Genomic DNA, 41,158 nt, shown 5'->3' with positions numbered 1-41,158 from the left:
TACCGCAACGGTAACCCTGACCAGCACGAAGGCCGGGGTCAGCACGGTGACAGCGCAGGTGGGTAGCACGGCGGCGGTGACGAAGGATGTCAATTTTACCGCACCACACCATTATGTCTTATCACTTGAAGTGCTTAGTGATAATGGTCAGGTCAGTGAGGACGGCTCTGACAGTACGAACGCTGGCCATCATAATACTGTGCGTGCCCACTTAACAGATAATGGGGCTAACGTTCAGGGGGAGAAAATTACGGTATCCGCCAGCCCTGATAAAGTGCATTACTTTGGCAACACAAACCCGATGAAAACGCGGGGAGATGGAACTGCTGCTATAGATTTCTGGTCTGATACTGCAGGTACCTATACCATTGCGGTTGATTGGAACGGATATCATGCATCGAAGCAGGTGACATTTAAACCAGCGCCACCGCCAAGGGGAACAGTTATCACCACGACTGTCAGCCCATCTACAGTGGATGTAGCTGACGGGGGCGGAAACATTACTGCTGAAGCGACAATTTTATTTGAAGGGACCAATGAAGTTGATAAAAGCATCAGACCCGATGAACTGGAACTGGTTAAAGTTAACCGCGACGGGGACTGTGATTCATTAGGCATTGGTGTGAACATTAATCCAGGGGAAATAGAACTCACCGAAAAAGGAGCTAAAGTTTCTGCACACATATCGACAACCCATATGGATTTAGGGGCGTCGTGTAATGTTTGGGCGAAAATGCGCTTCCAGGGTGCAGGACCAATCGAATATGAAAGTGAGTTTACTGTTCACTGGCACTAATTAGCATATGCGATATTTTAACTGGGGTGTAGCAGCCCCGGTTCTTTGCTTTGAACCATGAGTACTGATGTTATTTTTATATCGAGAGTGATTACAGATGAATGGCTTATATATTACGTCGGGGGAAGATGCAGCGGGGTTACTTTATCTTCACGACTTACAACTGGATAAATCTAACGAAGTAATGGCTGTCCTGGATGATTTTAGCTTTGGTCCGCTTAGCGATGCGGAGAGAGCGGGAGCTTTACGATGCAGATTGTGGAAAAGCATCTGGAGAACACAGTGGTGGATAACACCCGATATCGAATTTAAACTCTCCAGTGAATTCTGTGAATACAAAAATAAGCTACGGCAGTTAGCTGAAGAAAATCGTCCCGTTGTCGTCTGGCTCGGTGATAATCCCCATGATCGTCTGATGCTGGCGATGATTTGTGCCTGTCTTCCTGATAAAACCCCTTTATCTGTGGCCAATGTCGTGACATCCCCGTATCTGGCAGGAAATAAATACTCGACAGTGGCCATGTGTTCCGTTGCTTTGCTGCAAACCGTAATGCCGGTAAAATTGTCTGTCCGTAAACGTAATTTTTTAAAAAATCAGTGGCTGGACTGGAAATCAATGGGGCAAGGCTGGAGAGATATCGACAGATACGGGGCCCTGGCAGAATACCCGATACATTATCTTGATAGTGCGCTGTTGAATGAACTGTCGACGGTTCATTACAAAAGTGCAAAGGAGGTGATGCAATGCATTATGAGTCGATATTTTGTTTCTGAGACCTTTCTTTATTGGCGGTTAAGCTTTTTACTGCATAATGGATCTGTCTTTTTTCATCAGATAAGGAAAGCCGTGCCAATGCTCATTAAGATTAGCCGATGATATTATATCGCGCTGTTGTGTGTAGTCAGATGGAAGATCTTTTTGTTGCAGAACCTCAACGAAACAATGGGATCAACAAAGCGCTGCCTGAAATTATCAGGCTGGATGGGAAAGGAGTGGGCTGGTCGAAGGTTCTGGCTGAACCGGGCGGCCAGCACTGCACGCCACCTCTACACTCATGTTGGTCGGTTTACGATGGATTTGTAGGTTTTTCCTGTCCTTCAGAAGAAAGGGGAAACAGATGCAGAAATTAAAAAGACTACGCTTAATCAGAAGTGCATTAAGACTGGGCATTTTTATGCTGAGCCTGTTTATTCTCTGGATTATGTTTGTTTCTTCCGATATCAGTCGCTGGACTACACTTCACCCACAGGCAAGCATGTTTATCATGCTCTTTACCGTCGCGGTCTATTGTGCCACCATGGTTTGTGCAACCGCCATTAATGAAAGCATTAACATCTGGAGTAGTATATCCGATCGGTTAAAGAATTTATTACTGTGCGTTGAAAAGGACGTTCTCGCTTATCCCGACAGAGCAGAGGATTGCAGGTTAATGGTAAGTTGCCTGAAATCCCGAAAATTTTTTTTGCTGAATATATGGCTTTGCTCATCCTGTCCCGACAAAGAAATATAGCCAGCGGTATACCCCCTCACCTTGAAACCTGTATCCAGAGAATCGAGGAGATGCATCAGCATCATACCCGCTGTCAGGATGCTATCTGTGAATTTAAAAAGAGTATTGCAAACGGGGATTATACGGTGGCCGAGAGCCAGGCTGTTCAGCTGTTGTCATCACAGCATTAAACTGTCAAAAAAATCCCGCCCAGAAGAGAGCGGGGAGGTCGGTCAATAACACACTCCAGGTATGCTTCAGCATTACGATAAAGGCAAATAAGACAGGATTGCCTGGGAAACAGTATAGGGCGGCGTGAGAATTTAATACAACCCCTTCGGCAGACTAAAACTGATATTCAGACAAGTCATCAGACGATTCTTTAAAATGACGATTGTGTGCCTCAATGTATCACCGCTTCAGTGGACCATTATGTGAACGTCTTCAGGTTGGGGCAATTTGCCATGCCGCAAAGAAAAATCTTAAAGCTGATTGTTGTTATCTTTAATATGTTGTATCGGTAAGGTGTAAAGGGTATTTATAACTCTCTGCGAGAGAATTCCCCTCTCAAAGCCAGACCTTACTATATGCAATTTCAGACATTTTTCGGACATTGGTGTTGGAACGGTAGTATATATTGGCAGTGCTTTACAGCCTGTGGTTCTGATGGAACGCACTGTTTTTTTCGGCCTGATATCAATGATAAGGTATGTCTGATAGTACAGGTGCAATCGCACTATTTATTTCTGAGCCTGAGCACATTGAACATCTTTTTTGAGGGCAGAAGTCATGCCGTGGCAGACTGAAAACCGACTGAACCGGGGCAACATCTGTGTCCGGACATCTTCATGGTGTTTTGAGCAAGGCGCCACAGAGCTGGCCCGGCAGTATTTTATTGCCGCAGATAAAACGCTATGTATCGTTGATGCCGATGCGTTTGGCTCTGAAGTGCATCTGCTGAGGTATCTGGCGTTCATCAGAGACTTTAAACCGGATTTGCTGGTCATGATTGCAGGAGCCATTGCGCTGCATTTCCCCGACGCAAACAATAATGGCTGCAGTGTAACCGCTGACGCCCCGATAACGTGCTGGCGGGAAACCCTTGATGCACTTAATTTTATGGGGCCAAACATCGACAATATTATTGCATTCTTAACAAATCGACGTTTTTGCCGGTGATCCATAAGTTCCATATCATGTGTTTTGGCAATTCAGCCAGCGATTGTTCCGACGAGTCCGGGACCGGGATACGGGCTTTGTTGAATAAATCGAATTTTTGGCCGTAGCCAGGATCAGATCACCACAATCCTGATCCTGTAGCGGTATCACGTGGCAAAACAAACGTTCAAAATCACCAACTGGGCTGACTACAACAAGGCGCTCGTCAACCGGGGTTCACTGACATTCTGGCTTGATGTGTCGGCCGTCCAGGCCTGGTATGACGAGCCCAACGCGTCTTCACGTGGTCGTCCTCAACGTTATTCTGAGCTCGCTATTTCTACCGTACTGATGCTCAAACGCGTTTTTCGCCTCACGCTGCGCTCCGCGCAGGGGTTCATTGAATCTATTTTTTTACCCTGATGAAGCTCCCGCTCCGTTGCCCGGATTACTCCTGCGCCAGCAGGCGGGCTAAGTCCGTCAGTATCCCGTTCAAGACCCCCACGCGCGGCGAAATAGCCCATCTGGTTATCGACTCCACCGGATTAAAAGTCTTCGGTGAGAGTGAGTGGAAGGTGAAAAAACACGGCCAGGAAAAACGCCGCGTCTGGCGTAATCTGCACCTGGCGGTAGACGCCGGTACGCATGAGGTTATCTGCGCTGACCTTTCCCTGAACAATGTGACGGATGCAGAGGCATTCCCGGGCCTGATCCGTCAGACGCACAGGAAAATTAGGGTCGCCTGCGCCGACGGGGCTTATGACACAAAACGGTGCCACGACGAGCTGAGGCGCAAGAAAATTAAGGCATTAATTCCGCCGCGAACGCGTGCCGGTTACTGGCCGGCGGAGTATGCCGACAGAAATCAGGCGGTGGCGAGGCAGCGTCTGACGGGGAGTAATGCGTACTGGAAATGGCACACGGCTTACAACCGGCGTTCTGTGGCAGAAACGGCGATGTACCGTGTTAAACAACTGTTCGGTGGGTATCTTACGCTGCGGGATTATGATGCGCAGGTTGGAGAAGCTATGTCCATGATCCGTGCCTTGAACAAAATGACGCGCGCAGGGATGCCAGAAAGTGTGCGGATTGTCTGATGAAGTCAGCGACGGGAGGCGCTTTTATCTAAATCCGAATTATTCAACAAAGCCCTGTAGAACATGAATTTGATAACAATAACAACGTCAGAATGAATGATGCCTACAACTTCAATAACGATTTTTCCGGCACAACCGGGCGGTATGGTCTGGGCGTCACGTCGCAGCTCACCCGTAACGCTTCAGTCTACCTTGAAGCGAACTATCGCAAAGGCGAGCATGTGGAGTCGCCTGTGATGGGGAACGCTGGTTTCCGGGTCAGCTTCTGATAAAGGAAGGAAAGAAGGGGAACCTCCTTTCCTTATGGCCTGATGAAATTGCCCTGCGTATCACCAGGAGAATGTATACCTAAACAGAGCGGCTACGCCATGTGTTGGCTAGAAGGGTCAGAAATGACATTTCCACTCCTGAAGACGTCAGATAGAGGATTGAGCAGACAGACATTGAACGGGTGGCTATCATTGCTTGCGTACGGACATACAGCACGGCAATCGCAGGGCTGCATTCAATCGGTACGCTGTACGAAAAAATCTATGCTTTTACGACCGGTTTTCTGCGACCAGGGTCTGAAGTCAGCAAATATGACGCCGTTCTTTATTACTTCACAGAGCACTCAGTCAGGATGAATGATGCAAAATTTTTATCAGGGGATCGAGAACGCCGTTTACGATCCTGTGGCCGGCATTCGAATTGCCCGTCTGCAGAATGGCAGTGAGATGAATGCTTTTGGCACGCGAATGGACAAAGGGGCGAAAGTCAGCAGCCACGTGCATACTCAGGGCGATGAGTGGTATTCGATTCTGGATGGGGAGGGCGTTATTTATCTTGCGGATTGGGTGGGGGAGGTCGTGCAGAACAGACGCCATTTTCCGGTCAGAAAGGGGGATGTATTTTGTCTCCAGGCAAACACCGCCCATCAGATTTATGCGCATACGCAGCTGGATCTGATTTTTTATTGTCCGGATACGCATCTGGGTACTGACCGCACAGTGCTGGATGATCTCCTCGTCCAGCCCTGAGGGATAATATATGGGCAATCCACCGTATGTTGATTGCCCATTAAAACACCAAAACACGGGATGTGCTTCTTCAACTGCCAACCGCATTTAAGTCTGGGTTGCCGACAGGCTAAGGGTGGACCTGTTTTTGCGGCAGGATCTTATCGGAGATGCAAGATTTGATTTTGATAACATCCGACTGCATCTTCATGGTTTCCCCCGACGCGAAGGTGACTGCAAGCCGGGAATCACCCTCGAAGAGCATGACTGTTCTGTCGGTATTGACGGTCTGTTTTTCACCGGAAACATCTATTTTAACGTTCGCCGGGACTTCAATCTGAGCCAGTGTTTTTCCTTGGCTGATCGCAGAGATAATTTTAGGGCAGGTTTCTGCGGATGCGGCTGCGCTTAAAACAAGAAAACTCAAAACTAATGATCTAGAAAAATTAATCATCGCGACCTTCCTTCTTTGGCTGAAGCCGGTGGCATTGTGTCCGCGGCAACGGCGTATATTAAGTTCACGCTTCGGTTGCGGTGAACAGCAACCGAGCAACGATTTATGAATAACGCCATCCTCTTACCATGCCAGGCCGCGAGGTTAATATATTTACAGCGTTAACGGCTGTATTTTTGAGAGCATTCTTTTTCTGCTCACGTCATGCAGCCCTGGCAGGCAAATATCTCCGGCTTACGAGCGTCCTTCCTTTTTTACGATAACGACCCGGGAGGGTTTTCACGTGTTTCGTTTCAGGTGAATGGCTTGACAGCCTGCTGTTTTGATTTGAAAATGAGCAGGCTTATCCGTTGTCTCACGACAACCAGCCAATGCTTCCGTAGCCTGAGAGAAGCGCCTTCGGGTGGTTACCAGCCAATGTTTCGTTGATCTGAGAGAAACGCCTTCGGGTGATCAAAATGCCTCGTAGCCTGAAAGAGGCAGCCAGCTTCTGGCGGTACATCCGTTTACCCTTTGAGAACGGATATCACCCCACCCGGTGATGAAGGTTTCATTTCACACTCTGACGTCTGTCAGCCACTGTCCTGCGGGGAAATCGCTTCCCGCCCGGGCAGGCATTTCTCCCTTTTTTTTGCGGAGAAACGCGATGTCTTCACTGCGTGCTTTTTTTGATGAACTGGCGCTGCCGGCAAGCCTGGTGCGTTCTGTTGCTGCCCGCGTGGCCGCGGAATGTCCCCGGCTGAAGGCCCGGTTCAGAAAATCACCCTGGTTAACATCCCTTTCCGGCCTGCAGGAGTACCGGGCGAAAGCCGGGTACGATGGCAATGGTTTTCATGCTTACGTGATTACCCGGCGATGTTCGCCAGACCATGATGCACCTGTCGCCCGTTGCTGTGACTGCGGGACATTTGCCACCCGGGCTGAGGCCATGCGCACAGCACATCGACAGGCGGCTCGCCTTGCGACGCTGAAAACGCTGTGGCCCGGCGACCATTAATTTACCGACTTTTCTCTTATTCACCTTCCGGCGGGGAGCCCTTACCCGCCGGGGAGTGGTGTCCCCGCTGACGATTTACGTTCAACCGGAGACACCATGCATACACTGACTCTACACCTTCAGGCCCTGGCCGCTGATACCCTGACCACGGCAAAGCACGGGTTCAGGTTATGGCGGGCGGATATCCGCGAGCTGTGGATTATTCACCGTGACCTGCGCCGGGCTTCGATGCTTATGACTACCCGCCCTTCACGCGCGAGCTCTGAGCACGGCGAGGCGATGTTCCTGCTGAGTGAGACGGCTTTCCTGATGACACACGGTCGTCGGGAGGGGCGTTGGTGGCCGGGGCATTGCCGCCTGCTGTTCGCGGTGCTGTGCCGGCGGGGGTTTATGCTGTCCCCCGTAGTATGGGCCATCGCCTGGGAGGCAGGCCTGCAGGCCGAATGGCCGGGCGACGGGCCAGAGGACGACATGCTGTGCGACTGAGCCGGTTTCCCGGCAGTTGCATGGCTGAACGCTGAGCCGCGGTTGAGGTTCAGTTCACCCTGACGGGAATACCGCTTCCCGTCACCGGGCAGGGTATTCCCATTTATCTGAGGAGATACCCTGTGCAGATAGTAACCTTTCGACCGGGCCTGACTGGCCACCGACTTTACCTGGTTATAACCAGGGCGTATTCCCGGCTCTCTGACCGGCTTCTGCCCCTGCGACATGCCCCGGCCGAAGGCCCCTGGATACGCAACCGTTCGGGACACCAGGCCTTCCGGGCCCGGGCGTTTCGCGCGAAGGATGGCACCTGGCGGGGCCAGGTGACCTTCCGTACCGGCTGGCATGCCGCGGAGTATCGCTACGGCACGCTGAATACGGCTGCCGGGCACTACCGCCGTCGCCGGGACGCGTTCCGCGCGGCCAGCCTGCTGGCCGGGCAGATGGCAACCCTGCGCTGCCGCTTTAACTGACTAATCTGACCATCCCGTGAGGGCACCTTTCCTCGCGGGACGGTGCCCTCTTTTTTTTAGCTCAATCTGAAAGAAGAGGTATTCACTATGTCTGAATGGTGCACAAATCGCCTGGAGTTCAGCGGAAAATCCGTCTGTATCGACATCCTGCTGGAGTGGGTGACCGGCGCGGAAGTACCGCGCTACCGTCACGCGGTCCAGCAGAGTATCCGGCTGTTCCTGGCCGGCTGCGCGGGGATACTGAAACCCACCAGTACGACGGAGTATCGCCCGTATCCGCCGCTGATACCCCTGGGAACCGGCCCCGCCAGTTCACCCAACCAGGCGTTCGAGCAGTGGCTGGGCCTGCTTCGCCGGGATGTCCCTCTCAACGGGGAGACAATCCGCGAGACGGAGCGGCTCTACCACCAGACGGGGCTGGGGGCGCTCCGGTGGGACAACCTTCCCGCCGCCGCGCAGCAGGTGATGCGCCCGATACTGCGGCGTCAGTATGCCGACTGGTTCGGGGTTGTCGGCCTGTCTGACAACATCGATGCCGGCGAGTGCTGGGAGCGGCTGGCCGTTCTGCCTGAATACGCGCCCCCCTGCGACATGCTGCTGGTGATTCCGACGCGGCTTGCCGCCGAGATTAACGGCAACGGCAGTCTGCTGAGCGGGATGTCCACCCAGGCGAGCCTGTACGAACGTCTGTACGGCATGGTCTGGCCGTCGGGTCACAACGTACGCCACGCGCGCAGCGAGGGCGGAGCCCTGACGGTATGGCTGGACTCGCCCTGGTATCCGCCTTCAGGCGAACTTATCGGGGAGTTATCCGCCGTGTTTGACTGCCAGGTCCGGCACAGCTACTGCGAACCGGTGAACGGCGTGCAGGGTTACGACTGCTATGACCAGGGCGAACACGTGGACGGCCATCAGGGCCTGCCCGTGGACGTGTGGTCAGACGACCCGATGTTGATGCCGGAGGGCGATATGCCGCTTCTGCTGAACGCGGAGGCCGCCAGCTACGGCGGCGTTCGCGGTTAAACCACAGGGCTGGATGCTCAGCCGGACAGCAACCTGAGAGGGTTGCTGCCGCTTGACATACCCCCGGGGGAACACGTTCCCCCTGACCGGGTGGCGTGTACCCTTTTTTTATGGAGAACACGCATGACCGGACTCATCGACCATGAGAAAGCCTTTATCTCACTCTTTAACCAGACGGCCTGCTACCACCACCGGCACCGGGTGTTTGAGGACTTCATCAGCTGCAGCGTCATCGCCCTGGAGAATAGCCTCTGCTTCAGCGACGTGCGGGAGAGCAAGTACATGCGCATCATCAGCGGCTATCAGAAGCCGGACGTGATGCGTATGGCGCAATTGCTGGCCCACGTCGTCAACGGCCTGGAGGCGGGGTTCTGTGATTTTCTGGGTAAGGTATTTATGCAGCTCGACCTGGGCGACAAATACCGCGCCCAGTTCTTCACCCCGTGGGATGTGGCCAGAATGATGGCGCAGCTGCAACTGGGGGATGTGGAGGCAATGTTTGATGAAAAGCCTTTTATCACTCTCAGCGAACCCGCCTGCGGTGCTGGCTGTATGGTGCTGGCTTTCGCCGATGCTCTTAATCAGGCAGGCTACGCGTCGCACCGCTATCTGTGGGTTTCCGCAACGGATATCGATCCGCTGGCAGCGGGGATGGCCTATATCCAGCTGTCGCTCTGCGGCGTGGCCGGTGAGGTCGTCATTGGCAACGCATTGTGTGACGAACGGCGTCGCGTATTGCTGACGCCAGGTCATTATCTTGGTAACTGGTCGACTCGTCTGCATTCACTGTGAAATAAGGTCGCATAATTACACCACAGCGCTCCCGCCCGGGAGCGCTTTTTATATCCGGTATCATCATAGCGTTGACAATATGCCTCAGTCTGTATAGTTATAAATTCAGGTGAGAAAAAACGGTAATTTTCGGCTGAAGGACTTAGCATATGGAAAGAGTGGCAATAAAAAAAGTTAACAGGACAGAACGCTTGTCCATATTGACTCTTCCTTCTGATACCAACTGGCTTGTGTGGTGGTACGGGTCGTTGAAAAAAAGTCAAAGAAGTGGCGAACAGCCTAAAGTGGTAGTGATTTTTCGGGAAATACGAGTCGATGGAACACTTTCTTATAAGTATTGTGAGCAGGAATGCTCATTGACCGATTTGGCTTTTTTAAGGATCGGTAGTGTCTGGCAGCACGGTCTTTGTATAGCTGAAAGCATAATGGAAGAAAAAATATTTGACGTGGATTTTTCTTATGCAAATAAGGGATGGCGAATTAATTCATTTTACAAGGCCAGCAAAGAAGGTATTCCTTTGCCTTATGATTTTCCCTGTTATCCATTAAACAGAACTGATGATAAAAGCTGCCTTCTCGAATTCTCAGGTAATAATTCGGGCAAGATCATTATCCCTGCACTTGAGTTTTTTTATCGCTGCTATGGAAACTCCGATGAACTGAAGAGAACTATTCTAACCTACTCAAAAAATGAAATATGTAACAGGCTTTTTTCAGAAGCAAACATTGAAGGTGAGAAAGTATTTTATGTTAAGTTGAGAAAAAGAATGAATAATAAAGATGCTCCCTTTATTTCTTTTTTTGCTCTTGATGCATTTACTCAGAAAGCTGTGGATAGAATACAGCGTCAGTTAGACGGCAGTGAAGGTTGCGAAACCTATCTTAAAGTGGCCCCCTGGTTTAAGGGAAAAGCACGAATAAAAGTCAAAGGACTCTGGCTGAGTGATAATAAGTCCTTTTTAGGCCTTTCGGTTACAGGAGTATCTTTACCTGAAGGATATACAGTTAACTTCGACAGAGATAACAGTAATCTGGTTGACGAAAAGGCAGATGATGGGAGTAAAAAAGCCTGGGACAATGTATCTGCCAGAAAGATAAAAACCCCCGACGAAATATTCAGCGTCGATAATGCATTTAATCCTGACTCAGGCGCATCAAGCCTGGAGGTTGAAATGTCTGTTTTTGAGATCCTTGGTGACAGTTGCGTAGTGGTTCCATTAAGGAAGGAAAAAGCAAGATATGTCACAGGTTCAAAAAATGAAAATAAAACACATTCTTCATACACTGTCAATGAATCTTTCGGAGAAAGCAATGATATCGGGTATATGTCATCAGTAAACGAGTATGAAGCAAAAACGTTATATATGGAGTCGAAAGGAATTGTTCGTGATATGTGGAATGCTATGATTTACCTGAAGGAAAACAGTTCACAGAGAATGACGTCACTGGAGTGGTACACGCCAGAAAATTTATTATCAAACTCACGAGAGCCTGAGCTGGTTGCAATTCCTGAGTTTGCCCAGAATGAAACTGAAATGGACAATGATAAAATTTCCAGGACAGTACTGAACTGGCCCTATCTCGATGTAATAAACAAGAAAGATGTAAGGGGCTTTTTGATATCAAGAATGGTGATCGATAATAATACAATTTATTTTATGGAGATACAGAGAAGGATACATAATGAAGAAGGAATGGAGTCAGTTTCGGAGGCTGAGAAATTTAAAGGGCTGGTGTTTACCCTTAATGATGAAGCCGATATTTATAAATGGGTTTCATTATTGGCTCATGAAGTAAGATTTGTGAAAGGTATAGTGCAAAAAATAGTGGGCAAATGCCCGGGTACGGCGATGGTCTACAAACACTCCCCAGCTCAAAATGAACCTGTTGCCTGCTACAGTGCGTTGCTTAACGCTTTATCTAAAGTGGGTATTACTTTCTGATGACTTTATTTATTGTTATTAATTCACCCAGTATTTCAACATCATCTGGCCGACAGATATACCATTTATTGCAGTTTGCAATGATTTCTCTGTCCCAGCGTTTTATTCTTTCACCATTTTCTTCAATGCATATCATATAGTTTAAGGTCGTCATTAATTCTTCGACCTCTAAATGACAGCGTTCTAATGATGACATTTCAAGAGTTATATCCTCACCAGTATTTTTACGATAAAAAATACGCCATTGGTTATTTTCTTCATTAATTATCATTCATGCCTCCTTATTTGGCGATGTTTGCCGGAAGATCTGAGCATCCCACCTGTTTGCATAAGTGAACAATAAAAAACTCATTGAGGACTTCGAAAAATTTATTGGCGCAGGACATCCAAGGGATGTGATGTCAACTTCATGAAAATAAAGATTAAAAATCTCTTCAGCTAGCTGGATTTCGATGCAAAGGGCGATTCCATCAGGTCCTGATACTCTTTTTTGGGCGCAGGGTGAGAGCACTTATGCTTATTTTTCAAGCAGGCGCTAAAACCGGTGACCAGGATCTGTCCCAGGTGAGCAATATCATACTCGCAATTTTACGTTTCCTGCGGATACTGGCTTTTTTCGTTTTTCGGCGCGCAGCATATTCAGCACAATGTGGCGGATGGAGGACAATATTTCCGCTGCTTCTCCACGGCAGATAATGCAGGCAACTTCGTTCATCAGCGGCTATCAGAAGCCGGATGTGATGCGTATGGGACAACTGCTGGTCCACGTGGTCAACGGCCTGGAGGCGGGGTTCTGTGATTTTCTGGGTAAAATATTTATGCAGCTCGAACTGGGCGATAAATACCGCGCCCAGTTCTTCACCCCGCGGGACCTGGCCAGAATGATGGCCATGCTCCTGTTGGGTGATATGGACAGGCTGTTTCAGGCCAGACCCTTCATTACATTATCCGAGTCGGCCTGCGGCGCAGGTTGTATGGTTCTCGCCGTCGCCGACGTGCTGAACCAGGCGGGGTATGTGTCACACCGCCAACTCTTGGTATCGGTTACTGACGTTGGCCCACTGGCGGCAGGGATAGCGTATATCCAGCTGTCGCTCTGCGGCGTGGCAGGTGAAGTGGTGATTGGCAACTCGCTTCACAATGAGCGGCGCAGGGTGCTGTATACCCCGGGCCATTACCTCGGGAACTGGCCTTTTCGACTGAAGCATGCACTGGTTCATGAGTGACCGGCATTACACCTCGTTATTTTACTGTTCAGCACCCTCTGGCAGGGCGCTGTTTCAGTCAGGCCCGGTAATGGCATTATCCTGTGATACCCCATCAAATTACAGAAGAAGGATAATAACGGTATTTATTTTATGATAATTACGCGAATGCTCCGAAGAAAGTTCCTGGTTTAACGTTGGGCGTTTGACTGAGATTGCGCGTCGGGTAATCTAAGGAAGATTGATAAATCTCTTTGATGGTACGTATCTTTCATGCAATTGAACAATTGCTAAGGCTGACATAATTAAACACCATATTCTTGTTACCGGCCACGCCAGTGGTATCGGTCGCCATGCTGCCACGCAGCTTCATCAGCGTGGGTTTCGTGTTACTGGGATTGATAATGTTATTTCCTGTGATCTTGATGAGTCGATAACGCAAATAAGATGCGATCTTTCAAACTGGAAAGAAGCAAAAAATGCATTTTCCCAAATAGACTCTCTTAACTATGCAGTCAACTGCGCGGGAGTCTCCGGGGTAAGGAAAACTATCCCTGACATCACTTCTGAAGAACTTATCAATTCTTATCACCAGATTTTCCTGCCCACTTTTCACGCCTGCAAACTGGAGGCTGAAAGTATGTTGAGCACTGGCTCTGTTGCAAAGATAATTAATATCGCCAGCTCAACGGTCTCTGTGGGGGGCCGGGGGATGGTGGCCTACAGCAGCGCCAAGGCAGCGGTAGTGAATCTGACAAAAGTTTGTGCTGTCGAGTTTGCTCCAAAGATTCTGGTTAACTCCATTTCTCCCGCAACGATTGATACGCCAATGATCCGCAAAAAGTATGCAGGCCAGCTACCGGACTACAGCCAGGCCTATCTGACGGGACATTGTGGAACGGTAGAAGATGTCTGGTCGGCAATACACTTTTTACTCCAGAATGACTTTATGACAGGGAGCGATATCGTTATGGACGGGGGGTATTCCGCATTGTTTTCGCCTCGGATAAAATAAGTTATTTTATGATTACAGGGGAGATAATACCTGTCACTATCCGTGCAATATACCATATTTCAATTTGAACTTACTGAGCAATTAAGTGTTGAGGATCTTGAGAAAAGACTGAAAACTCATCAACTGTTCTTTACTTTTTGAATAGGGCTTTATTACCTTCAGTCTTCATTTTCATGCTCCAGTCAGAGACAAACGTATATGAACAGTTATGCAGACAGTCCTCTTCAATCACTCATTAGATTTTGGGAGATAAGCAACGAACCATGGGGTGCAAAAGACAGACGTTCAAGATTTATTTATGCCAACAGAAAGTATCACAAATTGCTTTCACTCCCGCAGGGATATCAGGTTGAAGGCAGATATGATGGCGAACTCCCCGCCTCAACGGCAATTTTTCAGAATGAGTTTCAGGCTCATGATCGAAAAGTTGAAAAATTAATGGATAGGGTTACTTCAATTGAAATCCATCCTTTTGAAAATAGTCCCTACCTCCAGCCATGGTATTTTGATAAATATCCATTGATTAATAATTCAGGTGTATGTATTGGAACGATTTTTCATGGGAGACCCGTAGGTATTATTACTCTTTCGAAACTTGATAAAATAAAAGTACCCTCATCGCTGGTATTTACTCCTCCATCTGAGTTTTTTCTTAAGCGGGAATGGGAAATTGTGTTTTATCTTCTTCAGGGTTTTACTGCAAAAGACATATCGAAACACCTTGCAATTTCACCACGTACAGTCACTAATCATATCAGTAACATATATCATAAAGCAGGTGTTAGTTCGAGGCGGGCTCTGATGGAATTCTGCCATGAAAACAACATTTCAAATTATATCCCTGAAAGTTTTTTTAAACAGGCAGAATCCCTCTCATTTCAATAGGAACTGATTAACAAAGATCGCTAAAAACGGTTCGATCCTGCTCCAGATGTGTAGGGGGGCACAGGAAAATGAGTTTGACCTGTTTATCAGCGCGGAGTTGATGTGCTGTTCCGGCGGAGATACGGAAAACACTCCCACTGCTGAAGGGGGTTTCGGTTACCTCTTTGAGCGCTCCGTTTTCCACGTCTGAGGTAAAAACCGTACCTTCGCCGGCGAGTATAATATACCATTCCTCACCTTCATGGTGACTGTGGCAACCAACTTTGTTGCCTTCTTCAATTACAGTTGCATAAGCATTAATGCTATTCCCCTGAATCAAATCCCCGATTGATATACCTACGGCATCATCCTTCACAGCATCTGCAATACAAAAATCAGAAAAGTTAATCATGAAAATTCCTTATTTAAAATGAGTAAAAACTACTCTGTGGATTTGTGCGGGAAGTTGTAACCTCAAGATTGATGATAGCTGAGAGATGAGTGATTAAATAGAGCGATGCATAGAAAGAATCCTCTCATTTGTGCATGGTACTTTAAGCCATTTAGTTAGTTTGTAAGCATGAGATCGGATCTTCGACTGTTACAGCCCTCAACTCTCAATAAGAAGAGGTCAATGATATTGCGTGTAAAGCACAGATGTTTATCAGAGCTGCAAAAGAAAATTCTTATTTTTATGCTTTCAGCTGAACACCTTTTTTCAGGGCTTTTACCTGCACGATATATTCTTAAGTCACTCAGGAGTAACTGCGTTTATTCCGCCTGTAATTCGCTGGCGGCAACCGGACTGGTTTATCTGCAGCGAAAACCCAATCGCCGGGTCTTTATCGGGCTGACCGATGCCGGGCGTGCGATGGCACTTTCGCTGATGCCTGTGGGATACCGTCAGCTGCAGGAGGTCGGGAACCGGATATTGGCCTCCCGCCCCGGGAGAAGCCGGATGCGGGACATTGAACTCGACATCAGAGGACGACCTTACACCGTCAGCCGGGCGGCATTTGTTATCCGTTCCGATGGCACGACAAGCCTTGCATTATGGAGTGAAAACAGCGGGCAGGCCTGGCTGAGCGGTAATGCCCGCCAGGCCAGTGAGTGGTACCAGGCCTGCTATGACGCCGGGTTGCCCGTGAATGTACAGGTGGAAGATGACCGGTGGATGGCCTGGCTGGGCGACAGATTACCAGGCCGGTGATGAGAGGAGGCCGTCGTTATTTTTCCCTCACCATGCTGAGTTAAGCGTGGCGGGGCAGACAGACCGGAAACAGAATGCCGTTTTATCTCTGCATTTGAGGATATCCGATGTCTTACACTGATACGCCTGAACAGGCGGCCATTATTGACTGGAAAGGGGTGCGCCTGGTGGTGAAGGCGTTTGCCGGCACCGGGAAAACGCACACCCTGGTACGCTATGCGCGGGCTAACCCTGCCAGCCGGATGCTGTACCTGGCCTATAACCGCGCCGTCAGAGATGAGGCTGAACAAAAATTTCCGTTCAGCGTGGAATGCAAAACCTCCCATCAGCTGGCGTGGCCCGGGTTCGGGCGTCCCCTGGCATCCCGCCTGACCAGTAATCTGCGTATCACCGACGTGGCGCGGCTGCTCAACACGCGCCACTGGCCGCTGGCACGTACCGCCCTGGAGACGCTCAACCATTTTCTCTGCAGCGCCGACCCGGAGCCGGGTCTGATGCACCTCCCGGCTGAGAAGGACCGCTGCGGCGTGGCTCTCCCTGATATCATTGGTGCGGCGCAGGTGCTCTGGCAGGCGATGCGCAGCCCACAATCTGATTTCCCTGTCACCCACGATACCTATCTGAAGCTCTACCAGCTCTCGAACCCCGACCTGTCGCGCCGGTGGGGCACCATTCTGTTTGATGAAGCCCAGGATGCCAACCCGGTCACCCGCGCGCTGGTTCTGGGCCAGAAGTGCAATGTGGTGCTGGTCGGTGACCGGCATCAGCAGATATACCGCTTCCGGGGCGCAGATAATGCCCTGGACGCGCCTGTATTGCAGGATGCAGACCAGCTCTGGCTGACGCAGAGCTTCCGCTTCGGGCCGGAGGTGGCCCGGGTGGCCAACGTGCTGCTTGAACGCCAGGGTGAAACGCAGACGGTGAAAGGGAGTGGGAGTGCTGACCGGGTGGTGGAGACGCTGCCGGGAGACACGCCACACTATACCGTGCTGAGCCGCACCGTGGCCGGTGTCATTGGTGCCGCCCTGAGCGCCAGTCTGAACGGGAAATGCGTGTACTGGGTCGGGGGAATTGAAGGGTATAAAGCCGAAGAGCTGGAGGACCTCTACTGGTTCTCCGTGGAGATGCCGGAGCGGATGCGCAGCCCGCAGCTGACGAAGGATTACCGGGATTTTGCGGAATACGAAAGTATCGCGAAGGCCACCGGAGATATCGGTATGAACCAGGGCATCCGGCTGCTGGAAACGTACTTCCCTCTGCCGCAGAAGCTGAAGGTGCTGAGGGCGCAGGCGGTGAAGAGTGAGAGCGAGGCGGATGTGACGGTGTCCACGGCCCACCGCAGTAAGGGGCTGGAGTGGGACACGGTGATGCTCGATGAAGACTTCGCCGATATCACCGACCCGCAGATGCCAGAGGTCGAACGTACCGACGAAACGAATCTGCTGTATGTCTCCGTGACGCGGGCGCGCAGGACGCTGGTGATGAACGGTCTGATACACGCCCTGCTGAATGCCCCTGATAAAGAAGACGACAAGGATAAAAAGGGGGACGGCAAAAAGGATGAATCCGTGGGGCAGGGGCGTTATGCTTAGCTGGCTGAAATCCCTTCCGGGTCGGGCGGGCCTCACGGAAAAGGCCGCCAGCGCTGTCCTCTCCCCCACACATCAGGACATTCCCGGCTACCATCTCCCGCAGACACAGGATGCCCTGACTACCGCTCCGGCACGCCAGATTTATTTGCAGCAGCTGTGGGATAACTGTGCCCTGCCTGCAGAACAGTACCAGACCCTGTATTTTACCCCTCTGGCACAACTCCTTGCCCGGGTGCAGAACGTGCCGGCAACTTCTTCAGGCCCCTGGTCGGGGAGTGGTGGCTACGGCGATATGGTGGTGAGGTATGTCACCTGTGCGGTACGTCTGGCCAAAGCCCATCTGCTTCCTCCGGGAGCCGCGCCGGAAGAGCAGGCGGCGCAGGGTGTGCTGTGGAACGCCGTGGTGTACTGGTCGGCCCTGTTTTACCACCTGCCCCTGTTAAGCCAACTGACCGGTGAGCTCAGAAGCGGAGAGCCCTGGCTCCCGGGAACGAGTGTTCCCCTGGAGCCGTACCGGTTCCGGTTTAACCCGACACCGCCCCGGGCAAACGTGGTACAGAGTGCGGCCACCCTGATGGCCTGTCAGCTCCTGCCCCGGCGGGCCACGGGCTGGCTTTCCACCGTTCCGGCGACCCTGGACTGTCTGGCGCAGCACCTCTGCGGTCTTCCCTCCCCGCTGCCGGTGATTGATGAACTTCTGGCGACAGCCGCAGAGAAAAGTGGGGCGGTGATTCTGCCTGTGACACCGCAGTCGCTCGTTTCCTCCCCGGAGGCCACCGCGTTAATGCCTTTCATCGGGACTGAACCGGCAATCAGTGCCGGTAGAGATACAATCGCTCCAGCAGACCCTCTGCCCGGGGCAATGGCGCTTCATTCTGCCCTGGCTGCAGATGAAATCCTTCCTTCAGCAGACGAGGTGATTAGCCATGATGGGACAGGCGGCATTATCTCTGAGGTGACGCCGGCCCCTGACGATGATATGCAGGCACTCCTGGCATTGTTGGGGAACGATGCAGATGCTGCTGAGCCTGATGAACCCACAGCTGAGGTCATTCCTCCTTGCGGGGCTGATGAACCGGTACCCGGGCCCGCTCACCAGCCTGCCCCCTGTGCCAGCGTATCCCTGGTGGCGAGCGAACATGACAACTCGCAGGCCAGCGTCGTTACAGTTCAGAAAGGAGAGCCCTTTGTCGCCGGATACAGCAACGACCTGGTCCAGGAGGGCGAGGTTTTCTGGAAATGGCTTCGCAATGGTGTCCGCAACGGAAGTCTGCCGGTGAACGGGCCGGATGATGCCCTGCAGGTGGTAGCGGGCTTCGTTCTGCTGCCCGTCCCGGGGCTGTTTTATCGATACCTGAAGGAGGCCGGGCATGACAGCGAAAAAAGGGAGAGTGTGCAGCAGGCGTTTGAGCGACTGAATTTCCACCGGCGGCAGGATAACCGGCGTTACTTTTTCGCCAGGATTTATGCCACTGAAGATCAGCAGGGTTCTTTCAGACAAGTGAAGGGGTATCTGGTTAAAGCCAGTCAGTTGTTTAACCCGGTCCCCCAGGACAGTTGTTATCTGATGATTTCATAACGAAGTACAGAGGTTCAACGTGATGAAAAATGAGAAAAGTGAGGCAGCCTGGGCCGGGCTGATGGAGGAGTATTTTTTTAAAACGCCGCTGCGTAAAGCCTCAGAGTGGAGTTACGCTAAGGTCCTGAAAGGCTTCCGGCAGTTTGTGGGGGAAGACGTTATGCCGGAGAGCATTACCCAGCGGGATGTTCTGCGCTGGCGGAGGTATGTTTTGCAGGAAAAAAACCTGTCCTCACATACCTGGAATAATAAGGTCACGCACATGCGCGCGTTGTTCAATTTTGCCCTGAAGACGGAATACATTGCCGCAGGGGACAATCCTTTTAACGGCGTGTCGATTAAGAAGGCCGAGAAGCGCAAAAAAATATTGTCTAAAAGTCAGTTGATCCAGCTCTACCTGAAGATGGAGCAGTTTGAAGAGCAGTTGCAAACGGCGAGGGGCCGGAACAGTAAATGCGCCCTCTCTCCTGTCTGGTTCTGGCGTATCGTGCTGGATACGCTGCGCTACACCGGGATGCGTCAGAACCAGCTGCTTCATATCAGAGTGAAGGATGTCAGCCTAAGGGATAACTGCATCACCCTGCGGCAGGAGGGGAGTAAAACGCATCTTGAATGGGCTGTGCCCATCGTATACCAGCTACGACCGGGGCTTGAACTTCTGCTGAAAAGGATACAGGAGTGTGGTGCCGGCCCGTCCGATCACCTTTTTCATTATGAGCGACTGACCTGTCTGGATCGTGAGCGTGAACATTTACCTGCTGACCCTTCCATCCAGCCGCTAAGGTCTTTTTTCCGGCGATTGTCGGATGAGTGTGGATTTGCTATTTCGGCACACCGGTTCCGGCATACGCTGGCGACACAACTGATGGAAGCGCCGGATCGCAATCTTCATCTGGTGAAAGGGTTGCTGGGTCATCGCAGTATTACCACCACGATGGAATACATCGATATCAATATGGAGGTCGTGGGAAAAACACTGGAGCGGGAACTGGCGTTATATATCGATAAATAATTAAAGAATGCGGTGCAACTGTATAGTCGGAAAAGGAAACGCTCGGGAGTGTAGACAAAAATCTTACACTTATTGACATTGTGGTTACTGGCTGTAATCATGATCGGTGATCGAGAAAAGGGAACTGCGTCAACAGTTCCCTTTCTTGGGAAAGCTACATAAACCACGATGTGATTCAGGATCAGACATCACAAGAGTTCAGATAACTTTCTCTTAACCGTCCGTCAGGCTTCTCATTTCTGACCAACGTGCTTTGATGTAAGTGGTGCCCGGACTCGGAATCGAACCAAGGACACGGGGATTTTCAATCCCCTGCTCTACCGACTGAGCTATCCGGGCAACGGGCCGCATTAAACCGTAAAGGCCGCCAGGCGTCAACGGATTTGTCATAAAAAATCCCTAAAACTATGCTGATTGCCTGCTTTTCAGTCAAAGGCAGTAAAAAGACGTGCTTCAGGTTAATGCCCCGCCGGTGCGGCACAGCGCAAAACGCAGAATATCTTCCGCAAGGGTTCTGGCAGTGTCGATATCGGCCTGGCTGCGCTTCACCAATAGCCTGCTCAGGCAGCCTTCCAGCACCAACTCCATTTGGTGGGCAACCATGGTTGGGTCGTCCACTTCCATCTGCGTCAGCAGCTCGTGAGTGTACTCCCAGGCCGCTTTTTTCTGCTGGTCAGCTAGCTGATGAATCGGGTGCGCGGCATCGGGATAAAAGGTGCAGGCGGCAATAAACAGGCAGCCGGGGTAGCGCTGGTTGCTCACGCATTCGGTCAGGGCGTGGTAGCGCTTAAGCAGCTTTTGCTCCGGCGTCATCTCTTCATCCAGCATCAGCTGGCGCCGCCAGACGTCCACCTGCGAGCTTAAGTAGCGCAGGGCGTCGTACAGCAGGGCTTCGCTGTCGGGCCAGAACTGACGAACCTCAGCGAGCGGGTAATCGGCTTCTTTCGCCACCATCTCCAGCGTCGTGCTGGCAATGCCTTCACGTTCAAGGACATGCAGGGCGTGCTCTAAAACTTCTTCGCGTTGCACGGTTTTCTCCTTACGTTTCCCAACGGATTAAGTGTTGTTTACTGGCTGCGATTGCGCAAATGCTCGCTAAACGCTTTGGCATCCATAAAGCCCGTTACGCGGGCTGCAGGCTGCTCGAGGCCGTGAGTATCAAAGAATAAAATGGTCGGCAGGCCGAGCACCTGCAGATGCTTGAGCAAAGCCTTGTCATCGGCGTTATTTGCCGTGACGTCGGCCTGGAGTAAAACGGTACCAGATAGCGCTTTTTGCACCTGCGGATCGCTAAAGGTGTATTTCTCAAACTCTTTACACGCCACGCACCAGTCGGCGTACAAATCGAACATCACAGGTTTGCCTTTCGCGTTGGCCAGCGCGGCGTCGAGCTGCTCAACGTTCGCTATTTTGCTGAAACTTAGGTGAGGCACGGCCTGAGTGGATACCGGAGAGCCAAAAGCCCAGTCCTGTAGCGGACGGGCGGCGACCAACGCGGCCCCCAGCAGGATGATTTGCAGCACACGCAGCCAGGATTTCTTCGCCGCGAGACTGGTGATAAACGCCCAGCCGAAGAAGGCTACGCCCAGCAGGCTCCACAGCCTTAGCCCCCAGGTGTCGCCGAGTACGCGTTCCAGCAGGAATACCGGCAGCGCCAGAATTACAAAGCCAAAGGCGGTTTTGACGCTTTCCATCCATGGCCCACTTTTCGGCAGCAGGCGGTTGCCGAAGACGGTGATCAGGATCAGCGGCAGGCCCATTCCCAGCGCGTAAAGGTAAAGCGTGCCGCCGCCAAGCCACATATTTCCGCTTTGCGCGATGTACAGCAGGATAGCGCTCAGCGGCGCGGTGGTGCACGGCGAGCAGATAAGCCCGGCCAGCGCGCCCATAGCAAAGACGCCGCCCGCCGAGCCACCTTGCTGACGGTTGCTCATCAGCGTCAGGCGCGTTTGCAGCGACGACGGCAGCTGCAGCGTGAACAGGCCGAACATGGAGGCGGCGAGCAGGATAAAGAGCACCGACAGGCCAATCAGCACGTACGGGTGCTGTAGCGCGGCCTGGAACTGGAGCCCGGCAGCCGCAACCACCAGACCGAGAGCGGTGTAGGTCAGCGCCATGCCCTGGACGTAAACAAAGGCCAGCAGCAGCGCTCTGGCGGTGGACAGACGTTGTTTACCACCCAGCACGATGCCGGAGATCAGTGGGTACATTGGCAGCACGCAGGGCGTGAAGGCGATGCCGATGCCTATCAGGAAGGCCCACAGCGCGGAGAAGGGGAGTGATGCGGGGGCGGAGTCGTTTGTCCCCCTCATCCCGGCCCTCTCCCCTTCAGGGGAGAGAGGGGAAGAAATATTGGCATTATTAGCAGACGGAGCAATAGCGCTCAGCGGCACTACGCGTGTTTCCGGTGGGTAGCAGAACCCGGCTTCGGCGCAGCCCTGGTAGGTGACGCTGACGGACGAACCTTTATCGGCGGCGTTAACCGTAATCGGCAGGTTCAACTGCTGGGTGAAGATCTCGGTTTTGCCGTAGAACTCATCCTCGTGCCAGGTGCCTTTGGGAATAGCCAGGGGCGCAATGTCCGCGCTGGTGGGCACCACTTTTATCTGCTGGCGATATAGGTAATAGCCGGGTTTTATCTGCCAGTTGAGGGTTAACTGGCGATCGGACTGCTGAAAGTCGAAGGCGAAGGCCTGGTCGACCGGGACAAATTGGGTTTTATTCTGGGCGTCAAACAGCCCGGCGAAGGCCTGCGAACTGCAAAGCAGCAGGACTAGCGTAATGATGCGTAAAGCCATGAGAGATATTCACTGTTTCCGTGTGCAACTGGCAGAACCAGTAGCTCTGGCGTTTGGTAAGGGTGATGGGTTTTCAGGCAGGCAAGCAGCGCCTCCTGGTGCTCCACGTCGCTCTTGAGCAGCATTTGTACTTCGTACTCCTGCTCCAGCTTTCCTTCCCAGTAATAGAGTGAAGTTGCGCCCGGCAGCAGCGTCACGCAGGCGGCAAGTTTTTCCGCCAGCACTTTCGCGGCCAGATCCTGAGCGGTGGCTTCATCCGGGGCGGTACAGAGTACAACGACAGCCTGGGTCATCGACATCGCAAACCTCATTATGGGAGGAAACGGCATCGACTATAGCATGAGGAGGAGGAGACGGGCCGAATAACAGCCCGCCTTTGAAGAGATTTACAGCATTATGCTGCCGAACACGAAGCCGAAGCAGACCGCCAGCACTACGCCCATTGTGCCGGGAATAAAGAACGGATGGTTGAAGACAAATTTGCCGATGCGCGTTGTGCCGGTATCGTCCATCTGCACCGCGGCGACCAGAGTTGGGTAGGTTGGCAGAATAAACAGACCAGAGACGGCGGCGAAAGAAGCGACGGCGGTTAACGGTGAGACGCTGAGCGCCAGCGCCATCGGCATCAGCGCTTTGGCCGTTGCGGCCTGGGAGTAAAGCAGCGCCGAGGCAAAGAAGAAAATCACCGCCAACAGCCAGGGGTGGCCCTGAATCACGCTGCCTGCGGTTTCTTTGATCCAGTCAATATTGGCGGAAACGAAGGTATCGCCCAGCCATGCTACGCCGAGAATACAAATACAGGCGCTCATCCCGGCCTTGAAGGTGCTGGAGCTGAGAATGCTTTCTGTTTCTACGCCGCAGATAACGGTGGTCAGGGTGGCGACCGATAGCATAATAATCAGGATCGCATTGGTGGTATTCATCAGCGGCGTAGCGACGAGGCCGAGGCTTGGGCTGTTGACGATGGCATAGATAACCACGCCAACCACGCCGAGCAGGAAGAGGAAGACGGAGGTTTTGGCGCGAGGCTTAAGCTCGATTTGCTTGTCGCCGCGCAGCTCAATCAGGCCTTCTTCCAGGCGTTTGAGGTAAACCGGGTCATTGGACAGCTTTGAGTCGAACAGAATAGAGACCAGGAACGACATCACCAGCACGGCCAGCAGCGTTGAGGGGATAACCACCGACAGTAACTGAATGTAACTGACGCCGTGGCCTTCCATCACCGAGGACATGTAAACCACTGCGGCGGAAATTGGTGAAGCGGTAATGGCTATCTGAGCTGAAACGACCGCCGTCGAGAGTGGACGACAGGGTTTGATGCCCTGTTCCTTGGCGACTTCGGCAATCACCGGCAGCGTGGCCAGTGAGATGTTGCCGGTACCTGCGAAAATGGTCAGAAACCAGGTCACAATGGGCGCAAGAATAGTGATGTATTTAGGATTCTTGCGTAGCAATTTCTCGGTTTGGTGAACGAGATAATCCAGACCTCCGGCGATCTGCATCGCCGAGATAGCTGCAATGACCGCCATAATGATGGAAATAACGTCGAAGGGGATGCTGCCGGGTTTTACGCCCATCGCCGCGAGAATCAAAACCCCCAATCCGCCGGCGTAACCAATGCCTATCCCGCCAAGCCTTGCCCCCAGAAAAATCGCTGCTAACACGATGATGAGCTCGATGACTATCATGGTCGCTTCCTTGATGTTTTAATGAGATGAAAATGAAATGTTGTGTTTTCGTATACCGTTAAAATGAAAAAGGCACGTCCTACTGGACGTGCCTTTTGGCGTTTATGCGGATGAGTTATTGTTCGCTTTCATCGGTATAGCGCTTAGCTTTGTAGACCGGGTGCATCAGGTTGTGGACGGAGAAGATATCGTCCAGCTCGGCTTCGGTCAGCAGGCCGCGCTCCAGCACGACCTCGCGCACGCTCTTGCCGGTTTCCGCACAGATCTTGCCGACGATATCGCCGTTGTGGTGACCAATGAACGGGTTCAGGTAGGTCACGATACCGATGGAGTTGTACACGTAGCTCTCACACACTTCTTTATTTGCGGTGATGCCGTTAATGCATTTTTCCAGCAGGTTGTAGCAGGCGTTGGTCAGAATGTGGATGGACTCGAACATTGCCTGGCCAATCACCGGCTCCATCACGTTCAGCTGCAGCTGACCCGCTTCGGAAGCCATGGTCACCGTGGTGTCGTTGCCGATAACTTTGAAGCAGACCTGGTTCACCACTTCCGGTACAACCGGGTTCACTTTGGCCGGCATGATAGAAGAACCCGCCTGCAGCTCTGGCAGGTTGATTTCGTTCAGGCCAGCACGCGGGCCGGAAGAGAGCAGGCGCAGGTCGTTACAAATCTTGGACATTTTCACGGCCAGGCGCTTCAGGGAGCTGTGCACCATGACGTATGCGCCGCAGTCTGAGGTGGCTTCAATCAGGTCTTCTGCCGGCACACAGGCCAGGCCGCTGACTTCCGCCAGTTTCTGTACGGCCAGCTGCTGGTAACCATCTGGCGTGTTGAGTCGGGTACCGATGGCGGTTGCGCCAAGGTTCACTTCCAGCAGCAGTTCAGCGGTGCGCAGCAGGTTTTTGGTTTCTTCAGTGAGCAACACGTTGAATGCGTGGAATTCCTTGCCGAGGGTCATTGGGACCGCATCCTGAAGCTGGGTACGGCCCATTTTCAGGATCTCGGAAAACTCTACCGCTTTACGCTGGAAGCCTTCGCCCAGTTGGTTGATGGCGTCGATCAGTTTCACGATGGAGGCGTAAACCGCGATGCGGAAGCCGGTTGGGTACGCATCGTTGGTGGACTGGCATTTGTTGACGTGGTCGTTCGGGTTCAGGAACTGGTATTCACCTTTCTGGTGGCCCATCAGTTCCAGACCGATGTTGGCGAGGACTTCGTTGGTGTTCATGTTAACAGAAGTACCCGCGCCGCCCTGGTAGACGTCTACCGGGAACTGATCCATGCATTTGCCGTTGTTCAGGACTTCATCACAGGCCTGAATGATGGTGTTCGCGATGCTCTTAGGAATGGTTTGCAGTTCCTTGTTCGCCATTGCCGCCGCTTTTTTTACCATCACCATACCGCGTACAAATTCCGGTATGTCGCTGATTTTACTGTTGCTAATGTAGAAGTTTTCAATCGCTCTCAGAGTATGAACGCCGTAGTAGGCATCCGCTGGCACTTCCCTGGTACCCAACAAATCTTCTTCGATACGAATGTTATTTAACATGTGAACCTTCTTAGTAAAGCTGCAGATAAATGCACTGTTTTATTCACGCACACGAAATGTGGTTGTGAGCTTAATAGGCCGACGATTATGTCCATATTCGACCGCGTTATCGTGATGATATGCTGATGATAGCGAAAAGCAGTAACCTGGATCACTTATTAAAAGGCACCACGCATAACAATTATTAATATGTGATATAGGTCAATAGTTGAAAATTTCCAGAAAAAATTCACGCAATAAACATTGATCTTTGTCTATAGCGTCGCCATCTCACCCCTACGCGTAATTGCTAATCTATTTTTCGCGAGACCATTAACGGGCTCGCCCGATGACAGGAGCGTATAGTGCGCTGGATCCCGCTTATTGCCGTTTTCCTCTATGTTTACATCGAAATTTCGCTGTTCATACAGGTGGCACACGTTCTGGGGGTCTTTATGACCCTGATTCTGGTCATTTTCACTTCGGTGATTGGCCTTTCTTTGGTACGTAACCAGGGCTTTAAAAACTTGATGCTGATGCAGCAGAAGATGGCGGCGGGCGAAAGCCCTGCAGCGGAGATGATTAAAAGCGTCTCGCTGATCATGGCCGGTATCCTGCTGATGCTGCCGGGCTTCTTTACCGACTTCCTCGGCCTGCTGCTGCTTCTGCCGCCGGTGCAAAAGCACCTGACGCTGAAGCTGATGCCGCATTTGCGCTTCTCCCGTATGCCGGGCGGTGGTTTTAGCGCCGGCAGCGAAGGGGGCAATACCTTCGACGGCGAGTTTCAGCGCAAAGACGACGGGCCAAAGCGCCTCGACGACCAGCACCGGGACGATCGTTAAATTTTAGTTTTTTTTGTTTTCCCCCCTTGAAGGGGGGAAGGCGCATCCCCATTAATCAGGTCACCAGCCGATAACCCATATGGGACGGCGTTACCTAACTATCTGATACTGACTTTCTCAAAGGAGAGCTATCAATGAGCATTCGTCCATTACATGATCGTGTCATCGTCAAGCGTAAAGAAGTTGAGTCCAAATCTGCGGGCGGCATCGTTCTGACTGGCTCCGCAGCGGGCAAATCAACTCGTGGCGAGATCATCGCTGTCGGTAAAGGCCGCATCTTGGAAAACGGTAGCGTGCAGCCGCTGGACGTGAAAGTGGGTGACATCGTTATCTTCAACGATGGCTACGGCGTGAAGTCCGAGAAAATCGACAACGAAGAAGTGCTGATCATGTCCGAAAGCGACATCCTGGCAATTGTTGAAGCGTAATTTGACGCACGAACCTGAACGAATTTGAGGAATAGAAGAAATGGCAGCTAAAGACGTAAAATTCGGTAACGACGCTCGTGTAAAAATGCTGCGCGGCGTTAACGTACTGGCAGATGCAGTGAAAGTTACCCTCGGTCCTAAAGGCCGTAACGTGGTTCTGGATAAATCTTTCGGTGCACCGACCATCACCAAAGATGGCGTTTCCGTAGCGCGTGAAATCGAGCTGGAAGACAAGTTCGAAAACATGGGCGCACAGATGGTGAAAGAAGTTGCCTCTAAAGCGAACGACGCTGCAGGCGACGGTACCACCACCGCAACCGTACTGGCTCAGGCTATCATCACCGAAGGCCTGAAAGCCGTTGCTGCGGGCATGAACCCAATGGACCTGAAACGCGGTATCGATAAAGCCGTTGTTGCCGCTGTTGAAGAGCTGAAAGCGCTGTCCGTGCCGTGCTCTGACTCTAAAGCGATTGCTCAGGTAGGTACTATCTCCGCTAACTCCGACGAAACCGTAGGTAAACTGATCGCTGAAGCGATGGATAAAGTCGGTAAAGAAGGCGTGATCACCGTTGAAGACGGTACCGGTCTGGAAGACGAACTGGACGTGGTTGAAGGTATGCAGTTCGACCGTGGCTACCTGTCCCCATACTTCATCAATAAGCCAGAAACTGGCGCTGTTGAGCTGGAAAGCCCGTTCATCCTGCTGGCTGACAAAAAAATCTCCAACATTCGCGAAATGCTGCCAGTGCTGGAAGCCGTTGCGAAAGCAGGTAAACCGCTGGTTATCATCGCTGAAGACGTTGAAGGCGAAGCGCTGGCTACCCTGGTGGTTAACACCATGCGTGGCATCGTGAAAGTGGCTGCGGTTAAAGCACCAGGCTTCGGCGATCGCCGTAAAGCTATGCTGCAGGACATCGCAACCCTGACTGGCGGTACCGTTATCTCTGAAGAGATCGGTATGGAGCTGGAAAAAGCGACCCTGGAAGACCTCGGCCAGGCTAAACGCGTTGTGATCAACAAAGACACCACCACCATCATCGATGGCGTGGGTGAAGAAGCCGCTATTCAGGGCCGCGTTGGTCAGATCCGTAAGCAGATTGAAGAAGCAACTTCTGACTACGACCGTGAAAAACTGCAGGAGCGCGTAGCGAAACTGGCAGGCGGCGTAGCGGTAATCAAAGTCGGTGCTGCTACCGAAGTTGAAATGAAAGAGAAAAAAGCTCGCGTCGACGATGCCCTGCACGCTACCCGTGCTGCGGTTGAAGAAGGCGTGGTTGCCGGTGGTGGCGTAGCGCTGGTTCGCGTTGCTGCGAAACTGGCTAACCTGACCGCTCAGAACGAAGACCAGAACGTGGGTATTAAAGTTGCGCTGCGCGCAATGGAAGCGCCTCTGCGTCAGATCGTTTCTAACGCCGGCGAAGAGCCATCCGTTGTCACCAACGCGGTGAAAGCGGGCGAAGGTAACTACGGTTACAACGCGGCGACTGAAGAATACGGCAACATGATCGATTTCGGTATCCTGGACCCAACCAAAGTAACCCGTTCTGCTCTGCAGTACGCGGCTTCCGTTGCGGGCCTGATGATCACTACCGAGTGCATGGTAACCGACCTGCCTAAAGGCGATGCTCCTGACTTAGGCGCTGCTGGTGGTATGGGCGGCATGGGTGGCATGGGCGGCATGATGTAATTCGCCTTAGCACCTTGTGTTAAAGAAACCCTCAGTCAGAAATGTCTGGGGGTTTTTTCTTTTGTTCACACTCTGGTATAAGTGCTTACCGGGCGATAACGGCTCAATACCTTGATTACGGGGAATAACATGCGCATGAAAGTCTCATCAGGAGTGGTTGTGGCAGCGCTGCTGCTGGCAGGATGTAGCACGGGCAATCCGCTTAGCTCTGGTGGCCAGAGCGTTCGTTTTGTTGAAGACAAACCGGGGAGTGAATGCCGTCTATTAGGCACCGCGACCGGTGAACAGAGCAACTGGCTGTCTGGCCAGCACGGTGATGAGGGCGGTTCTATGCGCGGCGCGGCAAATGCATTGCGTAACAATGCGGCCGAGATGGGCGGTAACGTGCTGTACGGCGTGAGCAGCCCTACCCAGACCCTGCTGTCGAGCTTTGCGCCAACGGCCAGCAAAATGACCGGCCAGGTTTATAAGTGCCCGAACTGATTCGGTAAGTATTACCCTCACCCAGCAGAAGACGGCAATACTGAGCGGCTTCTTCTGTTGGGAGAAAAGGTCAGGGTGAGAGCGCTATGCTCTCACTTCTGTCGCAGCTGTAAATCCAGCGGCGTCTTGCTTGGCTCACCGCCTATCTCTCTTGCCAGCTTTGGCACCATATAGCCAGACACCAGCGTCAGCAGCTCCCGCATAATGGCCCGGGCTTCTTCGTCTTCCACCATAAAGTGCGCCGCGCCTTGCACTCTGTCGAGTACATGCAGGTAATACGGCATCACGCCCGCATCAAATAATGCATTGCTTAGATCGGCCAGGGTCTGCGCGTTGTCGTTCACATCGCGTAGCAACACGCTTTGGTTGAGCAGCGTGACGCCTGCCTGGCGTAGCTTTGCCATCGCCGAACGGAAATCGTCGCCAATTTCCTGGGCGTGGTTGATGTGATTAACCAGCAGCACCTGAAGCGTCGAGCGGGCGATTCTTGCCGCCAGCGCATCGGTAACACGCGCCGGGATGACTATCGGCAAACGGCTGTGAATACGCAGACGTTTGATATGAGGAATCGCTTCCAGCTGGCTTATCAGCCAGTCCAGCTCGTGATCTTTTGCCATCAGCGGATCGCCGCCGGAGAAGATAATTTCGTCCAGCTCAGGATGTTCGCTGATATACGCCAGCGCCGTTTGCCAGTTGCGTTTGTTGCCCTGGTTGTCGGCATAGGGGAAGTGGCGACGGAAACAATAGCGGCAGTTGACGGCACAGCCGCCTTTCACCAGCAGCAGGGCGCGGTTGCGATACTTATGTAGCAGCCCAGGGACTACGCTGTGCTGTTCCTCCAGCGGGTCCGTTGTGAAACCTGGGGCGGCAACGAATTCCTGTTTTGCCGTTAGCACCTGGAGAAGCAGTGGGTCGTTAGGGTTGCCCTTTTCCATGCGCGCGACGAAAGCGCGAGGGACGCGAAGGGCAAAAAGACGCCTTGCTTCACGCCCGGCGAGCAGTTCTTCATCATCGGCTACATTTAAAATGTGCAGCAGTTCATCAGGATCGGTTATAACATCGGCAAGTTGCGCTAACCAATCTTCTCTGTGAGGGGGATTTAGGGTTACAATGTGTGCCATTTTTTTGGCTAAGCTACCAGTTAACAAATTCAGAGGGCCTTATGGCGACTTATTCTAGCAACGATTTCCGTGCCGGTCTTAAAATCATGATGGATGGCGAACCGTACGCGGTTGAAGCCAGCGAATTCGTAAAACCGGGCAAAGGCCAGGCATTCGCGCGCGTTAAGCTGCGTCGTCTGCTGACCGGTACCCGCGTTGAGAAAACCTTCAAGTCTACCGACTCTGCAGAAGGCGCTGACGTTGTCGATATGAACCTGACTTACCTGTACAACGACGGTGAGTTCTACCACTTCATGAACAACCAAACCTTCGAGCAGCTGGCTGCGGACGAAAAAGCCGTTGGCGACAACGCTAAATGGCTGCTGGACCAGGCTGAGTGCATCGTTACCCTGTGGAACGGTCAGCCAATCTCCGTGACCCCACCAAACTTCGTTGAGCTGGAAATCGTTGAAACCGATCCAGGTCTGAAAGGCGACACCGCAGGGACCGGCGGCAAGCCAGCGACCCTGAGCACCGGCGCTGTGGTTAAAGTTCCGTTGTTCGTACAGATTGGCGAAGTCATCAAAGTTGACACCCGTTCTGGTGAATACGTTTCTCGCGTGAAGTAATTCTCGTGAAGGTTCGCGGCGCGGTGCTTCAGGCTCGCGCCGCCGCTTTATCAGGGCAGGGAAGATGAACCGTTTGCTGAAACAGATTCTTTTTATCTCGCTGCTGGCCGCTGCGCTATCGGGGTGTAATACCACGCGTGGGTTTGGCGGAGACTTGCAACATCTCGGCGGTGCCATCGAGCGCGCGGCCAACAAATAACTTCATGTAGTCCTAAATCGCTTCGCTTTTCCTTCGTTGTGCCATTTTTTGTCTATGCTTAACGAGCTATACACAAACAACATAGGTAAAAGGAAAAGCTCATGATTAAGAAAACCCTTGCTGCGTTTTTTTCTCTCGTCGTTCTTTCATCCTTGTTGACCGCCTGCAACACCACGCGCGGTGTAGGTGAGGATATCCAGAGCGGCGGCCATGCTATTTCTGGTGCGGCAACAAAAGCTCAGCAATAACGATTTGCGGTACGGTAATATAACCGTGCCGCTATTCTAAAACCGTCTCAGGAATATTCAGGAATAGCGATAATCTATTATCTGCACCCAGCTTTAAACGAATATTTCGCTTGTACGTATAAACCGTTTTTACGCTTATATCCATTACCCGTGCGATATATTCATTATTCGCTTCTTCCTTCCAGAGTTTTAATATCCTCTCTTCGCGTAAGGTCAGCAGCGGAGTAATATGGCGTTTTACTTCGCGGAACGGCGGGCGAGTCGCAATAGTCTGCTGAATAAGCGACGTTAACGCAGGTAATGATAGTGACTTATCCCAAATATCAGTGCTGCCTTGCGTGGCACAGTATTCGGCAATGGTGGCGTGCTGCCCGCTTTGCAGCAGCAGTAAACGCGTGGTATCACCACAGGCGGAATAAATAGTCGAAAGTTGTTGGATATTATGCAATGCGGTTGAGAAGCTGTTGAAATCGGCTATCACCATATTTGGTTGCCATTTAATAATTTTTTCCCGGGCGAGAAGCAAACTGTCAGTCTCTGAAATACTCACTGCCGTAGCCAGATTATTTTTCTGATTGAGCAAGTGCGTCAGTCCCTGACGGCTGAAGTAACACCTATCAACCAATAATATTTTATACATTTTTACGCTTCACGTTAATCATTACTGCGGCGTTTGCAGGCTGGCAAACCACGTTTTATCATATGAATAATTTTGGCAAAATGAATCACGGAAATGCGCTCGAATTCGCTGTCAATTCCAGGCTTAGTAAGGCCTGACTGGTGAAACGATTATTTCATTGAGTGGCGTTTGGATACGGATTTTCAGGCAGCCGTTTGGGTGCTAAAATCATCTTCTCACCTAAGCCTTACGGGACGACCCGCAAGCGCATCTCACCACGGGGACGGCCCCATTTTTTACTGGAGCTGTTATGGCCTGGATCGTTCTGTTTATCGCTGGATTACTGGAAGTCGTTTGGGCAGTAGGACTTAAATACACCCACGGCTTTAGTCGCCTGTGGCCTAGCGTTATCACCATTATTGCGATGGTTGTCAGTATGGCTTTGCTCGCCTGGGCGATGAAAACGCTACCTACCGGAACGGCCTACGCCGTGTGGACAGGAATTGGCGCCGTTGGCGCGGCCATCACCGGGATTTTACTGCTGGGAGAGTCGGCTAACCCGATGCGTCTGGCTAGCCTGGCTCTGATTGTGGTCGGGATCATTGGCCTGAAACTTTCCACGCATTAACTGCCCGGTTGTTTCACCCAAATCAGTTTATCCACCGCAAAGCCCTGACGCGCGGCGATAGCCAGGAGCTGTTGTTTGATGTCGCTGCTGATGGTTGGCGTGCGGGAGAGGATCCACAGATAGCTGAGATCCGGCCCGCACACCAGCGCGTGGCGATACTCTTTATCCAGCGCAATGACGTTGTAGCCGCCGTAGAACGGGCCAAAGAAGGAGACTTTTAGCGCGGCAACGCTCGGGTCTCCGGTGAAATAAGCTTTCCCTTCGGCCTGCTGCCACATCTGCCTGTCCGGGTTAAACCCGCGGTTTATCACGCGCAGGCCACCGTCATCCATAAAACTGTAGGTAGCCGTGACCTGATTCAGGCCGCTTTCAAAACTGTGGTCTAAGCGGGCGATTTCATACCAGGTACCGATAAAGCGTTTAGCGTCGAAGTTTTGGACCACCGTGACGCTGGGTGGGGGCGTTGGGGCGCTACAGGAGACAACGAATAATGCGACCGCGAGCGCGGTGACAGCGGGCCAAATGCGCATAGCAGATTCCTTCCAGGGTTTTTAGCTAAGTGTAGATGGCGGCAGGAAATAAAGTGTGAGCGAAGCCGGAAATAAAAAGGCCCGCGTTAGCAGGCCGTTGTCACGTTTATTGCAGTGCTTCGAGAATAGCGTAAGCGGCTTTAACCCGCTCCGTATTCGGGTAGCTTTTGTTGGCCAGCATCACGATGCCCAGCTGTTTCTCAGGGATGAAGGCCACGTAGCTACCAAAGCCGCCCGTCGAACCGGTTTTGTGTACCCATGAGGCTTTTACGGCGGTAACAGGTGGATCGATGAGCGTCGCCGGGTGCGGCGCAAGAGCGACCTTATTATCACTGCCGTCAATAATAGTTTTCCCTTTCACCGGCCAGTTCAGCATCTCCCAGCCCAGCCCCTGATACATGCTGCCAACGCGCCAGTAGCGCGACTGTGCGAGCTGAATACCCTGAGCTAACGTTTTGTCTTCCACGCGATGGGGAGCCATGTTGGCCTGCACCCAGTGCGCCATATCTTCGATGCTGGACTTCACTCCGTAGGCTTCCGCATCCAGCATACCCGGCGAGACTCGCACGGCCTTGCCGTCGCGGTAGCCCCAGGCGTAGTGGCTTTCTTCCGTGGCAGGTACCTTAATCCAGGTGTGCGTAAGGTTCAGCGGCTCAAAGACGCGTTTTGACATCGCCTGCTCAAAGCTCATCCCCGAGGGTTTTACCATCAAGGCACCAAACAGCCCGATGCTCGCGTTGGCGTAGAGGCGCTGGGTCCCGGGCGCCCATTGCGGCTGCCAGTCCTGATAGAACTTAAGCAGCTCATCGCTATTGGTCACTTCGTCCGGCACCTGCAGCGGCAGGCCACCGGTGGTATAGGTTGCCAGCTGAAGCAGGGTGATCCCTTTCCACTGATTGCCGTTCAGCTCAGGCCAGTATTTTTGTGCCGGGTCGCTAAGGCTGACTTCGCCACGAGCTAAAGCATCGCCGCCCAGCACGCCGGTAAAGGTTTTACTGACCGAGCCCAGCTCAAACAAAGTTTGCTGCGTTACCGGCACGTTGCGCTGTACATCGGCCTTCCCCAGGGTGAAATACAGCGGGTAGCCTTTATAGATAACCGCCACCGCCATACCGGGGATAGCCTGCTCTTTCATCAGGGGAGCAACGGTACGGTTCACGACCTTTTCTATTTGCTGTGCGGTCAGTTCTTTTTGTGCGGCTAAGCTTGAGCATGAGGCGGCGAGGAGCAGCGTCAGGCAGAGGGATTTTTTCATATTGGATAACCTTCCTTAGAGAGATGATAGCAGTCCGGGCCCGTCAGACGAGGCAAGTTTGTTGGATTTGACTCCCGGTGACAAACGATTAAATTTGGCATTAGGCTTAAGATTTTCTAACAGGTGATGCCATGACCCGCAGCTATATCCCCCTCAACTCCCTGCGAGCTTTTGAAGCCGCTGCCCGGCACCTAAGCTTCACGCATGCCGCTATTGAGCTGAATGTTACGCACTCCGCCATCAGCCAGCAGGTAAAGACGCTGGAAGAACATCTGCATTGTCAGCTGTTTGTTCGCGTGTCTCGTGGTCTGATGCTGACCACGGAAGGCGAAAACCTGTTACCTGTGCTAAACGATTCATTTGACCGTATAGCGGGCGTGTTGGATCGCTTTTCCGGCACCCAGGCGAGAGAAAAACTTAAGTTAGGCGTCGTGGGCACGTTTGCTACTGGCTTTCTTTTGCCACGCCTGGAGGCGTTTCGTCGGCGCTATCCGCATATCGATCTCCAGCTTTCAACCCATAATAACCGCGTGGATCCGGCGGCGGAGGGGCTGGACTATACGGTGCGATTTGGCAGCGGGGCCTGGCATGGGACTGAGGCGACGTTTCTGTGCGACGCGCCGCTGTCGCCGCTTTGCTCTCCGGCGCTGGCTACTGAACTGCATACGCCGAAAGATGTTCTGAATCACACGCTGTTGCGCTCCTACCGGCGTGATGAATGGGCGGCATGGCTACAGGCTGCGGATGAAGCTCCCCCGTCACCGACGCATCTGGTCATGGTTTTTGATTCCTCAATAACCATGCTTGAAGCCGCGCAGGCCGGGGCCGGGATCGCCATTGCGCCGGTAAACATGTTCACCCATTTGCTGAACAGCGAACGGATTGTGCGTCCGTTTGAGACGGAAATCAGTTTGGGAAGTTACTGGTTAACAAGGCTTCAGTCGCGCGCGCAAACGCCCGCCATGCGTGATTTTTCTGCCTGGCTAGCAGGAGAGTGTGGAAAATAAAAAGGCCTGCGCAATGGCAGGCCTTGTTGCGTGCTAAGCGATTACAGCGTCAGCAGGCCAATAATGGTCACCACCGTCAGGATGGCAGCAAGGCCGTAGAACACCCATTTCCCCGCCGGGACGTGGATTTTCAGATCGTGCATCGCGTGGTGAATACGGTGCAGGCCACACCACAGCGGCAGCACAATCATCAGCAGCAGGAACAGGCGGCCAATCCAGCTGTGGGCGAAGGCATAGACACGGTCAAAGCCCAGCGCATCACCAGGGAACAGGCCCAGCGGCAACATGATGCCAACCAGCAGCACGATAACCGGCGCGAAAATAGCACCCCACATGCCGCCTGCGCCAAACAGGCCCCAGAATACCGGTTCGTCGGAACGTTTTGGATTTTGGTTAATCACCTCAGCCTCCTTACCAGAACAGTGCTACAAGCAGCACAACGACAGTCACCAGCGCAGTGACAACCCACAGTCCCTTGATGACCGGCTCCGGCCCCATTTTCTCGCCCTTAACGATGACGTTAGCGGCCTTCGGCGCCAGCTCAAACCAGGTTTTGGTGTGCAGCACGGCGGCGGCCAGGGTGATGAGATTGAGGATAATTACCACCGGATTTTGCAGGAAACCCACAAAATCTGCCCAGCCTTCTGCGCCGTGTTTCAGCGAGAAAAGGCCATAAATCAGCACGATGCTGAACCAGACGGTCGGAACCGAAGTGCCTTCACGCAGCATATAAAAACGGTAGAAGCCCAACTGCCGCCACCAGGTTGGCGCCATGGGGCGGACATAAGGCTTACGTTTCGTGGTCATGGTGCACTCCTTAGCGTGGTTTCAGGGTGGCAATCAAAAAGTCTTTCGAGCTTTCGACTTTGCCCTGCTGGATGGCCGCGGCCGGATCGACGTGTTTTGGACAAACTTCGGAGCAGTAGCCGACAAAGGTGCAGCTCCACACGCCGTTTTGCCCGTTAAGCTGCGGCATACGCTGTTTCTTGCCGTGGTCACGGCTGTCCAGGTTGTAACGGTGAGCCAGGGTGATCGCCGCCGGGCCGATAAACTCAGGGTTCAGGCCAAACTGCGGGCAGGCGGCATAGCACAGCCCACAGTTGATGCAGCCGGAGAACTGATGGTATTTCGCCATCTGCGCGGGTGTCTGCGTGTTTGGCCCCTGATCTGGCGTGCGTGCGTTGCCAATAATATAAGGCTTGATCGACTCCAGGCTTTCGATGAAGTGGGTCATGTCGACCACCAAATCGCGCTCAATCGGGAAGTTCGCCAGCGCTTCTACTTTGATGCCTTTGGTGTATTCACGCAGGAAGGTTTTACAGGCCAGCTTCGGCACTTTGTTGACCATCATGCCGCAGGAGCCACAAATCGCCATGCGGCACGACCAGCGGTAGCTGAGGTCCGGCGCGAGGTTATCTTTGATATAACCCAGTCCGTCCAGCAGCGAGGTTTGCTCGTCAAATGGCACTTCGTAGATTTCGCTATGTGGCTTGCTGTCCGTTTCCGGGTTGTAGCGCACAATCTCAATCTTCAGGGTTTGCATCTCAGCCATTTGCCTTCTCCTTTTTCTCAGCATCTTCCGCTTCCGCGCCGTATACGCGTTTTGCTGGCGGCAGCGTGGTGATCTTCACATCGCTATAGTCGAGGCGCGTGGTGCCATCTGCATCGCGGAAAGCCAGAGTATGTTTAAGGAAATTGACATCATCGCGCTCGGTATAGCCTTCGTCCAGGCGCTGGTGGGCACCGCGCGACTCTTTACGCGCGAGGGCGGAGTGCGCCATACATTCGGCAACGTTCAGGCCGTGGCCGAGTTCAATGGTGTACAGCAGATCGGTATTGAAGACGCTGGATGTGTCGGTAATGCGCACGCGCTTGAAGCGTTCCTGCAGCTCCGCCAGCTTGTCGACGGTTTTTTGCATTAATTCCGTGGTGCGGTAAATCCCGCAGCCTTCCTCCATGGAAAGCCCCATTTCGTCGCGGATTTTCGACCAGTTTTCGTTGCCTTCCTGATTGACCAACTGCTTCAGGCGGCCTTCAACATCGGTGGCCTGGGCGTTCAGCGCGGCATCGTTCGCCGGCTGTGCCTGAGCGGCACGCTCCATCGCCTGCTCGCCCGCGAGACGGCCGAACACCACAAGTTCTGCCAGCGAGTTAGAGCCCAGGCGGTTGGCGCCGTGCAGGCCAACGGAAGAACACTCGCCTACCGCGAACAGCCCTTTAATGCGGGTTTCGCACTGGGTATCGGTCTCGATTCCGCCCATGGTGTAGTGCGCGGTTGGGCGTACTGGAATAGGTTCTTTGATTGGGTCGACGCCGACGTAGGCTTTTGCCAGCTCGCAGATAAACGGCAGACGCTCAAGCAGCTTTTTCTCGCCCAGGTGGCGCAGGTCGAGGTACACCACGTCGCCGCGCGGGGTGGAGATGGTGTTGCCTTTGCGCCACTCGTGCCAGAAAGCCTGAGACACTTTGTCGCGTGGGCCGAGTTCCATGTATTTGTTCTTCGGCTCGCCGAGCGGAGTTTCCGGCCCCATGCCGTAATCTTGCAGGTAGCGATAGCCGTTTTTGTTTACCAGAATGCCGCCTTCGCCGCGGCAGCCTTCGGTCATCAGGATGCCGGAGCCCGGCAGCCCGGTTGGGTGATATTGCACAAATTCCATATCGCGCAGCGGCACGCCGTGGCTCAGCGCCATGCCCATGCCGTCCCCGGTGACGATGCCGCCGTTGGTGTTGTAGCGATAAACACGTCCGGCACCGCCGGTGGCCATCACTACCGCGTTGGTGCGGATCTGCACCAGCTCGCCTTCCATCATGTTCATCGCGACCACGCCACGCGCCTGGCCGTCATCGACCAGAATGTCGAGCACGAAGTGTTCGTCGAAGCGTTGAATTTGCGGGAACTGAAGGGAGGTCTGGAACAGCGTGTGGAGCATATGGAAGCCGGTTTTGTCGGCGGCGAACCAGGTACGTTCGATCTTCATGCCGCCGAAGCGCCTGACGTTGACGCTGCCGTCCGGACGACGGCTCCACGGGCAGCCCCACTGTTCAAGTTGGGTCATTTCAGTTGGGCAATGGTGAACAAAGTAGTCAACCACATCCTGCTCACACAGCCAGTCGCCTCCGGCAACGGTGTCGTGAAAATGGTAGTCGAAGCTGTCGTGATCCTGCGCGACGGCTGCGGAACCCCCTTCGGCGGCAACCGTGTGGCTGCGCATTGGGTAGACTTTGGAAATCAGAGCGATTTTTGCCTGTGGATTAGCCTGGGCCGCCGCAATGGCTGCTCTTAGGCCTGCTCCGCCGGCGCCTATAATGGCGAGATCGGCTTGAAAGGTTTGCACGACATTCCTCCAGATTTTAGTAATTCGCAAAGCTATACGACCAAAGGGTATTCACGGCCCGAAAGGCGGTGGCTGCGAAAGGTGTATCCCTGCTCCTTTTTAGGTAGAGGAAGTATAACCGGAGGGATTTTAGGGAAATTTGATTTGTTCGATTTTTTTGCTGTTCTACAGGTCGATTAATTACTGCTGTTAATGAATCTCGTCACAAAAATGGATGCTTAAATGGTGTAATGCGGAGAAAAAATGGCGGCTGGTGCACGAGAAAAAGCTTGCCTGGGCCTCGCCATTTACGCCGAAAGTAAAATTCTCTGCACAAAATTTGTCTCCCTTCTGTGATGCGGGTAGACTTCTCGGCCTTGCATAAATACGGAGACTTTCTCATGAGCGAAACGGCCACCTGGCAGCCGAGCGCATCCATCCCCAATTTGTTAAAACGCGCCGCCATTATGGCGGAGATTCGGCGCTTCTTCGCCGACCGAGGCGTTCTGGAGGTGGAAACACCCTGCATGAGCCAGGCGACGGTTACCGATATTCATCTGGTGCCGTTTGAAACCCGTTTCGTCGGCCCAGGCCACTCTCAGGGCATTAATTTGTACCTGATGACCAGCCCGGAATACCACATGAAGCGCCTGCTGGCGGCGGGCTGTGGCCCGGTGTTCCAGCTGTGCCGCAGTTTCCGTAATGAAGAGATGGGGCGTCATCACAACCCGGAATTCACCATGCTCGAGTGGTACCGTCCGCACTACGACATGTACCGCCTGATGAATGAGGTGGATGATCTGCTACAGCAGGTGCTGGAGTGCGGCGCCGCAGAAAGCCTGTCTTATCAGCAGGTCTTCCAGCGCCATCTGGACATCGACCCGCTGTCTGCGGACAAAACCCAGCTGCGTGAAGCGGCGGCGAAGCTTGACCTGAGCAACATCGCTGACACAGAAGAAGACCGCGACACGCTGTTACAGCTGTTGTTTGCGATGGGCGTAGAGCCGCACATTGGTAAAGACAAGCCAACCTTTGTGTATCACTTCCCGGCAAGCCAGGCTTCTCTGGCGCAGATCAGCACCGAAGATCACCGCGTGGCGGAGCGCTTTGAGGTGTACTTTAAAGGGATTGAGCTGGCGAACGGTTTCCACGAACTGACCGACGCGCGTGAACAGCAGCAGCGTTTTGAGCAGGATAACCGCAAGCGTGCCGCTCTTGGCCTGCCGCAGCAGCCGGTGGACATGAACCTGCTGGCGGCGTTGGAAGCCGGTATGCCGGACAGCTCCGGCGTGGCGTTGGGCGTTGATCGTCTGATCATGCTCGCGCTTGGGGCCGAAAGCCTCTCTGAGGTTTTAGCCTTTACGGTGGACCGCGCTTAACGTTAGAAGACTTAACGTTAGAAGAATAGTGGCCCCGTATTTGGGGCCATTTTTTTAGCTCTGGCTTACGCAGCCCGCCGTCAGGTTATTTCTCCGCCTGCATTTGGTAAACTGCGCGCCATGCTAACGATAAAACGAATTACCGACCGCAGCTCCCCGTATTTTGAATGCGTGGACGAGCTGTATGAAAGCGCCTTTCCGCGCCATGAGAAACGCCAGCCTGCCGCAAAAATTAGCGCACTTGCCAACCCAAACTACAGCCTGCAGGCCTGGTTCGACGGCGAGCAGTTTGTCGGCATGATTGGCGCATGGGACTTTGACGACTACGCCTATATTGAGCACCTCGCCGTCAACGGCCAGCTGCGTGCGCAGGGCTACGGCAAACGGATGCTGAGCCAGTTTCTACAGCTTTACCCGCAAACCATCCTCGAAATCGATCCGCTGACCACGGAGACTGCCCATAAGCGGCTGCGCTTTTACCAAAGCCTCGGGTTCAGCGAAAACGCGTACTCGCATTTCCACCCGACTTACCATGCGGACATTCCCGACCATCAGCTGATCGTGCTGAGCTATCCGCAGCCTATCGCCGAGGCGCGGTATCAGCGATTT

45 protein-coding genes, 1 tRNA gene and 2 pseudogenes (1 of these 48 only partly in view) are annotated in these 41,158 nt (G+C 52.9%); 30 read left to right on the top strand and 18 right to left on the bottom strand.

Features of this window, described 5'->3' with window-relative positions; all coding sequences use genetic code 11:
* From CNE01S_RS25475 to CNE01S_RS07095, 6 genes and pseudogenes are all read left to right on the top strand, one after another.
* Window positions 1-796, top strand: a 796-nt coding sequence (locus tag CNE01S_RS25475; RefSeq protein ID WP_169799400.1) for an Ig-like domain-containing protein, incomplete at its 5' end; no start/stop codon positions are given.
* A 97-nt stretch (window positions 797-893) separates the two neighbouring features.
* On the top strand, window positions 894-1,673 hold the full coding sequence (locus CNE01S_RS07115) for a DUF1835 domain-containing protein (RefSeq protein WP_061274663.1): 780 nt from the start codon (window positions 894-896) through the stop codon (window positions 1,671-1,673).
* 1,402 nt (window positions 1,674-3,075) lie between these two features.
* On the top strand, window positions 3,076-3,465 hold the full coding sequence (locus CNE01S_RS07105; RefSeq protein ID WP_061274658.1) for a hypothetical protein: 390 nt from the start codon (window positions 3,076-3,078) through the stop codon (window positions 3,463-3,465).
* 150 nt (window positions 3,466-3,615) lie between these two features.
* Window positions 3,616-4,541: pseudogene (locus CNE01S_RS07100) on the top strand (IS5 family transposase).
* Between the two features lie 32 nt (window positions 4,542-4,573).
* The gene (locus CNE01S_RS24325; RefSeq protein ID WP_369406067.1) at window positions 4,574-4,810 is read left to right on the top strand and encodes an autotransporter outer membrane beta-barrel domain-containing protein; all 237 of its coding nucleotides are present in this window, start codon (window positions 4,574-4,576) and stop codon (window positions 4,808-4,810) included.
* 357 nt (window positions 4,811-5,167) lie between these two features.
* Complete coding sequence (locus CNE01S_RS07095; protein ID WP_082763193.1) at window positions 5,168-5,560, top strand: cupin domain-containing protein; 393 nt, start codon at window positions 5,168-5,170, stop codon at window positions 5,558-5,560.
* A gap of 109 nt (window positions 5,561-5,669) precedes the next feature.
* On the opposite strand, the gene CNE01S_RS07090 is transcribed toward CNE01S_RS07095, so the two are convergent.
* Entirely contained in the window at window positions 5,670-5,993 is a 324-nt protein-coding gene (locus CNE01S_RS07090) for a hypothetical protein (RefSeq protein ID WP_061274655.1), read from the bottom strand.
* A 646-nt stretch (window positions 5,994-6,639) separates the two neighbouring features.
* Here CNE01S_RS07090 and CNE01S_RS07085 point away from each other — a divergent pair.
* The 6 genes from CNE01S_RS07085 (at window position 6,640) to CNE01S_RS07060 (ending at window position 11,707) form a co-directional block, all read left to right on the top strand.
* On the top strand, window positions 6,640-6,990 hold the full coding sequence (locus CNE01S_RS07085; protein ID WP_061274653.1) for a hypothetical protein: 351 nt from the start codon (window positions 6,640-6,642) through the stop codon (window positions 6,988-6,990).
* Window positions 6,991-7,086: 96 nt separating this feature from the next.
* The gene (locus tag CNE01S_RS07080) at window positions 7,087-7,476 is read left to right on the top strand and encodes a hypothetical protein (protein ID WP_061274650.1); all 390 of its coding nucleotides are present in this window, start codon (window positions 7,087-7,089) and stop codon (window positions 7,474-7,476) included.
* 323 nt (window positions 7,477-7,799) lie between these two features.
* Entirely contained in the window at window positions 7,800-7,949 is a 150-nt protein-coding gene (locus CNE01S_RS25205; protein WP_156479828.1) for a hypothetical protein, read from the top strand.
* A gap of 87 nt (window positions 7,950-8,036) precedes the next feature.
* A complete protein-coding gene (locus tag CNE01S_RS07070; protein WP_072279109.1) occupies window positions 8,037-8,972 on the top strand; it encodes a DUF1281 domain-containing protein in 936 nt (311 codons plus the stop codon).
* Window positions 8,973-9,095: 123 nt separating this feature from the next.
* Entirely contained in the window at window positions 9,096-9,764 is a 669-nt protein-coding gene (locus tag CNE01S_RS07065) for a DNA methyltransferase family protein (RefSeq protein ID WP_061274646.1), read from the top strand.
* A 356-nt stretch (window positions 9,765-10,120) separates the two neighbouring features.
* On the top strand, window positions 10,121-11,707 hold the full coding sequence (locus tag CNE01S_RS07060; RefSeq protein ID WP_255212412.1) for a hypothetical protein: 1,587 nt from the start codon (window positions 10,121-10,123) through the stop codon (window positions 11,705-11,707).
* Here the strand turns inward: CNE01S_RS07060 and CNE01S_RS07055 are convergent.
* Both CNE01S_RS07055 and CNE01S_RS26045 read right to left on the bottom strand, forming a co-directional pair.
* The gene (locus CNE01S_RS07055) at window positions 11,697-11,978 is read right to left on the bottom strand and encodes a type IV pilus biogenesis protein PilI (protein WP_061274644.1); all 282 of its coding nucleotides are present in this window, start codon (window positions 11,976-11,978) and stop codon (window positions 11,697-11,699) included. The two genes, CNE01S_RS07060 and CNE01S_RS07055, sit on opposite strands and share 11 nt — an antisense overlap.
* A gap of 253 nt (window positions 11,979-12,231) precedes the next feature.
* Window positions 12,232-12,422 (bottom strand): annotated as a pseudogene (locus tag CNE01S_RS26045) (hypothetical protein); the annotation flags it as partial.
* Between CNE01S_RS26045 and CNE01S_RS07045 the strand changes: the two are divergent.
* The 3 genes from CNE01S_RS07045 (at window position 12,364) to CNE01S_RS24320 (ending at window position 14,812) form a co-directional block, all read left to right on the top strand.
* On the top strand, window positions 12,364-12,933 hold the full coding sequence (locus CNE01S_RS07045) for a DNA methyltransferase family protein (RefSeq protein WP_245874333.1): 570 nt from the start codon (window positions 12,364-12,366) through the stop codon (window positions 12,931-12,933). The pseudogene CNE01S_RS26045 and the gene CNE01S_RS07045 sit on opposite strands and share 59 nt — an antisense overlap.
* Window positions 12,934-13,198: 265 nt before the next feature.
* Window positions 13,199-13,927, top strand: coding sequence for an SDR family NAD(P)-dependent oxidoreductase (locus tag CNE01S_RS24980; RefSeq protein ID WP_082763192.1), 729 nt, complete (start codon window positions 13,199-13,201; stop codon window positions 13,925-13,927).
* Between the two features lie 198 nt (window positions 13,928-14,125).
* On the top strand, window positions 14,126-14,812 hold the full coding sequence (locus CNE01S_RS24320; protein WP_072279108.1) for a helix-turn-helix transcriptional regulator: 687 nt from the start codon (window positions 14,126-14,128) through the stop codon (window positions 14,810-14,812).
* Window positions 14,813-14,819: 7 nt separating this feature from the next.
* Here CNE01S_RS24320 and CNE01S_RS07035 read toward each other — a convergent pair whose 3' ends face one another.
* Window positions 14,820-15,203, bottom strand: coding sequence for a cupin domain-containing protein (locus CNE01S_RS07035; protein WP_061274638.1), 384 nt, complete (start codon window positions 15,201-15,203; stop codon window positions 14,820-14,822).
* Between the two features lie 282 nt (window positions 15,204-15,485).
* On the opposite strand from CNE01S_RS07035, the gene CNE01S_RS07030 reads away from it, so the two are divergent.
* The 4 genes from CNE01S_RS07030 (at window position 15,486) to CNE01S_RS07015 (ending at window position 20,184) form a co-directional block, all read left to right on the top strand.
* Window positions 15,486-16,001, top strand: a complete 516-nt coding sequence (locus tag CNE01S_RS07030) for a hypothetical protein (RefSeq protein WP_138089290.1) — start codon at window positions 15,486-15,488, stop codon at window positions 15,999-16,001.
* 107 nt (window positions 16,002-16,108) lie between these two features.
* On the top strand, window positions 16,109-17,593 hold the full coding sequence (locus CNE01S_RS07025; protein WP_061274634.1) for a UvrD-helicase domain-containing protein: 1,485 nt from the start codon (window positions 16,109-16,111) through the stop codon (window positions 17,591-17,593).
* Window positions 17,586-19,172: a TraI domain-containing protein gene (locus CNE01S_RS07020; RefSeq protein WP_061274633.1), complete on the top strand. Its 1,587-nt coding sequence runs from the start codon at window positions 17,586-17,588 to the stop codon at window positions 19,170-19,172. The genes CNE01S_RS07025 and CNE01S_RS07020 overlap by 8 nt, the downstream gene beginning before the upstream one ends.
* A 22-nt stretch (window positions 19,173-19,194) precedes the next feature.
* Window positions 19,195-20,184 carry a tyrosine-type recombinase/integrase gene (locus tag CNE01S_RS07015; RefSeq protein WP_061274631.1) on the top strand — a complete coding sequence of 330 codons (990 nt, stop codon included), beginning with the start codon at window positions 19,195-19,197 and terminating at the stop codon, window positions 20,182-20,184.
* Between the two features lie 263 nt (window positions 20,185-20,447).
* On the opposite strand, the gene CNE01S_RS07010 is transcribed toward CNE01S_RS07015, so the two are convergent.
* The 6 genes from CNE01S_RS07010 to aspA all read right to left on the bottom strand — a co-directional run bounded on the left by CNE01S_RS07010 (window position 20,448) and on the right by aspA (window position 26,222).
* Window positions 20,448-20,523: transfer RNA gene (locus tag CNE01S_RS07010), tRNA-Phe, on the bottom strand.
* A 114-nt stretch (window positions 20,524-20,637) separates the two neighbouring features.
* Window positions 20,638-21,213, bottom strand: coding sequence for a transcriptional regulator (locus tag CNE01S_RS07005; protein ID WP_061274628.1), 576 nt, complete (start codon window positions 21,211-21,213; stop codon window positions 20,638-20,640).
* A 38-nt stretch (window positions 21,214-21,251) separates the two neighbouring features.
* The gene (locus CNE01S_RS07000) at window positions 21,252-22,982 is read right to left on the bottom strand and encodes a protein-disulfide reductase DsbD (protein ID WP_061274626.1); all 1,731 of its coding nucleotides are present in this window, start codon (window positions 22,980-22,982) and stop codon (window positions 21,252-21,254) included.
* Window positions 22,958-23,281 (bottom strand): divalent cation tolerance protein CutA, encoded by a 324-nt coding sequence (gene cutA, locus CNE01S_RS06995; RefSeq protein WP_008453776.1) that lies wholly within the window; start codon window positions 23,279-23,281, stop codon window positions 22,958-22,960. Before cutA ends, CNE01S_RS07000 begins: the two co-directional genes overlap by 25 nt.
* A gap of 87 nt (window positions 23,282-23,368) precedes the next feature.
* Window positions 23,369-24,670, bottom strand: a complete 1,302-nt coding sequence (locus CNE01S_RS06990; protein ID WP_061274624.1) for an anaerobic C4-dicarboxylate transporter — start codon at window positions 24,668-24,670, stop codon at window positions 23,369-23,371.
* Between the two features lie 115 nt (window positions 24,671-24,785).
* Window positions 24,786-26,222, bottom strand: coding sequence for an aspartate ammonia-lyase (gene aspA / locus CNE01S_RS06985; protein WP_061274622.1), 1,437 nt, complete (start codon window positions 26,220-26,222; stop codon window positions 24,786-24,788).
* A gap of 344 nt (window positions 26,223-26,566) precedes the next feature.
* On the opposite strand from aspA, the gene CNE01S_RS06980 reads away from it, so the two are divergent.
* The 4 genes from CNE01S_RS06980 (at window position 26,567) to CNE01S_RS06965 (ending at window position 29,641) form a co-directional block, all read left to right on the top strand.
* Complete coding sequence (locus CNE01S_RS06980) at window positions 26,567-27,043, top strand: FxsA family protein (protein WP_061274620.1); 477 nt, start codon at window positions 26,567-26,569, stop codon at window positions 27,041-27,043.
* A gap of 134 nt (window positions 27,044-27,177) precedes the next feature.
* Window positions 27,178-27,471, top strand: a complete 294-nt coding sequence (locus tag CNE01S_RS06975; RefSeq protein WP_008453772.1) for a co-chaperone GroES — start codon at window positions 27,178-27,180, stop codon at window positions 27,469-27,471.
* 40 nt (window positions 27,472-27,511) lie between these two features.
* The gene (gene groL / locus CNE01S_RS06970) at window positions 27,512-29,158 is read left to right on the top strand and encodes a chaperonin GroEL (RefSeq protein ID WP_061274618.1); all 1,647 of its coding nucleotides are present in this window, start codon (window positions 27,512-27,514) and stop codon (window positions 29,156-29,158) included.
* 129 nt (window positions 29,159-29,287) lie between these two features.
* A complete protein-coding gene (locus CNE01S_RS06965) occupies window positions 29,288-29,641 on the top strand; it encodes a DUF4156 domain-containing protein (RefSeq protein ID WP_061274616.1) in 354 nt (117 codons plus the stop codon).
* A gap of 92 nt (window positions 29,642-29,733) precedes the next feature.
* Here CNE01S_RS06965 and epmB read toward each other — a convergent pair whose 3' ends face one another.
* On the bottom strand, window positions 29,734-30,762 hold the full coding sequence (epmB, locus tag CNE01S_RS06960) for an EF-P beta-lysylation protein EpmB (RefSeq protein ID WP_061274614.1): 1,029 nt from the start codon (window positions 30,760-30,762) through the stop codon (window positions 29,734-29,736).
* A 41-nt stretch (window positions 30,763-30,803) separates the two neighbouring features.
* On the opposite strand from epmB, the gene efp reads away from it, so the two are divergent.
* The 3 genes from efp to ecnB all read left to right on the top strand — a co-directional run bounded on the left by efp (window position 30,804) and on the right by ecnB (window position 31,817).
* Window positions 30,804-31,370 carry an elongation factor P gene (efp, locus tag CNE01S_RS06955; RefSeq protein WP_061274612.1) on the top strand — a complete coding sequence of 189 codons (567 nt, stop codon included), beginning with the start codon at window positions 30,804-30,806 and terminating at the stop codon, window positions 31,368-31,370.
* Between the two features lie 64 nt (window positions 31,371-31,434).
* On the top strand, window positions 31,435-31,569 hold the full coding sequence (locus tag CNE01S_RS06950; protein ID WP_061274610.1) for an entericidin A/B family lipoprotein: 135 nt from the start codon (window positions 31,435-31,437) through the stop codon (window positions 31,567-31,569).
* A gap of 101 nt (window positions 31,570-31,670) precedes the next feature.
* Window positions 31,671-31,817 (top strand): lipoprotein toxin entericidin B, encoded by a 147-nt coding sequence (ecnB, locus tag CNE01S_RS06945; protein WP_038476410.1) that lies wholly within the window; start codon window positions 31,671-31,673, stop codon window positions 31,815-31,817.
* Between the two features lie 31 nt (window positions 31,818-31,848).
* Here ecnB and CNE01S_RS06940 read toward each other — a convergent pair whose 3' ends face one another.
* On the bottom strand, window positions 31,849-32,457 hold the full coding sequence (locus CNE01S_RS06940; protein ID WP_061274607.1) for a response regulator transcription factor: 609 nt from the start codon (window positions 32,455-32,457) through the stop codon (window positions 31,849-31,851).
* Between the two features lie 289 nt (window positions 32,458-32,746).
* Here CNE01S_RS06940 and sugE point away from each other — a divergent pair, with 289 nt between their 5' ends.
* Window positions 32,747-33,064 carry a quaternary ammonium compound efflux SMR transporter SugE gene (sugE, locus tag CNE01S_RS06935; protein WP_061274605.1) on the top strand — a complete coding sequence of 106 codons (318 nt, stop codon included), beginning with the start codon at window positions 32,747-32,749 and terminating at the stop codon, window positions 33,062-33,064.
* Here the strand turns inward: sugE and CNE01S_RS06930 are convergent.
* Window positions 33,061-33,594: a lipocalin family protein gene (locus CNE01S_RS06930; RefSeq protein ID WP_061274602.1), complete on the bottom strand. Its 534-nt coding sequence runs from the start codon at window positions 33,592-33,594 to the stop codon at window positions 33,061-33,063. The two genes, sugE and CNE01S_RS06930, sit on opposite strands and share 4 nt — an antisense overlap.
* 106 nt (window positions 33,595-33,700) lie before the next feature.
* Window positions 33,701-34,849 (bottom strand): CMY2/MIR/ACT/EC family class C beta-lactamase, encoded by a 1,149-nt coding sequence (gene ampC, locus CNE01S_RS06925; RefSeq protein WP_061274600.1) that lies wholly within the window; start codon window positions 34,847-34,849, stop codon window positions 33,701-33,703.
* 131 nt (window positions 34,850-34,980) lie between these two features.
* Between ampC and ampR the strand changes: the two genes are divergently transcribed.
* Window positions 34,981-35,856, top strand: a complete 876-nt coding sequence (gene ampR / locus CNE01S_RS06920) for a LysR family transcriptional regulator AmpR (RefSeq protein ID WP_061274598.1) — start codon at window positions 34,981-34,983, stop codon at window positions 35,854-35,856.
* Window positions 35,857-35,897: 41 nt separating this feature from the next.
* On the opposite strand, the gene frdD is transcribed toward ampR, so the two are convergent.
* From frdD to frdA, 4 genes are read right to left on the bottom strand one after another with little or no spacing between them, the layout of a single operon-like run.
* A complete protein-coding gene (gene frdD / locus CNE01S_RS06915; protein WP_061274596.1) occupies window positions 35,898-36,257 on the bottom strand; it encodes a fumarate reductase subunit FrdD in 360 nt (119 codons plus the stop codon).
* Between the two features lie 10 nt (window positions 36,258-36,267).
* On the bottom strand, window positions 36,268-36,663 hold the full coding sequence (frdC, locus tag CNE01S_RS06910) for a fumarate reductase subunit FrdC (protein WP_061274594.1): 396 nt from the start codon (window positions 36,661-36,663) through the stop codon (window positions 36,268-36,270).
* A gap of 10 nt (window positions 36,664-36,673) precedes the next feature.
* The gene (locus tag CNE01S_RS06905; protein ID WP_061274592.1) at window positions 36,674-37,408 is read right to left on the bottom strand and encodes a succinate dehydrogenase/fumarate reductase iron-sulfur subunit; all 735 of its coding nucleotides are present in this window, start codon (window positions 37,406-37,408) and stop codon (window positions 36,674-36,676) included.
* Window positions 37,401-39,191 (bottom strand): fumarate reductase (quinol) flavoprotein subunit, encoded by a 1,791-nt coding sequence (gene frdA, locus CNE01S_RS06900; RefSeq protein ID WP_061274590.1) that lies wholly within the window; start codon window positions 39,189-39,191, stop codon window positions 37,401-37,403. The genes CNE01S_RS06905 and frdA overlap by 8 nt, the downstream gene beginning before the upstream one ends.
* A 380-nt stretch (window positions 39,192-39,571) precedes the next feature.
* Here frdA and epmA point away from each other — a divergent pair, with 380 nt between their 5' ends.
* Window positions 39,572-40,549 carry an elongation factor P--(R)-beta-lysine ligase gene (gene epmA, locus CNE01S_RS06895; RefSeq protein ID WP_061274588.1) on the top strand — a complete coding sequence of 326 codons (978 nt, stop codon included), beginning with the start codon at window positions 39,572-39,574 and terminating at the stop codon, window positions 40,547-40,549.
* A gap of 120 nt (window positions 40,550-40,669) precedes the next feature.
* Window positions 40,670-41,158, top strand: the 5' portion of a protein-coding gene (locus CNE01S_RS06890) for a GNAT family N-acetyltransferase (protein WP_061274586.1). 42 nt of this gene lie beyond the right edge of the window; 489 of the gene's 531 nt are visible here — the first part of the coding sequence; the start codon lies at window positions 40,670-40,672; its stop codon lies beyond the right edge, outside the window.

It is taken from the genome of Cedecea neteri NBRC 105707 = ATCC 33855 (genome assembly GCF_001571265.1).
Lineage (GTDB): Bacteria > Pseudomonadota > Gammaproteobacteria > Enterobacterales > Enterobacteriaceae > Cedecea > Cedecea neteri.
This window is presented reverse-complemented; position numbering and strand designations above follow the sequence as displayed.

Coding starts and splice junctions, on each gene's coding strand:
- CNE01S_RS07065 (WP_061274646.1), top strand. CDS start 9,096: ATGACCGGACTCATCGACCATGAGAAAGCCTTTATCTCACTCTTTAAC.
- CNE01S_RS06940 (WP_061274607.1), bottom strand. CDS start 32,457: ATGTATAAAATATTATTGGTTGATAGGTGTTACTTCAGCCGTCAGGGA.
- CNE01S_RS07090 (WP_061274655.1), bottom strand. CDS start 5,993: ATGATTAATTTTTCTAGATCATTAGTTTTGAGTTTTCTTGTTTTAAGC.
- CNE01S_RS06950 (WP_061274610.1), top strand. CDS start 31,435: ATGAACCGTTTGCTGAAACAGATTCTTTTTATCTCGCTGCTGGCCGCT.
- ecnB (WP_038476410.1), top strand. CDS start 31,671: ATGATTAAGAAAACCCTTGCTGCGTTTTTTTCTCTCGTCGTTCTTTCA.
- CNE01S_RS07035 (WP_061274638.1), bottom strand. CDS start 15,203: ATGATTAACTTTTCTGATTTTTGTATTGCAGATGCTGTGAAGGATGAT.
- epmB (WP_061274614.1), bottom strand. CDS start 30,762: ATGGCACACATTGTAACCCTAAATCCCCCTCACAGAGAAGATTGGTTA.
- CNE01S_RS07025 (WP_061274634.1), top strand. CDS start 16,109: ATGTCTTACACTGATACGCCTGAACAGGCGGCCATTATTGACTGGAAA.
- CNE01S_RS07105 (WP_061274658.1), top strand. CDS start 3,076: ATGCCGTGGCAGACTGAAAACCGACTGAACCGGGGCAACATCTGTGTC.
- groL (WP_061274618.1), top strand. CDS start 27,512: ATGGCAGCTAAAGACGTAAAATTCGGTAACGACGCTCGTGTAAAAATG.
- CNE01S_RS06975 (WP_008453772.1), top strand. CDS start 27,178: ATGAGCATTCGTCCATTACATGATCGTGTCATCGTCAAGCGTAAAGAA.
- CNE01S_RS07045 (WP_245874333.1), top strand. CDS start 12,364: ATGGAGGACAATATTTCCGCTGCTTCTCCACGGCAGATAATGCAGGCA.
- aspA (WP_061274622.1), bottom strand. CDS start 26,222: ATGTTAAATAACATTCGTATCGAAGAAGATTTGTTGGGTACCAGGGAA.
- CNE01S_RS07000 (WP_061274626.1), bottom strand. CDS start 22,982: ATGGCTTTACGCATCATTACGCTAGTCCTGCTGCTTTGCAGTTCGCAG.
- efp (WP_061274612.1), top strand. CDS start 30,804: ATGGCGACTTATTCTAGCAACGATTTCCGTGCCGGTCTTAAAATCATG.
- CNE01S_RS07020 (WP_061274633.1), top strand. CDS start 17,586: ATGCTTAGCTGGCTGAAATCCCTTCCGGGTCGGGCGGGCCTCACGGAA.
- CNE01S_RS24320 (WP_072279108.1), top strand. CDS start 14,126: ATGAACAGTTATGCAGACAGTCCTCTTCAATCACTCATTAGATTTTGG.
- CNE01S_RS07115 (WP_061274663.1), top strand. CDS start 894: ATGAATGGCTTATATATTACGTCGGGGGAAGATGCAGCGGGGTTACTT.
- cutA (WP_008453776.1), bottom strand. CDS start 23,281: ATGTCGATGACCCAGGCTGTCGTTGTACTCTGTACCGCCCCGGATGAA.
- CNE01S_RS06905 (WP_061274592.1), bottom strand. CDS start 37,408: ATGGCTGAGATGCAAACCCTGAAGATTGAGATTGTGCGCTACAACCCG.
- frdC (WP_061274594.1), bottom strand. CDS start 36,663: ATGACCACGAAACGTAAGCCTTATGTCCGCCCCATGGCGCCAACCTGG.
- CNE01S_RS06990 (WP_061274624.1), bottom strand. CDS start 24,670: ATGATAGTCATCGAGCTCATCATCGTGTTAGCAGCGATTTTTCTGGGG.
- CNE01S_RS06965 (WP_061274616.1), top strand. CDS start 29,288: ATGCGCATGAAAGTCTCATCAGGAGTGGTTGTGGCAGCGCTGCTGCTG.
- ampR (WP_061274598.1), top strand. CDS start 34,981: ATGACCCGCAGCTATATCCCCCTCAACTCCCTGCGAGCTTTTGAAGCC.
- CNE01S_RS07080 (WP_061274650.1), top strand. CDS start 7,087: ATGCATACACTGACTCTACACCTTCAGGCCCTGGCCGCTGATACCCTG.
- CNE01S_RS07015 (WP_061274631.1), top strand. CDS start 19,195: ATGAAAAATGAGAAAAGTGAGGCAGCCTGGGCCGGGCTGATGGAGGAG.
- CNE01S_RS07030 (WP_138089290.1), top strand. CDS start 15,486: ATGCTTTCAGCTGAACACCTTTTTTCAGGGCTTTTACCTGCACGATAT.
- sugE (WP_061274605.1), top strand. CDS start 32,747: ATGGCCTGGATCGTTCTGTTTATCGCTGGATTACTGGAAGTCGTTTGG.
- CNE01S_RS07095 (WP_082763193.1), top strand. CDS start 5,168: ATGATGCAAAATTTTTATCAGGGGATCGAGAACGCCGTTTACGATCCT.
- CNE01S_RS07085 (WP_061274653.1), top strand. CDS start 6,640: ATGTCTTCACTGCGTGCTTTTTTTGATGAACTGGCGCTGCCGGCAAGC.
- CNE01S_RS06930 (WP_061274602.1), bottom strand. CDS start 33,594: ATGCGCATTTGGCCCGCTGTCACCGCGCTCGCGGTCGCATTATTCGTT.
- CNE01S_RS07055 (WP_061274644.1), bottom strand. CDS start 11,978: ATGATAATTAATGAAGAAAATAACCAATGGCGTATTTTTTATCGTAAA.
- CNE01S_RS07070 (WP_072279109.1), top strand. CDS start 8,037: ATGTCTGAATGGTGCACAAATCGCCTGGAGTTCAGCGGAAAATCCGTC.
- ampC (WP_061274600.1), bottom strand. CDS start 34,849: ATGAAAAAATCCCTCTGCCTGACGCTGCTCCTCGCCGCCTCATGCTCA.
- epmA (WP_061274588.1), top strand. CDS start 39,572: ATGAGCGAAACGGCCACCTGGCAGCCGAGCGCATCCATCCCCAATTTG.